This is a genomic window from Paenibacillus sp. Y660 (genome assembly GCF_057221575.1).
On sequence record NZ_JBXBBJ010000011.1, the window covers coordinates 11,792 to 69,462 of the forward strand.

A 57,671-nucleotide genomic window follows, 5' to 3' on the forward strand; every position below is an offset into this window, starting at 1 on the left:
CGCCGTTACCGCAACAGTCGTCGTTGCTGTAAAGCCGCCGTCTTTTGTTGTCACCGTAATGGTCGCCGTACCCGGCGCTACAGCAGTTACCTCGCCTGTGCTGCTTACTGTTGCAACAGCCGCGCTGCTTGTGCTCCACTCTACTTCCTTATTTGTTGCATCCACCGGTGCAATCGTCGCTGTCAGCGTCGATTTCGCTCCAGTCGTTAGACCGAGCGTTTTCTCGCTTACGACCACGCCTGTTACTGCAACTTGTTTCGCCGTTACCGCAACAGTCGTCGTTGCTGTAAAGCCGCCGTCTTTTGTTGTCACCGTAATGGTCGCCGTACCCGGCGCTACAGCAGTTACCTCGCCTGTGCTGCTTACTGTTGCAACAGCCGCGCTGCTTGTGCTCCACTCTACTCCCTTATTTGTTGCATCCAACGGTGCAATCGTCGCTGTCAACGTCGATTTCGCTCCAGTCGTTAAGCTAAGTGACGGTTCACTTACTGTCACGCCTGTTACACCTACAGCATCAACACGCGGGATGAGCAGCGCGACAGCCCAGTCAGCATGGTCGCTGTTCGTTGGATTAGACGCAGGCGAGCCTGCATCGCTTACATAAAGCGTAAGCTCGTATACTCCCGTTACGTCCACTTCAATCGGAATGCCTTGTGCTGGAACTCCGTTTGCGGATTGCAAAGTCGGGCTCTTATAAAGGGATACGCCATCCCCTAGAACCTCAAACCATACGCTGCTTGGTGAGGTCGGAGTGTTTTTCACATCGTCTATCCCAATGACAGCTTTAAATTTACCGTATCCTCCGCCAATGTTATAGATAATGGTTGAAATCGCATGCGTTCCGATACCTTTAGCATAAGTCTTGCCATTGATCTTAATCGGAGTGGAAGCATTGTTGATGGCACGATCCTTGAGCGGCGGATGCCCTGCCCAACCACTAGTTGCGCTTACCCAATCCAAGTCAGAAAGATAGGCTTCTTTGCTTGCTGGTACTGGCAGAGTTCCTTTGATGTGATAAACAAACGATGCAATATCACTATCGTAATGCTCATCCTTGATAGCAACCGCCTTCAGCCATGTCGATTTGCCAATGTCGATTGCACCTGTATAAAGCGTGCTATCCTTCGTTGGCTTATCGCCGTTTGTTGTGTAGTAGATGGCTGCGCCTGCTATTGCTGTTTCAAGTGTGATTTGAAACGGATCATCGTAACGCCCACTTGGCTTGCTGGCTGTTGGATTAGCGGCCTTAGGCAGCACGATCTCATAAGCATAGGCCGCTATGTCGCTATCCGTCCATTGATCCTTAAATGCAATGGCTTTTACTGTAGTTGTTTTCGTAATATTGATCGGATTGACGTACTTTGTGCTGTTCTTTGTTGGTGTTTTGCCGTCAATCGTGTAATAAATTTCAGCATTAGCTGTGTACGTGCTTAATGTAACCGATAAAAATTTATTGTGCGTGCCCGGCTCTAAATTCGGATACGGCGTCTCTACAATCGGCGCATTAATCGTATAATCGTAAGTTGCGATGTCGCTGTCCAAAATCGTTTCGCTGGCTGCAAGCACCTTTAACTTAGCTGATCTTTGGATAATGAATGGAGCCTTGTAAAGATTAGAATCTCTTGTTGGCGTAGTGCCATCCAATGTGTAATAGATTTGTGTGTTGACCGTTGGAGACGTTAATGCGACAGAAATAGTCGTATCGTATGCCCCTGATGCCTTGTCGCTGGACGGCAATTCAGCCTTATTCGCTGTCCCCATTGCGACTGCCTCAGCTTCAACACTAGCACCTACCGCAACAGATGTCGTAATATAGCTTACTTTCACGCCATTTACGGTTTTGTAAAGTGCCGGCGTATCTTTTCCGTTAAGTTTGATCGTAGGGAAATTACCGTAAAAACGCGCTTCCCACGCAATCGGCCCTGTGCCGGTTTTATTTTTGAATACGGTTTTGGTGTTGCCTGTATGGGCAACGCTTGTTTCATTTTCGCCGATTCTCAGGTAATCAACCTTAACGTCGGGAACTTCGCTTGAGAGCCTTGGCGCCGTAGCAACCGCATGCTTAGGTGCGTTCGGCTCAATGCCCATCAGCCCTTCAACAACGTTGCCGATGATGGTGTATGAAATTTCCGGATATTCGCCGTTCGTCAATGTACCGGAGTTAAATTGCTCGTGTTTGTTCGGTCTCGTTTCCATAATGAATTTAAGCCATTTCCAACCCTCATTCACTCGGTTATACGGATAGAACGTGTCTGGCAAATACGTATAAGCCTCAACGTTTGCAGGAGAATTCGGTTTGTCCAGCTTTGCTTTTGCGGTTGGGCTGTCATAGAGCAAACCATTGCCGATTTGGCCCGAAATATAGTCCAGGTAGTTGCTGTTTCTTTGTCCTGGTTCGGTGATCAGCTTCATTGGCATGAACCAACTGTTCTCTTTGCCGAAACCGCTATATTTCTTTTGCCCGTCAATTCCGAGCGCTCTGGCATAGATGCCTGCCTTATCGCCGTCATAGACGCTCCACTCGTTGTTGAAATAATCTTTAAGCTGTTTAGCTTTGGCAAAGTAATTTGCTGCTTCAGCGCTGTTGCCTTTCGCCTCCAGCATATTGGCATACGCAAGGAATGCTTGATACTGCGATCCAATCGCATCGCCGGCTTCGATGATCTTCTCGTCGCTTCTCTCATTGTAGCTTACTGCGCCTGAGAAAATACCGCCGCCCGTGCCCTCTGCGACACCATTGTTGTTCGTATCATGCAAAGCAATGAAATCGGTAACAACCTTGGTGTAAAAATTCCACATATCAGGATCATTAATATAAGCTTCGTTTCCTGTCCAAAGATATTGTTTATACGCCTTTTCGACTAGTTCAAACTGTGCTGGCACCTCACGAACAAAGTTGGTGTCGCTCTTCCAGTCGATCGTATAATTAGAAGCGTCAAAGTTATACGCCCATAGGGTGTACCATTTTCTAGCTTCCGTCATCCCTTTGGCAAAGGTTTGGAACATGCTGAAGTTCTCGTTGTTAAGTCTGAGTATGCTCGCTCCTGGTGCCTGATGGACGAAGTCTCTGCTATAAAACGCAGTGCGATGCTTATATCCCGCCCAATAAGATGGGATATATTCGAACGGACCTGGCTGGCCGCCGCCCTTGTTTACGTTAACCGGTCCAGATTTGCCCGTTTGAACAAACGAAAGCGCCTGACCGATTGCCCATTGGAAATTATCCTGAAGCAACGCGTTTGAGGATTGAAGCGTAATTTGCGGTACCTTTACCGTGACAGTCGTCGTGGCTTTAAAACCGCCATCTTTCGTTGTCGCCGTAACGGTCGCCGTACCAAGCGCTACTCCGGTCACCTCGCCTGTGCTGCTTACTGTCGCAATCGCAGAATCGCTCGTGCTCCATTCAACTGCCTTATTAGTCGCATTTTCTGGTGCAACTATTGCTGCCAGCTGTGATTTCTCTCCCGCAGCTAGGCTTAATGACGATTCGCTAACTGTCACTCCCGTTACAGGCTGCGTAACCGTAACAGCCGTAGTTGCTTTAGAACCTCCATCTTGTGTTGTCACCGTTATAGTCGCCGTACCCAGCGCTACTGCCGTAACTTTTCCTGCTGCATCTACTGACGCAATTGATGGATCGCTTGAAGTCCATGTTACCGCTTGATTAATCGCATCTGATGGCGAAACGGTTGATGTAAGCTGCTCTGTACCGTAGACAGACAATGTCACTGTCGGTTTGTTAAGAGCAACGCTTGCAACAGCGCCCCGCGGGAAAATTTTTGCGTCGGCCCAATCGCCGTGATCGCTGTTTGCAGGATTGTTTGCTGGCGTGCCAGCATCATTCAATACAAGCGTAAGCTCATTTACACCTACGATATCCAATTCGATTGGAATGCCTGCTGCTGGACCGTTCACCGTGTTCATTGTCGGGCTCTTATAAAGAGAGAAACCGTCTCCTAACACTTCGAACCAAATGGTAGTAGCCGTGCCCTTCTTGTTTTGAACGTCGTCTATGCCGATTACGGCTTTAAATGTACCGTATCCGCCGCCAATATTATATTTAATAATAGAAGTGGCGTTAGCTCCGATCCCTTTCGCATAAGTCTTGCCGTTAATTTTAATCGGCGTATTCGCATTATTAATGGCACGATCCTTTAGCGGCGGATGCCCCGCCCAACCTGTAGTTGCGCTAACCCAGTTCAAGTCGGATAAATATACGGTTGCACTTGCCGGAGCAGCAAGCGGACCGCTCAAGATCCGATAGGAATAGGAAGCAACATTACTGTTCGTGTAAAAGTCTTTTATAGCAATAGCCTTTACCGTAGTTGATTGGGTAATGTCAATTGCACCTGTATAGAGTTTACTGTTAATCGTTGGTGTATCTCCGTTTGTTGTGTAGTAAACGGAAGCGCCTGCCGTTTCTGTTCCAAGCGTTAATTGGAACGGCTCAGTGTAACGCCCTGCCGCCTTATTCGCTGTTGGCGTGCTTGCAGTAGGCAAGACGATTGCATAGTCAAACACGACTACGTCACTATCTACAAAATCATTTTTATAGGCAATTGCTTTTACTGTTGTTGTTTTATCAATTGCGATTGGATTGACGAACTTTGTGCTATTTCTTGTCGGCGTTTTACCATCTGTCGTGTAATAAATATCTGCTCCTGCTGTGCCTGTGCTTAGTGTAATTGAAAAAGGTGCGCTGTACGTTGCTGCCTCTTTCGACGAAGCTGGTTTTTCTACAATCGGAGCGTTAATCGTATAATTATAAGAAACAACATCGCTGTCAAAAAGTGTTTCGCTTGCTGTAAACAGCTTTAACGTAGCCGATTTTTGAATGATGAATGGGCTCGTATAAAGGTTCGAGTCTCTTGTTGGCGTTGAGCCGTCCAATGTGTAATAGATTTTTGCATTGGCTGTTGGAGTCGTTAATGCCAAAGCAATCGTCGTATCATAGGTGCCTGTTGCCCGATCGCTGGAAGGGACGTCTGCCTGATCCGCGACTCCAACTGTGCTTGCTTCTGCTTGCGCAGCAGCGCCTACAGCAACCGAAGTTGTAATGTAGCTTACTTTTACGCCATTAACTGTTTTATGAAGTGCTGGCATGTCCGTTCCGTTAAGCGTAATCGTAGGGAATTCGCCGTAAAAGCGTGCTTCCCATGTAAGCGGCTCTGTTCCTTTTTTATTTACAAGTTCTGTTTTGGTGTTGCCTGTATGAGCAACGCTAAGTTCATTTTCTCCGATTTTCAGGAAATCAACGTTTACATCGGGAACTTCGCCTGCAAGCCTTGGCGCCGTTGCAACCGTATGCTTAGGTGCATTAGGCTCAATGCCCATCAGCCCTTCAATAACGTTGCCGATAATCGTGTATGAAATTTCCGGATATTCGCCATTAGTCAGCGTACCTGCTGCAAATTGCTCATGTCTGTTAGGTCTTGTTTCCATAAGGAATTTAAGCCATTTCCAGCCTTCATTCACTCGGTTATACGGATAGAACGTATCGGGCAAGTAGGAATACGCCTCAATATTCGAAGGAGAATTCGGTTTGTCTAATGTAGCTTTTGTGGTCGGAGTGGCATAGAGCAAGCCATTGCCAATTTGGCCCGAAATGTAGTCCAGGTATTTGCTGTTTCTTTGACCTGGCTCGGTGATGAGCTTCATTGGCATAAACCAGCTGTTCTCTTTGCCGAAATCGGTATATTTCGTTTGCCCGTCAATATTGAGCGCTCTAGAAAAGTTGCCTAATTTGTCGCCGTCCTTGATGCTCCACTCGTTGTTGAAATAGTCTTTCAGCTGTTGTGCTTTGGCAAAGTAATTTGCTGCTTCAGCGCTATTGCCTTTCGCCTCCAGCATATTTGCATAAGCAAGGAATGCTTGATACTGCGATCCAATCGCATCGCCAGCTTCGATGATCTTCTCGTCGCTTCTTTCATTGTAGCTTACTGCGCCTGAGAAAATACCGCCGCCCGTTCCTTCAGCGACACCATTGCCGTTCGTATCATGCAATGTGATGAAATCGGTTACAGATTTTGTGTAGAAATTCCATAAAAACGGATCATTAATGTAGTCTTCGTTGCCTGTCCATAGATATTGCTTATATGCCTTCTCTACAAGCTCAAACTGTGCAGGCACCTCACGGACAAAGTTGGTGTCGCTTTTATAGTCGATCGTATAGTTGGAGGCGTCAAAGTTATACGCCCACAGGGTGTACCATTTTCTAGCTGCCGTCGCCCCTTTGGCAAACGTCTGGAACATGCTGAAGTTCTCGTTGTTAAGTCCAAGTATGCTTGCCCCTGGCGCTTGATGGACAAAGTCTCTGCTATAAAATGCGGTTCGATGTTTATATCCCGCCCAATATGATGGGATATATGTAAAAGGACCTGCTTGACCTCCGGTTTTATTAACGTTTACCGGTCCAGACTTGCCCGTTTGGACAAACTCAAGCGCCTGGCCGGTTGCCCATTTGAAATTATCCTCTAGCAATTTATTAGATGATTTCAACGTGACTAGCCCATCATAAACGGACTCATAAACTGACGTGGCAACGGTTTCAGAACCTGGTTCTTCAGATTGCGCATGAACGGTCGCTGCAGGCCAAATGGCTGCGGGAAATAACGATGTCGTCAACATGAAGAACAACAATAGCATGCTTACAATCTTTTTTCTCGATCTTGACAAATAGAACCCTCCTTTTGTTTTTCAGAGTACAGACGTGCCTCTATGAAAATCATACTTGCATTGTAAGCGTTTTGAAACGTTGCTAATCTACGATGGAAGCGCTCTTTTCTACAATCATAAATGGATTTCAGTGTGATTCTACTAATAACTAGGAGATTCATTACCCAACCTTTTCTGCTTCAAAAACCGGGGTTTGAGGGTGATATATTCGATCCATCAGGGCATAATAAAACCCCGACCGCGCACGGTCAGGGTTTTGCTTTCGATATATTAATATGCGCTATTCATTTGCTTTCTTGAGCTCCACAAGTACAACCTCCGGCCGATTAAACAACCGCTGCGGAATAATGCTGTTGCCGAGACCGCGGCTAACAATCAACGACGAGCTGTCCTCCGTATATTTGCCTCCGTCATACTTTGGCAGGAAGCCTTGCCCTGGGGCAACGAGTCCGCCTAAGAAAGGCAATCGAACCTGTCCGCCATGGGCATGGCCGGAGAACGTTAAATCGATTTGATTTTGAACATAGACAGAGAACCATTCCGGTCGATGCGACAGCAAAATCGTATAGGCGTCCTTTGATCGATCAACGTCTTTGAAGGCCGCCCCCAGATGGGCGTTCATCTTATCGACATCGCCATCGCCCTCATGATTAAAGGTAGGATCATCTACGCCAGCAATCCGAATCTCCCCGTCGCCGAGCTTAACGAGCTCGCTTGCGTTGCGCATAACATGAACGCCCAGCTCCCTTAGCCCCTTCGCTAATGAGGGGAATCTAGATCCCCATTCATGATTGCCGGTCACATAGTATACGGGAGCTATTTCGGACATTTTGCGCATCAGCATTAGACTGATTTCCTCATTGTAGCGTCTGCTGTCAACCAAATCGCCTGTCATTACAATAAGATCGGGCTTCAGCTTTTTCACCTTGCGGGTAATCGTGCTCTGATCCTTACCGAAGGATTTGCTATGCAGATCCGTCAAGTGAACGATTCGGTAGGACTCAAATCCGTCTGGCAGCTTAGCAGATCTCAGCTGATACTTCGTGATCCCGATGGCATTGTTCTCAAAGTAGAGGAAAACGATCACAGCGATAATGGCCAAAGGAATAATGGTGAACAAACGTTTTTTTGTCATTCGCATCCTGCAATCTCCTTACCTTTCATTTACTTTGCCCTTTGCTTCGATAAATTCCATGATTGCCATTTGCTGCTTTGATGAGCCTGGCGCTGAAGCCTGTCAACAGCCTCGCTCAGCCCCGCAAGCTTCGGATGCTTCGCTTGCAGCTTCAGCAGCTCGGGCGCTGCGTCCGTCGATAGCGTTCCGAGATAAGCGATATCGATATTCCCGCTCCGCTCGAAGCGATCGATATTTTTGGCAGCTATGCGCGCATCCAAATTCAGATAATTCATTATGACAAAAGCAATGATGGACACGCAAATATAGGCTTTGCCCATCGAGAAATGCTCCTTCCAAATACGAAGCAAGGCAATCGCAAACAGAACGCCCAAGTACAGCATAAAGCCATGTACCAATAATCTCGTTTGCGTGAAGCCGTATGCCTCCTCATATAACGACAAGCGGCTATAAGCCGACACAAGCATAACGATTGTACAACCGATTAAAACGGTCAGCGCAAGCTTGCGAATCCATTCCGCCGCAGCGCTTGTGCGCCGAATGAAATGAAGTCCGCACATAAGCAGCACCACGTTGATGAGCGCGACCATAATTAACTCAGCGAAGCCTCTGCGCGCATACTCGGCATAAGCTGCTCCGTCTGGCAGCAAACCATTAGCTGCTCCGAATAAATATGAGAATTGAATGGCGACAAACAGAACATAAACAAGATTGATACTGATGAGCAGCGTGCCTGCTGTAATCGGATCCAGCTCAATTCGTCCGTTTTGCTTAACAGCGGCTGCTTGCGGATCGGCCGCAGGCCCGCTCGCCTTGTCCGTTAATTTGCTGAATAGCAAACCCCAAATGTAACAAAAAGCATAAAAGGCAAAAAAAGCGGCTACAATGATTCGCCAAATGCCGTCTCCTATAGAGAAGAGGCTGAATACGTTAGGAATTTCAATCACCCACGATAAAAATATTTCATCAGCCGACGCCAGCAATGCAACCACAACGATAAGAATAGGCGCGGAGAGGAGAAGGCCAAGCGATATTTTGCCAAACTTGCTCTTCCTAAACGCTATGCTCTCCTTCCCTCTTATCCGATCATTTAACAAGGTGAACGGTACGCCGATGAATGCCAATGGCTTTATAAGCGCTAGAAATATAAGCTCTACATAAAACTCGCCTCGATACCAAGGCTTCGTGCTGCTACTCGTCATGAGCACCGTCTGCGACACCATTAGCGTAAATAAAGCAAACACATTCAGCTGTCGAAATAAGCTGTTTGCATAAAGAGAATAGGTTAGCGCAAGCAAAAAAATCGGAATGAACAGCAGCCAGCCTGATCTTGCTTGCCCCTGCCATTTCTCGAATCCGCCCAATCTTCCTTTGATGGAATAAAAGAACAGACTGTAAAATCCAAGGATAAACACCATAACGGATATGCCAGCAGGCGCTCCAACAAACAAATATTGACTAATCAGGCCGAATAAGAGAGCAAAAACAAGCATTTTTTCATACCGCTTTTGCCATGGCGCCGGATCTCTCATGTCATTCATTCCAACTTCACACTCCATTTGTTAATTTCCTCCTTTTATTGTAACCTAGAAAACAAGAACAAAAAGTGTAAGTTATAATTGGAAAATTTCATATTTTCAAGTTAGGAGTATTTTGCATGAAAATACGTCGACATTACTTAACGCTTAGGCGCGCATATCCGACTGTACAAGAGAACTTCTCCTTTGAAGCCACTACGCAGGAGCTTGCCAATTTGCTTGATTGCACACACCGAAATATGGTTCTTTTATTAAAGCGAATGCAGCAGGAGGAGTGGCTGACTTGGGAGCCAAAAAGGGGGCGGGGCAACCGTTCGACGCTAGCTTTCCTTATCAGCAAGGAGCAAATCGCGCTGCAGGAAGCGCAGGAAATGATGCAAAAGCAGGATCTGCATGCCGCGCTCGGGCTTCTGAAGCAGGTTGAAGATTCACCGCTGCTGCGCGATCAGTTTCAAGACTGGCTGTCCGACCAGTTCGGCTTTCATTCCGAGGTGCAGGGCAAGCGGCGCACCGATATTTTGCGCTTTCCGCTGCAGCAAACGATCTATTCGCTGGATCCGGCATACATCCATTACACGGGCGAATCCCATCTCGTCAATCAGATCTTTGATGGGCTTGTTCGCATCGATCCGAAGGGCGAGCATATTTTGCCGCAGCTTGCGCATGCTTGGGAGGTTGATGAGACGCGAACACGGTGGACGTTTTATTTGCGCAAAGGCGTACTGTTCCATCATGGACGCGAGCTGGATTCATCCGATGTCAAATTTTCGCTTGAGCGGCTTAAACGGCTGGCTCCGCTCGGTCTCTATAGCTGGGTCTACTCCGATATCGTAGCGATGGACACGCCGGATGACACAACGATTCGCATTCAATTATCCGAGCGGAACGAAGCCTTTCTCGCTTTCCTCACGACCAATCGCGCATCGATCGTCCCTCAGGATGCATGTTTGGCAGCAGGTGAGCAATTCGGCGAGAAGCCTATTGGCACAGGTCCTTTTCGATTCGTGGGAAATGAGCAGGGCGTTTGGATATTAGAGGCATTTGCTCCTTATTTTCAAGGAAGGGCCTTTCTCGATCGGGTTGAGGTTTGGACCATTGCTGAGGAGGAGGCGCGCGAGAAGCATGCAGAGCTGCAGTCGTTTCAGGTTATGCATAACGCGAGATTGTCGGAGCATGCAGCAGATCGGTGGCAGCAGGTTAGACAATCGGGAATGACCTGCAAGTTCATCACCGTAAATGAGCAGAAGGACGGCCTGCTGGCAAACCCGGCCATTCGAGCGGCTATTGATCTCGCTACCCAGCGGACCGAGCTGCTAAAGCTGCTATCGGGAGATGTAATAGAAGGCGTGAACAGCTTTTGGCCGGATAAATCGCATAAATTGCCGGAGGACGCGGGCTGTGACTGGAGCCTCATCAAGCGAGCACTTGCAAGCTCAGGCTATAACGGCGAAACGGTAGTACTCGCCACTATTCCGCAATATGCAGCGGATGCAGAGATTATTCGGCAGGTCTGTGCGAGGTCTGGCATACCGCTGCATATCAATCTTATCCCTGCCGAGCAATTCAAAGGGACAGCGCGCATGTCCGCCGATCTGCTGCTCTTTGCGATCATGCTGGACGAGCATCGCGAGCTCAGGCTTATTGATTTGTACAAAAGCATGCAGCAGCATGCGCTGCCGGACGTTCATAATAGGCTGGAGCGCGGCATCCGAAGTCTTCTGGGCGAGCCAGACCGCTCGATTCGAGAGGGGATATTTTTAGACATTGAAGCAGAGCTTAAAGAGAGACACAGCCTCCTGTTCCTCTACTGTAAACATCTTAAAACAGCATTCCACCCATCTGTACGGGGAATATCGCTCGAATCGCTTGGTTGGGTACGATTTCGCGATATTTGGTTTACATAACCGGATATTAGAATAAAGCGAGGTTATCGAAATGGGACAACAACATTCGAACGATCATAAGCAGCGCTTATTTATTGCCATACCTGTACCGGAGCCTATCTCAAAGAAGCTGGAACAATGGACACTCGTCCACAAAGAGAAGCTCCCCTTCCGAAAATGGACCCATCCGCGCGATTACCATATTACGCTTCAGTTTCTAGGCGACACAACAGCTGCCCAGCGTGATACGCTGCAAGCTGCTCTTCGTGAAGTAAAGGCAAAGTCCTTGTCGCTAGCGTTGAACGGAGCAGGCACCTTTGGACCGGCCAAATCTCCCCGCGTGCTTTGGGCAGCAGTTGCCGGAGACCTTGAAGGTTTAAACAGCCTTCACGCGGAGGTGATCAAGGCAACCCTAACGGCCGGCTTCGAGCCGGAGGATCGTCCCTATTCGCCGCATATCACCTTGGCCAGGGGCTTCACGGGAGGCATGGACATGTCAAATGAGTCGACAGCCTCCGCTCCCTCTGCATTCGACTGGGAAGCCGACCGTTTCGTCCTTATGCGCACCCATATGCATGCTTCACCGATGTATGAGGTCATCGGCGAATTTCCTATTTAGTCATTCAAATCCAGCATCTATCACGAAAAAACGGCTATTCTCTGGAATAGCCGGCCATTCTAACATACTGGGCACGCTACAACAAGAAAAAAAATATTCATAAGAAATGGCGAGCCTCGCGATTAAGGAATAAAAGCCGCATTGCAGCTAGCTTTTTCCAACCTTTTTGCATACTGGTAGCGGTTACGTTCCAATTTTTTCAGGTTTTTTTCCTCTGCAAAGTAAACTTATAATACGGATGAGACTAACACAGAGGAGAGATTACACATGAAAAAAGGAATTAAAAGAAAAATCGCAATCTTGATGTTAGCCATCAGCTTGCCGGCAACTTCGTTATTACAAGTACAGGACGTCGATGCCGCATCCGTATCCGCAAAAAGAAATAAGCTTGTTCAGACCGCAATTGGCTTAACCAACAAAGTAGATTATGTACATTGGACAAAGAGACAAGAAACAAGGGCACCTTACAAAACGGATTGCTCTGGCTTCACGTATCTTGCATATAGACTTGCAAACGTTGGTGTAAAACTTGTCAACAGAGATGATGACGCTCAAGCAAAAGTAGGTCAAAAGGTAACATGGGGCAAGTTTGAGAAAGGCGATTTGATATTCACTTGGAACGGCGGCTCCAAAAATAAGAAAGATGTCGGTCACGTCGGTATCTATATCGGCAATGGCAAAATGATTCATAACGCTAGTGTAAAATCAGATGTTGTTGTAACCAACATTTATAAGAGCAGCTATTACAAAGATAGATTTATCGTAGCAAGACGCGTAATTAAGTAGCGGCACATTGCCGAAAGTAAGCGCTATCACAAATAAGGACAAACCAATTCCTATCATCTGGAATTTCTCATTAAATGATCACCCTGCTAACCCGCATTACGGGACGGTAGGGTGATCTTTTTCATCACATGTATGGCTACAACACTTTTAATTCAGGAGCATCTGTGCTTCGTTTTATATGATGCTTGACATGCTCATACATTTTCCTCATTCGAACCAGCTCATTGCTAGTTCCGCCGGCTTGTTTTTTTATTTCGTCTTTCAAATTCAATACCCGAAATACACTTCTGCCTCCTGATTTGGTAATCCTCACCCAGGTGGGAATAAAATCAGCGCTCATGATTTGCGTCGTACCGTCATCATATTTCCTAATTTTGAGCCTTGTAATGAGACCCGTTAATGTGTGATCATTTCTATATAGCCTTGTCGAAATAAAGTTGCCTAAGGAATAAATCGCAAACCTTTGCTTATTCTCGCCCGTATGGTCCTTTACCTTATAAAATAAAGCGGGCTGGATCACATGTGAATGCGCCCCTAGAATAATATCCGCTCCGTTTTTGAATAATAACGGAACGAGGTTTTTTTGCTGATCATTCGGGAACATGCCGTATTCTCTTCCGAAATGCATACATACAATAACAAGATCCACACCTTTTGATTTCAGCTTCTTAATATCAGAAACAATTTTATTTGGTGAAATCAGATTGACAGCCCAGGATTGGCCGGACGGGACAGGAATTTGATTCGTCGTCTTCGTGTAGGCCAAGACACCGATCTTAATTCCTTTTACATCTTTAATTAAATATTGTTGCGAATCACTATGTGATCGATACGTTCCTGTATGAGCAAGGCCATGGGAATCCAGCACCCTTAATGTTCGTTTGAGTCCGTTGATCCCACAATCCATACAATGATTGTTTGCAGTGGAAAGCACGTCAAACCCAAGATTTTTTAGCGTGCCGGCGAACTGATCCGGGCAATTGAACATGGGCCAATTGGTTTTAGGATGCCTTTTCACAACGGAGTATACGTTATCACTCGTTTTCCCACCGAAGTTCGTTTCAAGATTGCCAATGGTAAAATCTGCATTTTGCAAATGAGGAGCAACTTGTTCAAATAGCTTATCAAAATCGTATCCTTTTTCACCGGAAACCTTGACGGAGTTAATAATTCTCGTCTTGATGAGGAAGTCTCCGACCGCGGCGATCGTAATGTCCGTACTCATGATTCATCTCCGTTCTCTAAATCTTTAATGAACTCTCGAAAAGCGCGGAGCCACACCATATCATATGATCCGGGCACTAGTCCCGCATTGGATATTCGCCTATATTCAAGATTCAATTATGGAAATAGAAAAAAGGCATGAGCGTCCGTTGCGAGGCAGACTGCCGGAAATGCACAGTCTGCTCTCAACATGACGCTCACACCTAGGAATCGAATCGGTCGACTATTCAGTAACGACTTTGGTGTACGTACTGTTCGACGTTATGTATACGTTCTTGCCATTTACTTTAACCTGATACCAATAACTATTAACTTCCTTAACGAGTTCAGCTTTCTCTCCAAGCTCCAGCCTTCCAACCGTTGTTGAGCTTTGTTTGGCTGACGCTTTGAGTGATACCCACCCTTTTTTCGTAACCACATATTTTTTCTGTGCTTGTTGGTCATCAGGCTTTGAAGTTACCGGCGGCTGCGGTGTTGGCTGCGGTGTTGATGTACTGCCGTTTGACCACGCAGGAACCTTCTTCTGCGGCGGAAGCACGTAGGATTGCGGTATGACTGGCGCTTTTTCCGTTTTTCCTGCCATTCCGCTTAAGGCTGAACCAGGCAATACCCGTCTCGCGGAATGAAATTTCTCGCCCCACCAATAGGACCAGCTATCTACCGTGCCAAGTGCCGTAGGGTTGCCGTCATCTCTTGTTCCGATGACAACGGGCTGGCCCTCCCGGTTGGTACCCATATAGATGGCGACGTGAGTGATGTGATCGCTCTGCTGCCAAGTCAGAATGTCTCCAATTCGCAGGTTTTGAGTGCCTGTAAGCTGCCACTTTCCATTTACCTTTTTCTTGCCTACGCCTGCAACCTTCGTTCCAACGGAATCATAGCTTCTTGATGCTTCAGTAATATTGTAGCCGAAGTCGCCATAAACAAGGCTAGTAAAACCCGAGCAATCCTCGTAACCATACTTCCCGTACGCTTTCGAGCCATGTCCATAAATAAAGTAACCGTTCTCCATATACCATATCGCGCGCTCCACAACTTGATAAGCCAGCGTGCCTTTGAGGCTGGCATACTTGCTGCGGAAATCTGCTGCATTATACAATTCGTCTTTTACATAACTATCAGCGTTAATATACTTATTATATTTGGCCACCGCTTCGGATGTAGAAAAATCAGTAGCAGCGAAAGCCATTCCAGTCGTGCTTAAAGATAATGCTAAGGTAAAGCCAATAATCTTTTTCTTCATAGATCTACCAACTCCTAATATGTGATGTATTCCTATAATAGCAAGTTTTACTAATCAATTTCGATGGTACATATATCCAGCCATGGGTAAGCTTCAAAATTTTTCCATATATGAAACCCCCGTTATCTCCACCAACGAAGATAACGGGGGTTCGCATTTATTTTTTTGCGAGCAAATTTCGAGCATAATGAAAAGGAATATGAAGGCATTGTTCCCAAGCTTTTTTCCCGTATAATCGCTTTATTATCATTTTCCCCGGCTTAATATTGATCTCGATGAGCCAAAGCTTCCCGCTCCGATCTACAGCGAGATCGATCCCGAGCTCTGACAAGCGAGAGTTGTATGATTTTTCCACAAAATCCGGAATATATTCCGCCACCTCAACAATCGATTTTGTGAGCGCTTCTCCCTTCTCGCTGCCTTGCTCGCTCTCCAGGTAATCCGCTACTTTATAGGCGTCGCCGCCGCTCTTAATATTTGAGGTAATTTTGTCCTTCATGCCTTCTCGGACGGCCATGCCCGTCATGACCCAGTCTCCATCGTTCTTCTTCTGCATGAGTGCGCGTATGTCGAATACTTTTCCTTTTTTGTTTCTAATATCAATCCACTTTTGCATCAAATGCCTGCCGTCTTTCAAAACGCCTCGAATGAAGGATTCCAGCTTAGCGCTCGGCAAGCTCTTCTTCACGGCGCCATCTCTTTGGACAACAAAACGCTCCTTCTCCAGCGTTACCCTTATAATCCCTCGTCCGCCCCATCCGTTGATCGGCTTCACCATAATGCTTTCATGCTTTTTCAAAAATTGAATGAACTGCTGCGCACTATTTATTTTTTCAGTTGGCAATAGGTGCGGCTCAAGAACTGAAGAGCCAACCAAATGGCTTTGAATTTTGCATTTGTTGCCTAAGCCGTAGCCGGTAAAACGAAGCTGCCTGCTCTTTTTCACAAGACTAGCTCTTGCCTCCAGCACAGGCGGATAAAAACCGATGTCCATATTGATTTTTGGATAAGGGACCGTTTTCCGGGTCCAGCCTCCGCTTTGATACACGCAGCCATGGATCTGCCTCTTCTGCAGATTCACATCCTTTGGGGTGTAAATAATGACTCCCTCAAACTTCTCGGCTAGCGCGGACCGTGCATGGCGGGTAAAGTTTTCCGGGCGCATAATTCGATGTGTCATAATGCCTAAAATATTATTCATATCCGTTTCTCCGATCTTTTTCGTCTGCATGGCTCTCGCAAGATTGGAACCGTTTAATATCCTATGCGCAAAAGCATTCGTCCCGCCTTGGATATTCGCCTAAATCATGAATAATATTGCGGGCAGGTACTCTTTGATTAATACCGGAATAACATGAATAACGTCGATCACAGCTTATTTCATGACGTGAACAGCTCTTAACAAGCGGAGGAGATTCCAAAGTGAAAGCTAGATTGATTAAATATCCTGGAAGGAAATGGCTGAAGCATGAATCGCTCTGGGGCGAGCCGGAACTCCGAAAATATTTGCCCGAAACAGAGCTTTTTACCCCGCAAGCTTTTATTCAGATGATCGAAAGACATGCTGTCCTTTTTGTCAAACCTGATGTAGGCATGCAGGGGCAAGGCATTATGAAGGTTACCCGTGAGGGAGAGCGTTATATCATCCGAACAGCTTCGAAAAAAATGGTTTACCACAGCGTGAAAAAAGCTTCTCTAAAGCTGAAGCAATTGATCGGAGAAGAGAGGTATCTCGTACAGCAAGGCATCGAATTAATTCGAATCGACGGCAATCCGATCGATTTCCGAGCTTTATTGCATCTTAGGCCGAGCGGAAAATGGAAGTTCTTCGGCATTATGGGGAAGATAGCAGCTCCGAACCGTTTCGTGACAAATCACAGCAGCGGCGGACGGGCGATACGGCTGTATCAAGCTCTTCAAGTGACGAAAGAAGAAGGGGAAGAATGGGAAGACCGGATCAAAAAAATGTCCAGTTTAATTGCCCACGCCATGAAGCGGCATTTTCCAAAAATAACAGAGCTGGGCTTAGATATCGCCATCGATACGAATCAACAAATTTGGCTGCTTGAAGCGAACACAAGGCCTCAATTTCAACTATTCAGATATCATTCAAACCCGCGACTGTTTGCACAAATCGCCACTTCTGTTCGCACGATCAGAAACCATTCTGTTTAAAATAAAGCCAGGATAGCAAAGGAGGCTTTTAGCGCAGTGAATGGCTGATTGCACGATCCTGCGCTTACAGGTCCAAACCGTATTTACGACAAGTCAGTGCTGGGAAGGAGTACGCATGAATCTAACAAAGGTAACGCTGCAAATACAAAACTCTAGCAACTCATCAGATGAATCGATCCTCATGCTTAGCGAAGAAATCGGCGATAAGTGGATGATCCCTTTCAATAAGCCTTTGAATCTGCGCTTTGGATCAGCCAGCCATCAGGTCACAGTCGAACCTTCGTCACAAGAAAGCGTATTGCTCGTCAGTGCAGCGCTTGCTGCTAAATGGGGACTTGCTCATGGCGACGAGCTGCGCCTTCAATACGAACCCGCTTCGGAGACCATTCAGATCGGTCCGCTTATCGGCGTAATGGTGAGTCGTATCAATAGACATGCGCCTTATAAACCGTTTGGCGTCAATACATCGTTTTGCCGTGAGCTAAGCGATGCATGCAAGCTTGAAAGTTCTGTCGTCTTTTTTTTCACGCAAGAGGATGTGCAGAAGCAGACTGATAGCATCAAAGGCTGGATCTATACGAATAAATGGGTATCGCGACGTTTTCCCATTCCCAAGGTGATCTACAACCGTATCACTTCCCGCAAGCTGGAGCGAAGACCGAGCTTTAAGCAGTTTATCAAATACGCTAAAGGACGCCATAACGTAGTATTTTTCAATGAAAAATACTTAAACAAAATAGAAGTCTTCCAAGCTCTTAAAAAAGAGCCTGAGCTGCATGTTTATCTTCCGGAATCCTATCTGCTCCGCAATTTTCAGATGCTGAAAACGATGTGCAGCAAGTATGACGTCGTCTTTCTAAAACCGACAAACGGAAGTTTGGGCAATGGCATCATCCGTATCCACCGAAATGCAAATCAAACGTACACCTGTTTTTTCAACCATTTGAGCGGCATTCGAACGCAAACGTATATGACCATAGAGAAATTGTTTAATGCCATCTCAAGTAAAATAAGAAAAAGCCGCTATCAGATTCAGCGAGGGATCAGGCTTCTTACTGCAGGCGGCAGGCCAGTTGACTTCCGGGCATTGGTGCAGCGCGGTGAAACCGGCCAATGGAGCATCACCTCTATCGTCGCTAGAATTGCCGGCAATGATCAATTCGTTTCCAATCTTGCCCGCGGCGGAATGATAACGACCGTCAAGGCTGCTCTTGCACGTTCAGGCGCCTCTGCCGCAGTTGGCGGTTATTCGAAGCTTCGGCGGGCGGCGCTCCATATAGCCAAAGGCATTGAGAACCGAATGGCGGGGCATTTCGCCGAGCTCGGCATTGATTTGGCACTTGATTCAAGAGGCCAAGTATGGCTGATCGAAGTCAATTCCAAACCGTCGAAGGACGATAATGCGCCGCTTCCCACCGAAAATAAAATCAGGCCGTCCGTAAAAAAGTTTGTGCAATATGCTCATTACTCTTCCAGCCTCAAAGACTAGCTGTCCACGCAAAAAAAGCCCAATTGCCCAAGCCAAGATGGTTGCCTATGCAGCATGGCGCTATCTTGGCCGGGCAGAGCTAGAGAGATTTGGGGCAGCCGCTGCCGTTTAAGGCAATCGGTATATGGCAAAAGGCTCGCCGTGGCGGAACGGACTACTGAGTGTATCCAGTTTCATTTGAGTCTCAGCGTCCAGTTGAAGAGCAACGCTCTTCATATTTTCTTCAAGCTGTTCTACTCGCGCAGCGCCTACAATAACTGTTGAATTAACAGGCTGATGCATCAGCCAAGCAAGCGACAGCACGCTTGGCGTACAGCTTAGCTCATTGCTGAGCTTGCTGACCTCTTCGCCGAGTGCCAGCGTTTTGTCGCTGAGAAATCTGGCGAAATTCGGATCGGTCTGCGCCCTTGAGCCTTCTGGCGCTCTATCTGCGGCGCTGTACTTGCCGGACAAAATACCGCCTGCCAGCGGAAAGTAAGGAATGGTCCCCACCCCTTGATCCAGACACATTGGGACAAGCTCCGTCTCAGGCGTTCGATCAGCGAGCGAGTAGCTCACTTGTGTGGATACGAACCGGTTTAGCCCAAGCCGTTCGCTGATCCCTATGGCTTTCATTAGCTCCCATGCAAAATAGTTGGACGCGCCGATATAGCGCACCTTCCCTGACCGAACCATATCATCAAGCGCTCGCAGCGTTTCTTCAAGCGGTGTTGCGGGATCAAAGGTATGAATTTGATAGAGATCGACATAGTCGGTTTTCAGACGCTTCAAGCTGCTTTCCAGCTCCGACATCAAATGATATCTGGACGAGCCTCGCTCATTCACACCCGCTCCGCGGATTAGTCCCGCTTTGGTCGCCAGCACGACATTGCGGCGGCTTCCCTCCAGCACCTTCCCAATTATTTTTTCAGACTCGGTGCCCGCATATATATTAGCAGTATCTATGAAGTTGATTCCGTTATCCAATGCATGATGAATGATCTGCTTGGAAGTTTCATAATCAGCCCGCTTGCCAAAAGCGTTGGTGCCCAATCCGAGAACGGAAACGTGAAGGCCGCTATGACCCAAACGCCGATATTGCATACCGATCAGCTCCTTATTTTTATACAAGCTTGCTTCTCTCACTATTATAACCTTAGTTCAATAGCATTTCAGTACAGCAAGGACATAGCCTTAACGCCAGTTAAGTGTAATTCTCACAATGGGATGCCGCATCCATCGGACTTTCAGCCACAACAACATCTAGCTCTGCTCATATTAAAGTTTACATTGGTAGTGATATTTTACCAGCCAATGCAATTGCTACTACTGATTATTGGACTTATAATTGACTCGGGCAGGTTACAGCAGTGGATGCTGGTGATGTGACAAATGGTACAGAGGATTCTCCAGCACATTCCGGAGAGCATTGGATGAAGTCTGGAAACTTTACGCTTACTGCGCCAACAACTACGGATAAAAATCATCTTACTCAAAAATGGGGGAGCTAAAAATGACTAACATCAAAAAAAATGTTTGGTTAGTTGTAGTTTTGGTAGCCATTCTTCTTGTTTTGGCCTATTATATTGCAGATAACAATATCAAAAATGTTGCTACCTCCGAAGCAGAACATGTTATTTTCACAAACGTGGATGAAGCAATTAAATCATCCGATGTAGTCATAGAAGCAACAGCTAGTTCTAATTTCAAAAATGTTGTTGAATATCCAGACGGTTTTCATAGCGGTTATACCCTAAGAGAAGTGAAGGTAAGCAAGTATTAAATGGAGATTTGGATTCGAAAACTACAGAAATATTAACAATTGCGGAACCAACATATGAAGTTGAAAATGGACTAGTTCCTGGAAAAACCAGGATTTCCTACGAAAAATATACATCGCTTCAACCCGGTGCAAAGTATGTGTTATTTCTAAAATGGAGTGACAGAATAAATGCATATTGGATTAATTCCCTAGAACAAGGTAAAGTTAATGTTGATAAAAAAGATAGCAAAGAATTAGTAACATTTGCTCAAAACGATCAACTAAAAAAGTTAGCAGATAGTGTTTATAAAAAATATGGATACCAGTAGACTATTTATAATGCTATTCGATTTTGAAAATTATTAAGAAAAACCCCTAGCTGGCGGAAGCAGCGTAACCCTCACTCTCTTTTCCTACGTTGCACTTTGTGCAACAGAATTGCATTCATAGCAGGCACTCTACAACTCACATGCAACAGAATGTCCCAACAGCAGGCACTCCGCAACTTACATTGCACTTTGTACAACAAAATCTCTCCAAAGCAGGCACTCTTCTGCCTACGCTGCACTTTGTGCAACAGAATCGTCCTCGCAGTCCCGAATTGATGATTGAGCGGTTATTCTAATGCATTTTTGCAGCGTAGTCTTCTACTTTGTGCTTCATGTGAGGTTTCTGTTGTAGAAACTGCAACGGACGCTTCTCCGATTATGACCTAGCTCCTAAATTCTGATATGATAAGAACTAGCTTATCAATCGGAACAAACGTTTCCGTTTACGGAAAGGAACTAGACCATGAGCGTTCTATTGACCCCGCGTATCATTAAATTGCTTTGCGGCGACACGTTCTATGAGCGCGGCGAAGCTTACTATAGAGATGGTAAAGTAACGATCACGAGCTCTAATCCACAGGCATCAAGCTATGAGGCGATCATATTCGGAGAAGGGCGCTACGAAGTTTCGGTCGATATCGACCGGGATGGAGACGTCGATGCAACCTGCACCTGTCTCGCATTCAGCACCTACGATAAATATTGCAAGCATGTGGCAGCAGCGCTTCTGCAAATCCTCGAGCTCCAGAAGCAAGAGGACAAGCCCGCACGCACTTACCCCTCCCTCCTTCATCCGGAAGATAGGCCATACGGCGAGGAGGAGGAAGAGGATGCCCATCTTCACCCCCGGCATGCTGGACACGCAGGATTGGAAGCTGCAAATACGAAGATTGCCAGCGATATGCTCGGCTTGTTCGGCGGACGGCACCTTCGCGCAAGTCGCAGCCGGGCACTCTTAGATACGAGGACTTCACTCGAAGCTGAGATCACCTGCAAGCTCTACCCCTACGGCTACCGAAAGCATATGTTCGGCATCGAGCTGAAGGTTGGTCCGAAGCGGCTTTATATCGTGCAGCGCATAAGAGAATTTCTGGAAAAGGTGGAGCGCCGGGAGCCGTTCGTTTTCTCAAAGCATTTTACGTATGACCCAGCCATCCACAGCATTCAGCCGGAGAATGATGCGGTGCTCAGGCAGCTCTATCAAATCTATCGGAATGAGGCAATTATTCGCGAAACCTCAACCCGTTCGTTTCTAAGAGAAACCCCAGCCAGCGGTGACCGCATGCTGCTTGTGCCTCCTTTCTCTTGGGGAGCACTGCTCCCTCTGCTCAAAGCTGCTCCGACCGTACAGCTCGTTTACGGCAATCGGACGTTTGACGGTATTACGCTAAGCGACGAGGCATTACCTCTGCATTTTGCATTCGATCAAGCGACGAACGACGGCTATCAGCTTGATATTCAAGGCTTAGACCAAATCGTCATCATGGAAGAGTACGAGCTTGTCATTGCCGAGGGCAAGCTGCTTAAGCTTCAGCCGGACTCCTGCAAGCGACTTGCAGAGCTAAAGCATCTGCTCGATACCTCGCGCAAGCCCAAGATCCATATCGCCCCTGAGCAAATGGAGCCTTTTATGGAGAGGGTCGTTCCCAGCCTGATGAAGCTCGGCAGCGTCGGAATCGCAGAGACCATCTCCGACCGCATCCTGCAAACGCAGCTTAAAGCGAAGCTGTATTTAGACCGGGTTAGAGATCGGCTAGTCGCTGGACTAGAGTTCCAATACGGCGATATCGTTATTAATCCGTTAGAGGGCAGCGATAAAAAACGCGGAACCGACCGCATCCTCATGCGTGACGGGGAGCAGGAGAGGCGCATACTGGAGCTTATGGAGCTGGTTCCGTTCGCCAAAACCGAAGGCGGATATTTCATGGAGGACGAGGATTCGGAATACGAATTTCTGCACAACGTCATCCCGCTTCTGGAGAAGCTGCTTACCGTGTACGCCACCTCCGCCGTGAAGGTGCGCATCGTAACCAAGCATGCGCCGCCTAAGGTGACAGTCAACGTGGATGAGCGCACCGACTGGCTCGAGTTTAAGTTTAGTATGGACGGCATTCCAGACTCGGAAATACGCAGCCTGCTCAAGTCGCTTGAGGTGCAGCGCAAATATCACCGTCTGCCGAACGGCTCGCTGCTGCCGCTTGAGGGCGCAGAATTTCAGGAAATTATTCGTTTCTTAAACGAAGTCGGCTTACGCAAAGGGGATATCGAGGGGGCTGAGTTCCGCATTCCTGCTGTACGAGGCTTGCATCTTATCGACTCGCTTGAGAAGGGAAGCGCCGTGAAGCTCGGCAAATCGTTCCGCCGGCTGCAAGAGAACATGCGGAATCCCGACAATTTGGATTTTTCCGTACCGGAGAGCCTAGCGTCTGTGCTTCGGGATTATCAGAAGTATGGCTATCAATGGATGAAGACGCTGGCACACTATCATTTTGGCGGCATTCTTGCGGATGATATGGGTCTTGGCAAAACGGTGCAGGCAATCGCTTTTATCGTCTCCGTCCTGCCTGACATTCGCGAGCGGGAGCAGCCCGTTTTAATCGTCTCCCCCGCTTCGCTCGTTTACAATTGGCTCAATGAGCTCAAAAAATTCGCCCCCGAGATTCGCGCGGTCATCGCCGACGGCAGCAAATCGGAACGCAGCGGCATATTGAAGGGCAATGCGGAGGCGGATGTGCTCATCACCTCGTACCCTTTGCTTCGCAAGGATATCTTGCAGTATACGAGGCATTGCTTCCATACGCTTATTATGGACGAGGCGCAATATTTCAAAAACCACACGACTCAAACCGCGCAGGCGGTTAAAGCCATTGAGGCGACCTACCGCTTCGCGTTGACCGGAACGCCGGTGGAAAACACGCTTGAGGAGCTATGGTCGATCTTCGGCGCTGTATTTCCTGAGCTATTCCCAAGCAGGCAAGCGTTTAATGAGCTCACTCGCGAAGCTGTTGCAAAGCGAATTCGCCCCTTCCTGCTGCGCAGGCTGAAGAGCGATGTGCTGCAGGAGCTGCCTGAGAAGATCGAATCGATTCAGGCATCCGAGCTGCTGCCGGAGCAGAAGCAGCTGTACGTGGGCTTCCTCGCCAAGCTGCAGCAGGAAACGGTAAAGCATTTGAACGAGGAGGGCTTTCAAAAAAATCGGATTCGGATTTTGGCTGGCATTACGAGGCTTCGGCAGCTTTGCTGCCACCCTGCTCTGTTCGTCGAAGGCTACCAGGGCAGCTCTGCCAAGTTCGAGCAGCTTCTTGAAATTATCGAGGAATGCCAGAGTGCCGGGAAACGGGTTCTCATTTTCTCGCAATTTACTGAGATGCTTGGCCTAATCGGGAGAGAGCTTGGTTATCAAGGCGTGCCTTACTTCTATTTGGACGGACAAACCAAAGCCTCCGAGCGCGTTGAGCTATGCAACCGATTCAATGACGGCGAGCGCGATGTCTTCCTGCTGTCGCTCAAAGCCGGCGGTACCGGGCTGAACCTCACAGGAGCAGACACCGTAATTTTGTACGACCTATGGTGGAACCCTGCCGTCGAGCAGCAGGCAGCAGACCGAGCGCACCGCATCGGGCAGAAAAACGTCGTGCAGGTAATCCGCCTCGTCACACAAGGAACGGTCGAGGACAAGATGTATGAGCTCCAGCAGAAGAAGAAAAATCTGATTGACGAGGTCATTCAGCCAGGGCAGGAGGCATTATCCTCCCTGTCGGAGCAGGAGATCCGAGAGATTCTGATGATCGAATAAGACGCGTCTAATGGCGCAAATAAAAACGGAGGAATCGAATTGATTCCTCCGTTTTTTTGTGCGTTATAGCCCGCCCTCGCTGTTAGCCCGGTCATATTTCTCTCTTGCCTTCTCAACATGCGGATAATGTTCAGCCGTCCACAGCTTCAAATGTGTCATCGTATTTATTAAAGTATCGCCGAGCGGGGTCAAGGAATAATCAACAATTGGCGGCACTGACGGCGTTACGTCGCGTCTGACCAGACCGTCCCTCTCCAGCTGCCGCAGCGTTTGGGTCAGCATTTTTTGCGAGATGCCCTCGATGCGTCTTCTTACTTCTCCGTAGCGCAAGGTGCCGTCTGCTAAAGCATATAGGACCAAAGCGGACCACTTATTTGAAATGATTTCCAGTACTCTGCTGTAGCTGCATGCCGTTATCGAAATATCAGCTTGTTTTACTTTTACCGAATTTGCCATAACTCTCCTCCTTGCGCACCTTAAGGTTCGTAGCGAACGACAAAGTGCCTACTTACTAAATATTAGTATATGTATTAATGTATGTCTACACCTACTAAAAAGGAGAGATTATTCATGAACGTATTTGAAATACAAGATGGCTTTGGACTTGATCACGTAAGGAGGACTGAGCGTCCCGTCCCAGTTCCCGGTGCAAGAGAGGTGCTTATCAAGATGCGCGCAGTATCTCTTAATTACCGTGATCTCGGCGTTATTGACGGATTTTACAATCCAAACCTGCAATTGCCTCTTATCCCCGTTTCTGACGGAGTCGGCGAGGTGGTCGGCCTCGGGGAGCAAGCTAACCGCTTCAAGCTAGGCGAGCGGGTTAGCGGAATTTTTACGCAAAGCTGGATTTCCGGTGAGCCGACGCAGGAAGGCTGGGTCAGCACGCTGGGCAATCCGCTGGATGGACTGCTCGCTGAATATGTTGTTTTGAACGAGCAAGGACTCGTTCGTGTTCCTGAGCATTTAAGCGATGTGGAAGCGGCTTCGCTTGCTTGCGCCGGAGTGACCGCATGGCATGCCATCGCGGAGGAAGGCAAGGTCAAATCCGGCGACACGGTGCTCATTCAAGGTACAGGCGGCGTCTCCCTGTTCGCGCTCCAATTTGCGAAGCTTCACGGCGCAACCGTCATCTTAACCTCGAGCAGCGATGATAAGCTGGAGCGCGCCAAAACGCTCGGAGCCGACTTCGGAATCAACTATAGAAGCACGCCGGAATGGGATAAAGCAGTACTTGAGCTGACACATGGCCGAGGCGTTGATCATGTTGTTGACGTTGGCGGCGCAACTACGCTTAATCAATCGTTAGGAGCACTTCGTGTAGGCGGGCAAATTAGTTTGATTGGCATTCTATCCGGGGCAAGCGTGGAAAGCTTTGATATTGTTGCGGCGATAATCAAGAAAGCACGCCTTCAAGCCATTAACGTCGGCAGCCGGGATATGTTCGAGTCTATGAACCGAGCGATTGAACAAAATACGCTTCATCCGGTTATTGACCGTGTATTTCCGTTTGAACAATCGGTCGATGCGCTCCGATACTTGGCGAAGGGAAAGCATTTTGGTAAAGTATGCATCACTTTCTGATATACACTCCTTCTCACCATCGTGCGCTATTTCGCTTATGAATCCCATCAGGAAAGATACTTGCCGTATGCTCATTTACTTTCTCATTCCGGTATTCCTTCCATACGGTCACCTTAATGTTAGCCATTAATTAGCAGTCTCCTGTTCAATCGCAATCCATTTCTCTTCCGAGAATGATTGAACGATGACGCCTGCCACTCAATATTTTAAGCAAGTAAGGAAAATAAACGAATAACCTCCGAGCGAAGCATGCTTGGAGATTATTCGTTAGGTTATTATGCATCGTGATAGATTGTCAAAAAAGAGTCTCACTAATTGATTCTACTTAATGATTGCTTTATGCCCGAAATAATCCGTAGCCGTTTAGTGAAACAACTGGCTCCGTATCCACTTTTAACCCCTCCGAACGAGCATTGAATGCGACATCTACAAGCCACTGCGTAAAGCCTGCAACGTCCATCGACTCAAGCTCCTTCATGGTGAAGAAGCCTGCAGCATCTACTTCCACAAAATCCGGTGTTGGCTCTCCGCTCACATATTCCATCTCGAACGCGACGTAGAGATTATGCATGCTCCTTGGCTGGTCGCGCAGCGCCACGACGTTTTTGACGATAGCTTCTACGCCGCACTCCTCCAGCACCTCTCGCCTAATCGTATCTTGAATCGCTTCCAGCTGCTCAATATATCCGCCTGGATTCGTCCATTTCCCTTTTCCAGGCTCCTGCGCTCTGCGAACGAGCAGAATTTTGTCATCCTTGACGACAAGCGCTCCAACGCCAATGCTATAGTTGCCCCAATGAACAAAGCTGCAGCTCGTGCATGCTCTTCGCATCGTCCCGTCGACATCGCGAGTCTCCAGCTCATCGCCGCATGCCATGCAAAATTTCGCTTCCACCTGTATCACCTCTGTAATAAGCTTTAATCTCATCAGATTATACGAATTATTTATGGCGCTGCATAGTCTGCCTCATCCAGCCACAAGCTTGCCGCCGCGTGCTTATCGCTCCCTCTCCAATGAGATATTCGACACATTCCGACACCCTGATCATGCTAAATATAAAAAATTACCAAATTTCTACTCAAAAATAAAGGACTTTAGTAGGAGAGTGTCGAATGACTCATGTCGGTAAGCTATGGGAAATTTAGGAGGAACGTCATGAATTGGCTCTCAAAAAAGTTCACCTTTGTCATCATACCGGATGCGAATCAATCCGTTCAGCGATTCCGGCTATCCGGTCTCGTTATCATTTTATTGCCGACTGCTATCTTGCTTCTTGCTATTTGTGCCATTTTATTTTTTCTATTGCTGTCACGGCACGCTTCAACAACCGATGTGCTGAAAAATCAGCTCGCGGCATCTTCTCTCCTATATGAGCAGCAGCTGTCCGAGAATGAAAGCCATATATCCGAGCTGCAAACGAATCTCGTACAGCTTTCGGAGCAAGCCCATGCGATGGAAAACAAAATGGTAGAGATCAACGAGCTCGAATCGCAGCTGAAGCAGCTTGTCGGCATCGATACCAAATCTTCCGTCTCCATTTCAAAACTCAGTACGGTGGAAGGCGGACAAGGCGGCGAGGAACTGCCGCTGCCGGAAGAGGCAGGGGAAGCTCTAGTAGTAGAAACAAGCAAGCACTACGCAAATATTTTGCACCAAATGGATACGATGATCCCTCAGCTTCAGGATACCAAAAAGGCGGTAGTGAGCTATCAGAAGATTTTACAAATCACGCCTACGATCTGGCCAACGGATTCACGCAAGGTAACATCCTTGTTCGGCATACGAACAGACCCCTTTACGGGACGAGCTACCTATCATTCGGGCTTTGATATCGGCGGAAATACCGGCGAGCCTATTTATGCCGCAGCGGACGGTATTGTGACTTTGTCAGAGAGAGACCGTATCCATGGCATCAATATAACAATTGATCATGGCAGAGGCATCAGTACCCGTTACCTTCATTTAAGCAAGAAAATCGCAGATGTTCACGATAAGGTGAAGAAAGGCCAAGTCATCGGGGAATTAGGCAGCACGGGCCGGAGCACCGGACCGCATTTGCATTATGAAGTGTTCATCAACGGCAAAAACGTAGATCCCGTTCCATACATTAAAGCAGACAGAAAGGAGCCCTAACATGTTTAAAAATAAAAGCACTAAGCTAAATCCAGATGCCACCGATACACTTGTTGGTGAAGGGTCAACCTTCGAGGGCAAGATCAAATCCGAGGCCAGCATTCGTGTAGATGGTCATGTCATTGGCGACATTGAGTCCGCAGGCCTAGTCACCATCGGTGAAAACGGAAGCGCCCGCTCAACGATTGTCGCCCGCGACCTCATCCTCGCTGGCAAAGTATTCGGCAACGTTGAAGTAAAAGGGACGCTTACGATTCGTGCGACAGGCTCACTTATCGGCAACCTATCGGCTGAGAGCCTGCAGATCGAAGCTGGCGGTGTATTCCAAGGAACGAGTAAAATGTCCTTCAAGGAGACAAGCACTGAAACAGCTGCGGCAACCGTTGCAAAGGCTACATCCGCTTAATTAGCAGAGCACAGAAGCATTCCGCGGGACTACGTCCTCTGGGATGCTTTTTTTTTTTTGATCGGTTTGATAACTAGCTCTTCATGCAGGTATAATTGCCCTTAGGAGCTACTACATAGGAGGAAATAACGATGCGCTTTGTAAGTAATAACGGCATTAACGATCCATCGCTGAATTTGGCGTTAGAGGAATATATATTGCGTTCATTGCCTGACAACGACGACTACCTGCTTTTCTATATCAATGAGCCTTCGATCATCATCGGCAAAAATCAGAACACGGTTGAAGAAATCAACGCAGAGTATGTGGAGAAAAACGGCATTCATGTCGTTCGCAGACTCTCCGGGGGCGGAGCCGTCTATCATGATCTCGGCAATTTAAATTTCAGCTTCATTATGAAGGATGACGGCCAATCCTTCCACAACTTCAAGAAGTTCACCGAGCCCGTTGTGCGTGCGCTGCATAAGCTCGGCGTCGATGCAGAAATGACGGGTCGGAATGATCTTCAGGTCGGCGAGCGTAAAATATCCGGCAACGCGCAGTTCTCGACAAGGGGCAAAATGTTCAGTCATGGAACGCTTCTATTCGATTCCGAAATCGAAAATGTCGTCTCCGCGCTGAAGGTCAATGCTGAAAAATACGTTTCTAAATCAACCAAATCGATCCGCAGCCGTGTCGCTAACATTTCGGAATTTTTGAAGGAGCCGCTGACGGTAGAGCAGTTCCGGCAAAGCTTGCTCCAATCGATCTTCGAGGACTCGGAAGAAATTCCGTTCTACGAGCTAACGGAGCAGGACTGGGCAAACGTACATAAGCTGGCGGATGAGCGATATCGCAGCTGGGAATGGAACTACGGCCGCTCTCCTGCCTTCAATGTGCAGCAGAAGAAACGAATTGAAGGAGCCGGAACGTTTGATGTTCGTCTTCAGGTGGAGGAAGGCGTGATCGTTGGCGCTGCTATATTCGGCGATTTCTTCGGCCGCGGCGATCGCAATGAAGTTGCAGAGCAGCTAATCGGCATACGTTATGATGCCTCCTCGCTGAAGCAGCTCATCGACGGCATCGACTTGCCGTTTTATTTCGGCCCCGTCACGAAAGAACAGTGGATGGAATTGCTCATATAGCTTCACACATAAACAGCCTCCAAGCTTGCGCTTGGGGGCCGTTTGCTGCTTATAACCTTAAAATCTTCTTGCAAGGAGCCTGTTACGGACCAATTAAAGACGATTGGCTCATGAACCAGTGTGGAAACGATCGCATACTTCATGCTGCTGTCCCCTCTCCTTCCCATTCGATTCGCTTAAACCCCGCACTTATCGATTAGCAGCTTATTAAATTCAACGAGCGGAAGCGGCTTATGGTAGTAATAGCCCTGCGCCTTGTCGCAGCCCAGCAGCTTCAGCTGCAACAATTGGTCCAACGTTTCTACGCCCTCGGCTACGACCTGCTTTTGCAGGTCATGCCCCATAGACACGATCGTTTTCACAATGGAGATCCCGCCTTGATAGGCGTCCATATCTGTAATAAAGGAGCGGTCTATCTTAATGATAGCGATAGGCAGCTGTCGCAGAACGCTTAAAGAGGAGTAGCCCGTGCCAAAATCGTCAATCGCGATATGAATGCCTAACGCTACAAGCTCATCGAGCATTTTCCGAGCGACATTCAAGTTATTGACAACCATACTCTCCGTTATTTCCAAGCATAGCCGGGCGGGCTCCAAGCTGCTGGTGCGCAAAATCTCCTGCACCTTATCCACGAAATCCGGCTGCATCAACTGTCTCGATGAGACATTGACTGACAGCATAAAATCATTCCAGCCCTGATCCTGCCAAAGCATTCCCTGCTGGCATGCTTCCGCGATAACCCACTGCCCGATTTCATTGATTAATCCGGTCTGCTCCGCAAGCGTAATAAACTCCCCCGGGTGAACCATTCCGAGCTCCTTCGACTGCCAGCGAATAAGCGCTTCTGCACCTATTAATCGTCCGCTTGGCAAATCAATCTGCGGCTGGTAATAAAGCACAAATTCCTTTCGCACAAGCGCCTTGCGCAGATGCTTCTCCAGCTTGACGTCACGCTGAACAAGCACAATCATATCGCTCGTATACAGACGGTACTGATTGCCGCCGCTGTGCTTCGCATTGTACATCGCAATATCAGCTCGCTTGATCAATCCATCCGAGCTGTTATCATCAAACGGATGGATACTGATGCCAATGCTGCCGCCTAAGTAAAAATCCTGTCCTTGCAGCGTTATCGGATGCTGAAACGCCTGATGGATATTTTCGGCAAACGATACGATTTCGTCATACTCCGTAGCATCTCTTATCAAAATAATAAACTCATCGCCGCCAAGCCGGGCGAGCAGATGCTGGTCACTCACATTGTTCAGCAGCCGCTTGGCTACTTCGTTTAAAGCCTCGTCCCCGTATTGATGCCCAAGCGTGTCGTTAATCAGCTTAAAGCGATCCAGATCGATAAGCATAACGCCAAGCAGCTCTTTTGATGATTTTACCGATTCCAGCGACGCTTCCAGCTCTCTATTGAAATGATAGCGGTTGGGGAGCTTAGTCAGCGCGTCGTGATGTGCCAAAAAGTGAACAAGACGCGCCTCCTCCTTCTGCTGCGTAATGTCGCGAATGACCGCAAGGACAAACCCATCTTCACTCTCGGACATCGTTTCCGTGTCCACCAGTATCGCCCTCTTCTGTCCCTGCCGATCCATAATTGTCAGCTCGCGATTTCTCCAAGCTTCCCTCGGAAAGGACGCCGCATAGGCTTCTTCCACGCCTGTTCGTTCGGACTCAATAATAAACTTGGATAGAGACAGACCTTTAAGCTCCTCCTCATTGGAGAAGCCCAGCAATCGGAGCGCGCCGGGATTCGCTTCCTTCATCATCATATTCTTATCTAGCATAACGATTGCAGCTGGAGACAAATGATAGAGAAGCTCATACTTTTTTTCTGCCGAAGGTAAAAAATCATACCTCATAAATATACGAAGCGATATGCTCCAAATAATCATCGCCAAAAAAATGATCGTATCCGGAATGTAGATGTAAGGAGAAAAGCCAAAAAAGAGCATGATCGCCAGAATGGATGCCAGCTGGTAAAACAGATTCGCCTTAAAAAGTACCTTGTAGCGTTTGCGCTCAACGATAGTTATCGCTTTAGCTCTCGCTATAAAGCTGACTATCAAATTAAATAAGGAGAGTAAAAAAATAATTCCCAATATGATATGCATGGCCGGTGCAAAGAGAGCCTGCTTCCAGAACGCCTCCGTTCTAACACCGGTAAATAAAAAGGACTTCCCATTGATAAATAGCAGTAGGCAGTAAAGAATTAGCGGAGCAAAAGCGGCGCCAATGCCGCTTAGGCGGGAAAATCGAAGATATTTGGTCGTCGCTGTAATATGCAGCAAAACACTCATGCTCGATGAAGCGATGCCGACCGGGTAGACCAAATATACCGCTATGGTCAGCGTCTGGTCAGCAGGCAGAAGCTGTTGAACATAATGAAAAAATATCATGAGTGCGAGCAGGCTTGTCGTGATGGCAGCAAGACGGTTCTCAATATGGAGGGGGGCACGTCTTATAATAACCAAGGAAGTATCGACCATGAAGATGACAGGCAGCATGAATAAAAACAGAAGCAGGACGGATTGGTACTCACTCACAGCTTGATGCCTCCTCGCTAAGTATGGATAGAATGGGATATGCGATGCTTCATCAAGTCTCTACTTTGCCTACTGCGCTTTGGCAGTTTCGAATATATAATCATATTTTCACAAATTTATCCAAGCCTGTAACCCTATTATAAAACTTTACGCTCGGCAGGACAATCCATATTCCGATGATCTCCATAGTTTAAACCAAACAAAAAAAGAAGCCGCAGATCTGCGGCTTCTAAACATCCTTATCGTATGCTGCTGCCTAGCGCCAAAAATTAATAAGCTGTCCAACCTGCGTCCGCAGTAATAACGGTACCGTTCACAAAGCTGGAATCATCCGAAGCCAAAAACAACGCTACTTTGGCAATGTCAAACGGCTCGCCCGTACGCGGATTCAAATGCATGCCCGCCATAGCCCGTCCCATTCCAAATTCATTAGGCGTGCTGATGGAGGTGCTGATATTTGTAGCTACCCCGCCTGGCGCAATCGCGTTGCAGCGAACGCCCAAATTAGCATATTGAAACCCTACATTTTTCGTAAATCCGACAACCGCATGCTTGGATGCTGTGTAAGCCGCCCCAGCTCTAGACCCGTTTAAGCCTCCGGCAGAAGCAATATTTACAATGACTCCGCTTTGCTTCTCGATGAAGATAGGCAGTGCTTTTCTTGTCGTTCTCATAGGACCTGTTGTATTAATCGCAAATACGCGATCCCAAAGCTCATCGGTCAAATCTCCCGCGGGAACGAAGTTATCCATAATGCCCGCATTGTTTACTAGTATATCTAAAGTTCCGTAAGTCGATACGGCAGTATCAATCAACTGCACCACATCTTCTTCTTTCGCAACATTAGCTACAACTGCTGTTGCAGCGCCGCCCTTCGACTCAATTTCGGCAACAACCGCATTTGCAGCATCTGCGTTTATATCAGACACAATGACTTTAGCGCCTTCGGCTGCGTAAAGCTCGGCAATCGCCTTACCCATTCCTGATGCTCCGCCTGTAACATTAGCTACTTTTCCAGAGAGTTTCATGTTCATTCCTCCTGTAGTGTTTATTCGTATCATGTCTACTGAAATGAAAATTATTGAACACTTGTTGAATATACAACGAGTGTTACTTAAAGTATAATAATTAATTACAAAACCAACAATCAGTAATAACGCTCCGTTTGTGCAGTAACGTACATACGCAAGCAATTTGTCGATTATTTAATAAGGAATGATTACAATGCCAGAAGACAATATCAAATCAGATCGGCGTATTATACGAAGCAAGGCAGCATTAAAGCAGGCTTTGCTGACGCTTATGTCCCAAAAATCCTTCTCGTCGATATCCATTACCGAAATCGTAGAGCTTGCCGATTATAATCGCGGTACTTTTTATTCCCATTACGAAAATAAGGAAGGGCTGCTCGACGATATATTAAATGAGTTGATTTCGGAGCTGGTAAAATCTTTTCGCGCACCTTACGAAACCTCGGAATTATTCCGTATTGATGAGCTGCCGGCTAACGCCGTCATGATATTTGACCATATTTATCAAAATGCTACTATATATACTGTGCTAATGAGCTCAGAAGTATTATCGGATATTAGAGAGAAGATGTTCCTTGCCTTAAAACAGATTCTACTGGAGGATCTGGACGACTCCGCCTCCGACAGCAGCCTGAACCGCGAGTTTCATGTCATTTATTCGATCCATGCCGTACTCGGCCTCGTATTCCATTGGATTGAAGGCGGCTTAAATTATTCACCGGCCTACATGCAGGATCAATTGGTGCGCATTATCAATTGGCATCCTTCCAGCATCATGATTAATAAAAAAGAACGAAAGTAAGCTCGATCACAATTGAATTTGCCATTTAAAAAAGGCAGTGCGGCTCTATTTGCGAGCTGCACTGCCTTTTTTTGCAAAGCTATTTTTTTCCTTTAACCACGCTGCCGCCTTTAAAAGCAGTGCTGCCCTTAGGCATATTAGCGCTTTTCGCATTAGCTGTGCTGCCTGCACCTGCTGCGCCTTTTTCGCCCTCGGCACCTTTAGCGCCTTGGTTTCTGCCGAACACCTTTTTGGCTAACTTCTTCTTTTCCCCTGCTTGCCAGCGATTCCAGCCCTTCTTGTCCGTGCCTCTGCCGGTTCCGCCCTTGCCCTTTGCGCTGCTCATAACATCACTCCATTATATCTTCTATGCCGAGTTAAATTTCTTAAAATGCAGCCAAAGCATCTATCCGAACCTTGATCCTCGTTATCGCTCCTAATCATTATACCATTAATTCCGCTTATAAAATCTTATCGCTTTTGTCCCATTGCTGCTCGTATTGAAAGAGGTCCATTCCCTCCTAGCATAAATGGTTGATTTGATCGATTTCCGCCTGCGGGCGGGGGCTTCGTGTACTGTTAAGCTGGATGGACAATACTTGCTGTATCTTGTCTAAGGAAACAAGGGCAAGCTTCGATAATAATTGAAGCGTCGATTCTTTGCGGTCGACTATGTCCTCGAAACGAATCAAGTGAGCATTCGGCAGCTCATCCTCAAGCTCCCGATATTGTTTGGCACGCTCGTTCCAGATCCGTCCAAATTGTTCAACGTCGCCTTCCCAATAAGCGGTCTCGCTTCTCCATATATCAATCGGATTGCGTACAAGCAGAATAATGACGGCATTCGGATAACATTTCTGCAGCAGCAAAAGCTCGCGCCTCTCGTATCGAACTTCCTTAAAACCGATTCGGTCATGCGTATCCCGGTATTGGATATACATTTGATTAAACAGCGCTATAACAGCCTGCCGAACGGCATCCTCAATATAGGGTACATCAGGCGTCATATTGGCTGTCCATTGGTTAGGATCGCTGCCATTTTGAAAGAAGGCAAGCTTCTCGTCCTCGCTGTGCATAGAGAAGTGGGAGGCGAGATCCTGAATCCGAATAAACTCAGATACAATCCCCCCATGCTCTCCCCATATCAACGTGTTTTTACGGCAATTGAACATTCGCTGCACCAGCGTTGATCCCGTCCGCTGCGTCAGAGCGGATATGATGACATCCAATCCAGCTCCCCCTCTTCATTAAAAAGCGCATGTGCAGGCAGCCCCAATTCCGCTTTAGCAGCCAAGTCAGCCATAATATAATCAGGATCGGAGTGAATCGTTTCATTCCAGTTCATCCACTGCAAGCGACCAAAGCTGGACAGGTGATCTTTTGAAACGTTTTTCAGCTTAATATAAATAAGATTCCCTTGTCTTAAAAGTCGAGTGATCGTTTTTCCTACGCCTTCGCCTTGCGGATACGTTGATAAATAAATGACAATCAACAGACTCTTTTCGCTTGCAATAGAAAGGTTCTGTTTGTCTTTCAGCATCGAATCGATTAATCTCGACCACTGCTGCGACCAGCTTTGTTTGGAAAAGCTTTGCGATACAGCTTCCGCTCTTTGTTTAAATAAGGCCAGCTTGCGGGGATTCTCGATTAAATCGGTAATGGCTTCTTTTAGCGCATAAGCTTGGGGCTCGAAGAGCAAGCCGTTATATTCGTGAATGACGAGATCCGACAATCCGCCGACTCTAGCAGCAATAACAGCATTTCCGCAGGACATAGCCTCCAGACATGAAAGGCTTGTTCCTTCGCTGTAAAGCGTAGGGATTAAAGAAATATCCGCTTGCTTGTAGGCCTTTGGCATTTCATCGAATGGGAGTGAATAATATTTGATCCTTCCAGGCCATCGGTTTATTTTCATCATAACCATACGAATATCTTCGAGGTCGCCCTGACCGACAAAATGAAAGTCCACATGCGGGTATTTGATAAGAATTTCGTCAATGACTTGCAAGACGAGATGCAGACCTCTCGCATGGTAAAGCCTGCGAGGGTATAATATGACAAGGCGCTCCTCTTGCTTTGCAATATCCTTGCTTGGAGAAAATTCAGCCGGGTCCACGTAATTAGCAATGTCGCAGCCTCTCGCGATGCATTTATAGAGATGGTTAAACATCGTCTTAGGCACCCCGGCGATGCTGCCGCCAGAACGAAATACGCGCTTGAGCACACGTGGGAACGCCGGGGAGATGCCGTGCAGAGCTTGCTGGAATCGTTACGGCTCAATTGAAAAATGATGATGGTCATCCAAATAGGCAATGATTTGCTTTGCAGATTCAATGATAGATTGTCTGTCTGAGGAAACGAGCAGCTCAGGATTTTGCGGCGGCTCATACGGAGCCGTAATGCCCGTAAATTCGGCGATTCTCCCTTCTCTTGCTTTTTTATATAAACCTTTTGGATCTCTTTCCTCGCATATATCGAGCGGGCAGCTGATGAACACCTCAACAAACTCTCCCTGTTCAAATATGGCTCTTGCCTTCTCTCGGTCGATCCTTAATGGAGAAACTAACGTTACAATCGCAACCGTTCCTGCATCAACAAGAAGCTTCGCGGCTTCGGAGGTACGCCTGACGTTCTCGCTTCTGTCCTCCATGCTGAAGCCCAGGTCGTTATTTAAACCGCAGCGCAAATTGTCCCCGTCCAAAATAATCGTGCGGATATTGCGGGCATACAGCTGCTTTTCCACTTCATTGGCGATAGAAGACTTTCCAGAAGCGGATAAGCCTGTAATCCATAACACAAAGCTTCGATGCTTATTCATTTGAAATCGATCATGCCTCGTAATTTCAAACGGGTGGAAGCTTATGTTTTTTGCATTTCCCTCCATTTAAATGCTCCTTTACCTTTACTTTCCCTTTTAATAGTCAGTCGTTTCTAGTTCTATATTCTATGCCGCTGCGGTTTAAGAGGGATGGACTCTTTTTGCTATATTTGCAAATATAGTTATGATCATATGGGCATTATATCGCACGGCATAACAAAAAAAACCGAAAACGCTCAGGCTGCTGCCTCCAGCTCTTTCGGTTTAAGCTCATATTTCGTTAATAAAGCATCGGATTATCACTTACACCGTTACCGTGCCGCGATCCCACACGGTGCTCGGAATTTCTCTTCGCAGCACCGGGGCTACCTCCGTGGCAAACCGCTCGACTTGCTCGCACTGCTCCGCCTCGGTTAAGCCGTCGACACTGATGCTCAGCACTTGATTACCGAACGCCTGATGGTAGTTCAATATTTTCTCAATGACCTGATCCACGCTGCCAACGAGCGAAGGGCCATTTTTAACCGTATCCTCGAGATTTTTAAACGGCGATTGGTTATGCTGTGCTGCGCTCGTCGCTTGGAACGCGTCATAATAAGGGCGGTAACGCTTAATAGCCTCCTCCGTCGTATTCGCTAAATACAAGCTGCCTGCCCCCGAGCCAACAATCGCTTGCTTCGGATCATGTCCATAATAGGCAAGACGCTCACGGTAGTGATCGATAAGCTCCTTGTACTTAGCCTGTGGATGAAAGGAGTTGGAGGAGAAGATCGGTTCGCCGTACCTCGCTGCCAGCTCTGTCGAAAGTGTGCTCGATGCGCTTCCATGCCATATTGGAATCGATGGCTGAAACGGTCTGGGCTGCGTCGTTACCTTATCCAGCGCCGGACGATAACGGCCTTCCCACGTTACATCCTCCTCGCTCCACAGCCGCTTAAGGAGTCCGTACCGCTCCGCCAGCGACTCCCATTGCTCTTCCTCCGTTATGCCAAACAGCGGATAATGGCGCGGGTCATTTCCTTTGCCGATAATAAGATCGAGCCGCCCTTCTGACAAATGGTCCAGCGTCGCATAATCTTCGGCCACGCGGACGGGATCAAGCACGCTCAGAACGGTTACGGTAGTCAGCAGTCGAATCCGCGTTGTTCTGGCAGCAATGGCTGTCAAAAGCACCGGCGGCGAGGAAGAAAGAAACGGAGCGCCATGCCTCTCTCCTATTCCATAAGCATCAAAGCCGAGCTCTTCCGCCAATATCGCCTGTTTTAATATATTTTGAAACTTTTGCTGAGGCGTTAACGCTTCCCCAGTCACTGCATTCGGTATATTCATCACCAGACTGAACAAAGCGAACTTCATCCGGGCGCCTCCTCCTTCGATCGCTTCAGCAGCCAAAAACGAAATAATCGGCTGCGTGTTCAACTTTTAATGAAGCTATAGTAGCATAGCGCGAATCCGCCCGACAACACTTTTCAAACTATTCCGATAATCATACTATTCTATATCCATATAAAAAATTTCAATGCGATCAGCAAGAAGCAACAAAAAGGACTCTAAATGTCATTAAAACTAAACGCTCGTTAGTTTTAATGACATTTAGAATCCGATGTGAACATTACACAACACGGCTCGCCTCTCAATACGCATGCATCGTTTCACTCATAACTTTCCAAACGATGCTTTTATGACGCTCAGCTCTCATGACGATGTCCTTCAAAGCGTTTAGCGCTTCATCAGCCTGCACCCGAAATTGCTCATCGCCAAAAAGCATGTGTAGTCTCATATAGTCATTATATTCATCCAGCCATTCATTGAAGTAAGAAGAGGTCATATCTATCACTCCCTTATTTCGATTATTGATCCAGAACATTAAGCTTTAATGAGAATAAAATGAAGCTAGTCATTCTAGTTGATTCCTTGTTTTCTATTATAGTCTATTATTTAAATTTTCAGAATATTCCTGCTATGATTAACAAATAATTAACAATGGATTTGCGCCCCTTCTTCCGAACATTCCTCTATCTTCTATTAAATAGGAAAAAGAAGAAAAATAAAATAGAAATTTCACTCATGATTATTTCCTATTTTAAATCAACTGCACCATTTTTACTACTAAAATGACCGAATTAAGCTTCATATCAATAAACTCCCATTCTTTCATATTGACCAGACAGTTATTTCCTATGTATTATGTTGCTGACGAAGTGATGACTCTCGCAGACATCCCCCTTCAGAATAGGTATGAAAGCTTATCTTAAGTTGACCATCATTAGAACTTATTGGAGGTTTAAAGATGACATTAATCGAACAAAACGCAGTTGTTTTATTTCAAGGGGACAGCATTACCGATGCGGGCCGTGAGCGGACTGACGGGGTTAATCTCGGTTCCGGGTATGCCAATCTCGTAACGTCTTTGTTTACGAACAAGTATCCTGAGAAGCAAGCTGCGTTTCTGAACAGAGGCATATCCGGCGACCGTGTCGTCGACCTGGAGCGGAGATGGGAAGAGGATTGCCTCAATTTGAAGCCGACTTGGCTGTCCATCTATGTAGGCATTAATGATACATGGCGCCGTTATGATCGCGATACTCCGCTAAGCACAGAGGAGTATTATGCGACTTATCGGAGATTGCTAAGTAGAGCAAAGGAGCAGCTTAACGCAGGCCTTATTCTAGTAGAGCCCTTTGTGCTGCCGGTGAATGAGAGCCAGAAGCAGTGGCGCGAGGATCTTGATCCGAAAATTCAAGCCGTTCGCGAGCTGGCAGGAGAATTCAAAACGCTGTACGTTCCGCTTGATGGCTTATTTGCCCAAGCTGCTGCACAGACTGGCGCTGCCTATTGGGCTCCAGATGGCGTTCACCCATCGCCTGCCGGCGCTGCCCTTATCGCAAACGCATGGCTGCAAGCTGTTAAAGCGTAAATGGAATGAGGAGCAGGACGCCATGGCATCCTGCTCCTCTTCTTAGGTTCTGCTTTCTATTCGTCAGCCGGATAACGCAGTCCCCACTGCTTCCTAATCGTATCCAAGGTCGTCATAATGGCCAGCGTCTCATCCAATGGAATGACAGCGCTCTCCAGTCTTCCTTCGCGCAGTGCATTCATCGCTTCCTCCGCTTCGAATTTGTAGCCCTCGGCAAGGCGGTCATCGATGAACGACTCAGGCTCTGCACCCTTCGCATGAAGAGTGGCCGATTTGCCAAATAAGAAGTTTGGCACGTGAATGTAGCCTTTTGTGCCATAAATATAGGCATCATTAACCATGCCAAGCTGAACCGCTCCGTTTAGCGCAGCGGTGCGTCCGCCCTCATATTCAAACAATAACGAGAACTGCTCATCTACGCCGGTCTCCCCAATTCGGGCGCTGCTCATCACTTTTGTCGGTTCTGACCCGTATATTAATGAGGCAAAGGAAATCGGATAAATACCAGCGTCCAGAAGAGCTCCGCCTCCTTGCGCAGGATCAAGCAGGCGGCTCTGCGGCGCCCAGCCGATATCAAAGCCAAAGTCTGCTTTCAAAAGACGCACCTCGCCAATTTTATCGTCAGCTATCCACTCCATAACTTTAAGAATAGGCGGCAAGAACCGCGTCCACATCGCTTCCATGAGAAACACCCGTTTTTCCCTCGCTAGCTCGATCATTTCCTTCGCTTCCGCCGCATTCATCGTGAAGGGCTTCTCGCAAATGACCGCTTTTCCCCCGTGCAGCAGAGCAAGCACATTCTCCTTATGTACCGGATGCAAAGTGCCTACATAAACGATATCAACCTCAGCATCTTGAGCTAGCTCTTCTACGCTGCCATACGCCCGAGGAATGTTATATTCCTTCGCGAAGTTCTCAGCCTTCTCTAGATTTCTTCCTCCTATCGCGACCAGCTCTGCGCCCTCAGCATAAGCCAAGTCCTTGACAAACTTAGAAGAAATCCATCCAGGACCAAAAATCCCCCATTTAATCGGTTGTATTGACATGTGTTCATTCACTCCTCTAATTTAGAATGATAGCATCTGTTCTTACTGCTTGCCTCCGGCACACCATTGCAGCGCTTGCTCGATCATCTTCTGATATTCAGGCTGCTGGAACACCTGCAGAAAATGTCCCGGCGTAAGGACGCACACGCGTCCTGCCCCCTGCTCTCTTAGCCAGCCAGCAGGCTGCACGCTATGCTCCGACTTTGAAGTCATAAAGATTTGGATGCGCTCCTCTATGACTTCCATATGATAATGCTCATCGTGTACGGCGAAAACATCCGTATCCGCGCTGCCCCAAAGCGTGCTGCTCGTATAGGCCATAGTGACTGAACCCGCTTGCGGATGATGCTGGAACACTCCGCCTACAAGCTCGAAGAAGACAGGCTCGTTACGGTATCCTACTGTGCCTGCATGAAGAACAAGAAGACCTTTTCCATGCTCGACATAGCTCTGGAACTGCTGCTGGATGTCCTCCGTCAGCCATGGCGTCTTATCGGACGCCGAGGTATGATTGGCTTTTGCCAGAATAATAACATCCTGCTGCTCCATCCACGTAGAAGACCACTCTGATGCATGCTGGATATATTCAAACTCGATGCCTTGCTTGCTTAGCGGCTCCAAGCCTGCCGCTATCGTTTTCCCTGGATGCCAACAGTCATCGCAAATGACGCCAACCTTCATCTTCACAACTCCTTTGTCTCTATTAAGTGCCTTACTAGAATTATAAACGTTTGAGCAGCGTATAGCCTATCAAATATTGGAAAGAAACCATGATATTAGTTGACGCTGCAAACTTAAGCGGTTGTTCTGGCGAATATGATAAAGAAGAGCATGATTTCACCCAAAATCATATGGGGGGACGCTGTCATAAATAAATTCAAGGTGAACATCGCGCCAAGCAAACCCGTTAACAGCAGCATAGCTTTAAAGGTTGGTTTAAGATGCTTGAAACGATAACGGTACAGGACAAACATAACTGACCAGAAATATAGCAGTACTGAGCCAAAAGTAAAACTTAACATAAATAAGTAGTTTAATTGGTCAAGGAATAAGAGCTGGATCGAGGCTGCAATCATGCTTAACGAAAAATAGATGAACAAATGTCCGTAAATAATGGTCTGCCCCGCTGTCCGCTTCGTTTTATCGACTCTCTTCTCCACATTCTCAAAGTACTGCCACCATATGCCTATAACTAATACAAAAGCTAATGCGGCAAAAAGGATAGAAGAGCCCGTTAATTCATCTGCTTGCAGCACAGAAAGCATGCTTACGACGGATTCTCCGAGCAAAATCAATGTGAAAAGAGCAAATCGTTCCAACAGATGTGCGGTATGTATAGGTGTTTTGACTAATTGTTTACGGCCAATTAACGGAACGAGAATATCAACAGCAATGCCTGCATATAAGATGGCATACCGAATCCATGAGTCAAAGAAGACAGAAAAGCAAGATACCGCAATGCCGAGCCAGAAATAGGTTCCAAAGAAACGAGCCGTTTCCTGCTTATCGGCAGCCTCGGTCCTTTGCGTAATTACATATTGAATGGCAGTCAATATTCTTGAGCCGATATACCCCACAAAAAAAGGCACATAATAAGCGTCAAAATCCACGTTTAGACTAGCCGTCATAATTAAAACAAAAAACAATTGAAGGATCATAAAAATCCGATGCGTTGTAATGTCGCGGCCAAACCGATTGTTGAATACCGTTTGCCCGACCCAAGCCCACCAGATCGGAACAAAGATAAGAACGAATTTAGAGAGATGCTCGAGCGATATCATCCCGTGCTCGACATGCAATAAAACATGGGTAGCTTTAGAAATTGCCGCTACAAACAATAAATCATAAAACAGCTCCAGCCATGTGACCTTTTTTTCATGCATCGGTATAAAGGCTCCTTCCCAAATATATCTCAAATTTAATTATCTTAAGTTAAAGATATATTTTTTCATTGTTATTGTCAATGTATTTTTCAAAGAAAATCAGATGCATGACTGCATCTGATTTTCTCGAAAGCAAGAACTGCGCTTCCATTCCAGTTAAATCAATTGCTTTAAATACTGAAGGCTGATCGCCAAGCTCTCAAACGGATCACGTCTGCATACGTCCTGCTCGACCACGAACCATTCCACACCCGTTTCTCGGCATGCTTCAATTATCGCTTTGAAATTCAAGTTGCCCTGTCCGATTTCCGCAAACACCTGCTGACGGTCGATAATTTCCAAATCCTTCAGATGAACGACTCCCATTCGGCCCTTCACCTGATGAATCGCCTCAACCGGATTCACGCCGCCTACGTGCACCCAATAGGTATCCAGCTCGAAGCCAAATGCAGACGGATCGCTCTCTTCCCGCAATATATCCATTCCCGTTCTGCCGTCAAACTTTTGATATTCAAACTGATGATTGTGATAAATAAATTGCAGGTCATGCTCCTTCAGCTTTTTCCCGATATCAGAGGCTTTCTGGGCAAAGACAGCATAACCTTCCGCGCTAGTGCGGTATTCTTCCGGGATCGAGCCTAATCCAACATAGGTGCAATTCCACAGCTTATGCTTTTGAACCGTATTGTCAAAGTCGTCCACTAAGGAATCAAAGCTGACATGCGTAGCGCAAATCCGCAGCCCCGCAGCATCTGCCAGTTCCTTTACCTTCACCGGGGCAATCGGGCCAATGCCGGATACCTGAACCGCTTCATAGCCTATTTCCTTCACCTTGCGCAGCGTCTGCTCCAAATCGGCTTCCGTCTTGCAGTAGTCACGCAGCGTATAAAGCTGAGCTGCAATTGTAGATAAATTCATATATTCGCCGCCTTCTTATCATAATGTGATTGGTTAACTAATGACTCAGCTTAATTGTAGCACCTTATATGAAAGCGCTACTTTACTGAGGTTAACGAACCATGGGCCGCCAATTGATTATGATTGACCAAATTGTTTATTTGCAGCGGTAAGGTTATCCTTCCAAGGTCGGCAGTACTATGCTGATTAACGGAACATTTACGACAACCTTTGAAATCACCGATACGGGTGCACCCGGCCTTAATACGAATTATTTTCTGACGGGAGCAGCAGGTACTTGCCTCAGACTTTAGTGTTATTCTGGATGGCGAGCCTAACCTCATTACTAATTTTAATAACCCGATAATCACCGAGATCCATTTCTGTGTAGAAGTTATTGGCCCTGACATCCTTTAATATTATTGTTCCTCTAAAATCGAGTAGGCCTATGCGCATGCGCATAGGCCCCTCACAGATCCGGACGTGCGGGTCATAGCATCCGGCTCCTCCAATGATTATCCCCTCTGGGGATGAAGTTCTTTGTAAATCGCAAGAAGACTACATAGACCGATTTCTCCAAACCACTTATTTGGATTTGCATATTGGGCATAGGTAGAATGCGAACTTCTCCACGCTGTCATGCGTAGCCCCGGCATTTCCTTGTTGTCCCATCCTCTTCTCCGCATTTCTCGATGGACTCGCATCGGCAACCTCATGCCGATTCATCTGTCTTTGCGGCCTTTCTGGCAGACTTACTCACTACTATCCCTACGTCTGACTTCTCACCATTCATAGCCTCGCCTTGATCCTCACGATCTCGGGTTCAGTTACCGCTTTTAGTGGAAACGATGAGATCTCCGCACCTATCCTCACGGACTACGCACTACGTGTCAGCTATGTACTTCCGCCACCTCGCGGTGTACTGGAGACTTTCACTCCTTAGTCGATTGCGCTGCCAAGCGCACAAAAAACCGCCTCCGGTATCTGTTTCGATACCGAAGACGGTTCTATTACCTTATATTAGTCCAGTTCAGATTATGCTTCGGCCAACCGAACGCTAATCGTCCCGTTTAACTTCTGCCCGTCACCTGTTGTTACACTAACTTTTCTCGTTCCAGATGCCTTGTTATTATTCTTAATTGTAATACTTGAGTTGGCTGCCACTTCAAATTCACCATGAATAGTGCCTGCCGTATCTTTAATGAGAATATTATACTTCACGTTGTTGTTATTTTTAATATAAATTCGATACCAACCAAAAGTGGAAGTTGTTTCATAATCCACAGCTTGTGAACCATTCGATGCCGTTAATCCTTCATTATCAATTGGAAGATACGTAGAAAATGGAACAATGTCACCCGGCGCGGGTGCATTAATAACAGCTACCGTTCCGTCAGTTGGCTGCACGGAAACGACAGGAGCCGGAATGGAAAAATCACTAGCATTTACTAGAGGTAAAGCTGCCAAAGAAAGCGCCATTGCAGTAGACAAGCAAGTTACCAAAAACTTTTTCTTCAAAATAGTTCCTCCTAAAATTATGTCGATAAGATATTTGTCGATCTTGTCCATAATACCTCGGAAAAACAAGGACAACATATATATTCCTAATAATACCATATTAGAAAAATTATGCTATTATCGAAAATGATATATTTATTTTCATAATTCGACATTCTACATCATCATTCTTTCTTATTCTCAAATATCTTGTGAAGAAAGATCGCTTTTTGTAACTCGTTCGGGTCTTCAATCGGTAGGTCGAAACCCGTCGTCGCGTCGAACGATCGGAAGGCTTTCAACAGGAACGGTACAGCTTCGCTTACTTCCGGATGTTCACGTTGCAGCTCGACCAATTCATACGCCCAAGCGTCAAACTGGCGATCGGAAATAATAGTTTTGTCCATTCGGTAATATAACGTTGCCTAATAGTTATTAGTTGCCAAATTTCTTCTTCTATTTTCACGCCCCGGTTCATAGAGTTATGATCTCGGAAGGCTTTCGTCTTTTCGGCTTCTAACGTTTCAATCAGCGCGTCGATTAATTCGATTGCATCGTTCATATGTGTGATTCCCCGGCGAACAGATTGAAGAATGTTTGACGCTTCAAATACTCGAACGTGCGCGTCAGCTTCGCCAATGGGTGACTAGCGACCTTATTCGGATATTCAACGCCCGCCGCGTTCTTGTGACCGCCGCCTTGATGGATCTTCGCCAATTCCGCAACGTCGTAATCCCCCCGGCTACCCCCGGCTTCGCATCGAAACCTTTCCGGTATTTGCGTCGATCAAAGCGATCGCCCGAAGGTTCATACGGTTCATTATCTCATGTGCGGCTTCGGACGTGTAGCAGTCAGCGAATCCGATTCCGATACGTTCGTTGTTACTTCCGCTATACACGGTAATTCCCTTTTCGACGTGCTTGATATAACGATCTTTGCTTTCGTCGTCCAGTTCCAGAAGCAAACGCTCGGCAGCGTTAAATTCAACTTTTGGGTCATGATAGAAACGTAGAATGACGTCAGCAGCGTTCCCGAAGCTTCAACGTCCACAAACGCCAAATCGTAGCGGTTACGCGCTTCGGCGGTCTTGTGATGGTCAAGTAATAGGACGATACCACCTTTCATCGTGTACATTTCCAGACGTTCCGCCGTGCGATCGTCAACGCTTATGTTGGTAATGATATCGTCGGAAGGTCGCAATCGTCCCAACGGGCGTCAATGTTATTCAAGACGCGGTTGACCTTCTCGTTCACGTCGTTATAATTGCAAGAATAGGTTTCTTCGTGGAATCCGAATTTAGCCTTATACAGTACCGCGCAGCCTATCCCGTCAAGGTCGTTATGTGTGAAAAGAATCGTATCCCGTCCGAAGTCGAACGTTTCTTGTTCAAGCACCGATTTGAAGTTTTCTTTATGCGTAAATGCGGTCAACCCCTTATGTTTGATACGCCTTATGTCGCTAAGAAAAATTCAATTGTGACATACAAAATAAAAAAGTCCTTCCTAAACAGGAAAGGGCTTCTTATACTTACGTATGGATTTTAATGATTATTTGAATTGTTCCGGGTAAAGCTCTTGATTCAATTTAGTGGTTTCTTCATAAAACTTTTCAAGCAGCGGTTCACCATTTACCGATATACTCAATTTAGTATTTTCGAATTGAGAAATCAACTTACCCTTTTGTTCCAACTCATATAATACTCTCTGAACCGCAGTGTCTTTTGAATCTTTTTGGTCTGCGTAATATGCACTTTCGATGGCGAACATGTCTTTGTAACCAGCGAAAACTTCATCAAATTCTTCCAGATCACTTTTTGGATTTAATTCTGCTTCTAAGTCGGCAACATTAGTTGCCAACTCCTTCAACCTCTGCTCATCCTCAGTAGTTGCGCCGGGTGCGTCAGCAATTTTTTTTCCTACTTCATAGCTTGAAGTTGCATATGAAAGTTTCTCTTTCAAACTTGGACTATTTGCGTCAACTTGGGTAGTATTGATATTAGCCAACGCCAGACCGCCGACCAACAAAGAACAACTTACAGTTAGTACAATCCATGTTTTCTTTTTCATCACATTTTCCCACTCCTTTAAGCTTTGATTTTTATTGTTACCATCCACGGTCCATACGCTATATACGACTTCAACGAAATATCTTTATCCCATGTACCATTTGTTACCGAATGTTGCGCCACTTTAAGATCGTTTCCAGGGCCGTAGCCATTGACTATTTGCGAGTGGGTTGTGTGTCCGGCAGAATCTGTGCTATTTACTACCGCGAAATGCTCTCGAAATTGATGCGCTCCCGTCCAAGACGAAGTTCTTGGGTTTGTCGCTGGAGGGACATGCGGTCCATAGTAGTACCAATCTATGGTATTTCTATTATATCCACTTGTGCCATTAAATGCCAGCTAACCGCCTTCATGAAGTGCTTGAGAAACAAAATTGGTGCAGTCTCCCCCATCGCTGTTAACTCCGTAATTGGCGTAATCAGAGTTCGCTGTCGTAGCCCATATTTCTGCGTAGTCCGCAGCCCCAGCGCGGTAAAACGAACTATTTGTGCTTGTTGGATTAGTGAACATTACTTCTGCTGCAAACGCTTGTGACGACATTAAGAAGGTGGCACCAATGACAGTTGCAACAATTGCTGATTTCAATTTTCTTTTCAATTACAGTTCATCCCTTTCCATAATAGGATATTTTTAGAGTGCCTTGATGGATTGATTTACCAACTTTCGCTTGATCGTCATCGTCCCTGTTTACTAGACCCACGCCGATATTCGCCAAGCGATACGATAGGAACGTAAAGCCCGAACAATCCGTACTATATGACGCATGGTCTTCTTGACGGTGCTTCCAATGTACGTAATTAACGTTACCCTTCAAAGATAACGCAGTTTGTACGATTGCGCTGCCAAGCGCACAAAAGGCTGATCTTGCCCTTGCGGGTGAGATCAGCCTTTTTTGGTGCTTTAATGATGCTGTTTGCTTGCTTTAACGGCTTAATGGAATACGCGCTTGCCCCAGCTCGCTCCTCCGCTTTATCCATACGCTCACCCCAGCGGCAGCCATCATCATGCCCGTAGCGACAAAAATCCAATGGATGCCGACAGCTAGTCCGAGCAAGCCGCCGATGAGCGGCCCTAGCATGGAGCCAAACTGATTCGCGCTCGTCGTAAGCCCAAAGGATCTGCCTCTAAACTGCTCATCCGTGCTTTGAACGACAAGCGTATTCACAATCGGGCCTATACCTGCCATGAACAAACCGAAGATGAATTGCACGACAGCGAACAACCATAAATCTTGAACGAAGTACTGCATACTAATAACCATTCCGGCTGTAATCAAGCATATGACCAGAATCCGGTAGTAACCTTTCCTCTCGCCGAGCCTCCCCCAGACCGGGGATGCGAGAATGCCGGCGATTCCAATAAGCGCGAGTACAAAGCCAGCTGACAGCACAGCTCCTTGCAGCCCGCCTTGCAGTTTAGCAATATGCAGCGTGAGCAGCGGCTGAATCATATTGACCGAAAGCTGGAAGAGCACAAGCAAGAGCAGCATGCCCATTAGCCCGCGGTTGCGAAACGCCATGCGGTAAGTGACCGGCTTCGCCTGCTTTTTCTCTGAAGCTGCTGTTGGCTCTTCCGCTTTCCCGTCTCTAACCCATAAAATTACCGCAACTGTCGCGGCCAGTATGATGATAGCTGATGCAACGAAAGACCTGCGAAGGCCAAATACCTCTGCCAGCAGTCCCCCGAACAGTGGGCCGAGAATACCACCCGTCATCGTCCCCGCCTGCATCACTCCTAGGCTCCAGCCCAGCTTCTCCTTAGGCGCGACCGACGCAACGATCGACATGGATGCCGGGACAAAGCCGCCGACAAAGCCGTGCAGCATTCGTACTCCCACAAGCTGCAACGGCGTTTGTACGAAAGCGATTAAAGCATAGATAATGGCTAAACTGAGCCCTGCTCTGATGACCATTTTTCGCTTCCCATATTTGTCTGCAAGCAAGCCCCATAAGGGAGCCATTACCGCCCCAACGAGAAACGCCGAGGAATGTACGATTCCCGCCCATAGATTCACAGAGCTTTCCGACACTCCCAAATCGAAGAGGAACAACGGCAGGAAGGGAACCGACATCGTATAGCTTGAGCTGCAAAACAATACGCCGAACCATAAGATCCACATTGTACGCTTCCATGATTCCATGCTTGGTAACCCCCAGTGCCTAGTTCGTTTTTGTCCGATGCATTTACACTAATACCCACTATACGCCTCCTTTACCATTTGTTCAAAAACCACAATAGGGAGTAAAAACAAGGAAAACCCTTGCAAATCACGTCTAATGAACGTTAACGAGGTTATTTGCGCTTAGATCGGCTGAACGGAAAAAAGGTGGAGCCAGGACTTTCCCTGCTCCACCATTTCCAAAAAGTATATTTAATAGCTTACTTCCCTTTGAAGCTGTTCAAACCATTCCAAGCTAACATCTCCCGCGGTTTTAACTAAATCGTTAGTGTGAACCAAATCATACTTGTAGTCTGCAGTTAGTTTATTTGTTTTAACATGATAGACGATTTTCATTTCTGTTGGCATCTCACGATCATATTCTTTACATAAATTGATCATTTCCTTAATGTCGTTATTTATTATTTTCACTACGCTTTTTTGTCTTTCTACTGATACATCATATAAAAAACTTGATTTGTGCTTTTCTGAATCCAACGCATCATTAAGTTTATGTCTCTCCACTACTTTACCATTAATATTGTAAAAAAAGTCATTTGAAATAAGTCCCATTTCATGTGAGCAATAAATATATATTGTATCTGCTTTCTCACTAACATATTCTAAGCATATGGAGACCATATCAGCCTGTAATTCACTAAAGTAGTCCTCAAATACTTTACTCATTAGTAACCACTCCTAATTGAATATACTTTGTTCTGTAAATTTACCATCTATTTCATATTGTACGATAAATTCTGATGGCCTCATACTATTATCATCGTATTTAACCTCTACATTTACCTTAACCTGTTTCCCGTCTTTCAAGGCATTCGCCCATTGATTTTCTATTTTTTTGTATTGACTTAGATTCACATTACTGGACTGAGAAACTAAATTATCCAACTCTGGTGAACCACCAAATCTATCACCAGCTACATGCCCAGCATGATCTCCATCTTGTTTTCCTGGTGTATTGGGATTATGTTCAAGCCTACTTGCTCTTTTGGTTAATTGTAAATCATCAGTCTCGAACTTACTTAACCTTCCCAACTCATCAGTTTCATATGTATAATCATACTCGCCCGCTTTATAATTAATATTTGGTTTCAATTTACCGCTTTTATCAAATGGTTCATCTTCAAATACTTTAGCAATTGGCTTACTAGAAAAATTTATTTCTCCGCTATTGCTTCCTTCATGGCCGTCTGGCTTTAAAAATTCTAAACGCTTGTTTGGAGTGAAATTCGTCAACAGCACGCCAAATGCTCTTGCTTGATCTTCTTTAGAAAGAAGAGAGAACTTCTCAACTTCTTTCTCCACATTTTCAATAGTCGCTTTTGGGTTGCTTATTGCGTTCCATATGGACTGAGCGCTATCACCTGCTTGGTTTATCACTGCTTTTCCAGCACTTGAAGGATCTTGGTAAGCGTAAATTGCAAAATCTACGGTGTCTACTAGCGAATTACCTAGTTCCGTAAAGAAACCAATCATCGCTTCTTCCACTAGGTTGCCTCTTTTATCAGGTTCCGTCAAACTAATTTTGAATAAATAATCATATTCCTTCATAAATTCATTGCTCTTCTCAATCATCACCGTACCTTTGGTAACTAGCTTATCAAGATTAGCACTCATCTCCATAATACTTTTTTGTACTTGATCAAGCTTGCCACCTATTTCATTGAGTCGGGATAAAATACTTTGATTTTCTGTTATCTTTTTCTGAATTTCTTCTCTCTTTTTCTTTGTCGCTTCTGTTATGTTCCCGAGTTCCTTCATATCTTTTGTTAAGCGCTCAATTTCTTTATTGATGTCCGCGATCTCTTTATCAATTTTTCTTCTTGATTCATCGAAGCCTATTTCTCCTTCGTTCTCCTTGGCAAACTTCATTAAAGATGCCTCGTCCTGCTTAGAAATATCATCCTCCCACGGTGACAACCCAGCAGTTGCTCTTTTTGCTGCTTCTAAGGTAGTACTAGAAGAAATAGTACCGCCATTTTTTCTTGCATCCTCAGCTAATTTATTCGCGTTAGCCATTGCATCTCGATCTCCTGCTTTTTCTGCTATTGCGTAATCTTGTTTGGCTTGTACAATTTTATCGTTTGCGACTATTTTTTTTGCATCTGCTAGCGTAGCTGTGGCTGATATTGTTCCTCCGTTTCTACGGGCTTCATCCGCCTGTTTACTTGCTTCATTCATTGCCGTTTTATCACCCGTTTTTGCGGCGACTGCGTAATCTTGTTTGGCTTGAAATATTTGATCATTAGCAACTACTTTTTTCGACGCTTCCAACGTTACGTTTGCGGATATTGTTCCACCATTTTTTCGAGCTTCCTCTGCAGCTTTGCTAGCAGCTGCCATAGCAGCTTTGTCACCAATTTTCACAGCGGCTTCATAATCCTGCTTAGCTTTTACAATTTGCTCATTCGAAGAAAGAGTGCTTCCTACAGATGGAGTCGCTGCGGGTTTTGGTGTTATTGTGCTGGCTACTACGCTCAACGTTGCCCCTACTATTGGCTTACTATCTACTTTCACTAATTGGGAAGTATAGGTTGTACCAATGCTCGATAAAACAGGTTTTGATGAAGAGACACTCTGGGTTGCGGATGTTGAAATAGGCGTAGAGTTGCTAACTGTTTTATTTACTTGTGCGCTCGCAACCGGGTCTTTTGCTATTTTTTGAGCCTGCGCCGTATAAGTTGTTCCGACACTTGACGAAGCAGGTTTTATTGGAGCTACTGCTTTTTGTGCATCAGCTAAAGTCGTAGTAGCAGCAATTGTCCCACCATTTTTCCGTGCTTCTTCTGCCGCTTTACTAGCAGCTGCCATTGCACTAGCATTACCTGATTTTTGTGCCAAATCGTAGTCTTGCTTTGCTTTTAATATTTGCGCGTTAGCATTTGCTGTAGCTTGTGAAGTTGTTGTTACTGGAACCGTTGGTGCCGGTGCGGCTGCCGACTTAACCACTGCTGCTGGCGCTGCTGTTACTTTGGGTGCCGGTGCGGCTGCCGGCTTGACCACTGCTGCTGGCGCTGCTGTCACTTTGGATGCCGGTGCGGCTGCCGGTTTTGCTGATACTGAAGCTCTGCTAATTGCCACTTATTCTCTACCCCCGTATGATATTGTGTTCCTATTAAATTTCCAAATTCATAAATTACAAATTTCGTAATCTAATTGGTTATTTAATACAAAATAACACATTTTTTTCATTTGGATACAGAATTATGCACAAATAACCGCGCAAATACTTTGCGTGGTTTCTTTGCGTTTGTTGAGTGACAGCGACCTAAAACTATCAATTATGCACGAGTTCAACTTCTTATTCATTGCTAAAATCCTCAAAACCCGAAGGCAATTCCCCGTGCATCCTTCAAGCCCGTACTTCGAACTATGATCTGCATAACTTGCTCTTCTTCCCGGAGAGAAAACATCGCAATAACGGGCCGATATGCGCCCAAGCACCAATCATCAAACAATTGAACCTCATTAAAGGTTAACCTATCTAATGAATATTCAAATATGCCTGTATCAAGACCGCATAATAGTAATAGCCCAGCACTACGCCCATTGATGCTCCGTACTTGCAGTTATTGTATCACCTATATAGGAAAGAGTATTTGATTAGTCATCCAAAGTTGACGATTCATCCGCTAATATTCTTATTATGGTTGAACAGAAGAGGGAAGGAATTTGAAGAGACTGAACGAGCTTACGCCACATGTCGGAAATTCAATGAACTACTTATATGACGGCTGTTCTAATGAAAAACTGCGTGTCTGCAGAGTCTATGCTTTTCATCTATTTACGGACGGTCCGGGGCAGATGGAGATTAAAGGAAGAATGTATCCAATCGAAAATCGGATGTTTTTATATTCCTTAGGCCTGATGAGCCACACGCCTTTCACATCTCCTCCGATCACCCGCTCACATCGCATAACGTCTATTGCGACCTGTGGGATCAGAACAATCCCATTTCCATTAATCGGACGTTTATCTACGCTCCGGAACCGTTCGAGCTGAGCACAGTCGCTTTGTCCATTCCTTGCGAAGAGCTGGAGAGCCTGCCAAGCGTCTTTTCCTTGCAGCCATATCCAGAGCTATATGAAGCGTTCTTGTTGGTCGCTAAGCATTTTAACGATACGCAGTATTATCGTTCGGAAATGGTAAACAGCCTTCTGTATGCTTGGATTCTAAACTGGTACAACACCATTCATACGGATCAGCCAACGGATTACCGGATCGTCCGCTTGCTCGCCCATTTAAACACACAGCGCGAGCCGGTTGAGGCTTAGTGGACGTTTTGCAGCTTAAAACGAACATACTTCCACGCCTTGTTTTTACGAGAGACCGGTCTCACTCCAAAAGCTTACCATCACAAATTGCTCATGAGACGAGACTCCCACCTTCTACTGGAGTGCGAACTCAGCGTAACGTCCATCGCCGAAAGGCTCGGATATCCCTCTATCCATCCCTTCACTCGGTTTCGGCGCCTTTTACGGCGTCAGCCCCAAGCATTACCGTCTACAGCCTCAGTCAAGAAAATAGTTACAAATGTGCTTATTGAGCAATTTCAGCGTGGGCGAGACGGCGAAAGGTCGCTGTAAGAACGCATATGTTCTTACAGCCCTAAGCTAACCCGTGTTTGTCGCCTTTAAGCACACATAGGTGCTTATTGAGCTAATTCGACGTAGGCAAGACGGCGAAAGGCGGCTTTAAGAACGCATATGCGCTTACAGCCTAGAACTAAGGCGAAGGTTGGCTATTGGCTTGGGTTTGTTAATGGTTTGTTCTATCTCATTTCGTATGCGGCAATTAAATATCCGCATGGCACACTCAAGGTAGATATGCCGCGCACAGATCGGCAGCAACTAAAGCATGCTTTTCCCATTAGAGGAACCCGCCACAGCAAAGCTGATCCCACCTCACCAAATTGCATATTGGCAGTATTTTTCACATGTTCAAATGCGAACTAGGAATAACTCAACAGAAGATCATTAGCTAAATTTCCGAACTGCCTAATATCTCTTAAATAATCATATCCATTAAAATTGCTTAACTGGTTATACATCCTGACGACGACAGCATCATACTTCGGCACAACAAGGCACGCACAGCCCGTAATGCCTAATATTTGATAAGAGCCGTTTGGCAGTCTCTCCCCTATCTGATTGAGAAGCGTGTAGCTTTGCAACCACCATATAAAACCGTTGCGAGGCAGATGAGTTGGCAAGCTGCTTGGCGTTTGAATTGTCGTTACACGTTCAAAAACAGGCTGAGGCAGCAATTGCTCTCCGCTTAGATAGCCCTTGGTGAGATGAATATAGCCCCACATCGCCAAATCTCTTGTACTAACGAACAAATTACTTTGGTCGCCTGCAGCACTGTTATTTGGGCCTACCCCATTTTCTTGATCCTCGTAATAGTTGTTCCTGAATACCACTCATTGACGACAGCATTATTTTTAATGATGTAAGCGGCTGCTGCTGTGGCTCCAATCTCTACTTGAGTGCTAAACACATAATCATTAAGTGGTTCAAAATGCTCGGTCGGTACTTTCTGCATAGCGATACTCTCCTTATCCGCCTCTTCGCTCACGCCTGCTCCGATCTAAATGACGGATACCAACCATTTGATCCAGTAAGCAGCTGGCACTAGCAGCACCTGAGCAAGCAGCGTTCCGAGTAACCGCGACACCATTAATAATCCAAAAATTTTATTAAGCGCGGTGATGTCTTTTTCTCCCCGAAGCACTTTGTCGGTAATTAATCCTATTTGCGGGTCGATAAGTATGGTCAGCAATATAGTGGCTACTCCGTTAATAAGTCCTGATGCCTGCGAGGCGGCGAATGAGTTTGCAGTTGTGAGTGTCGATGCCAGCAGAGCGGATAGGACGCCAATCGTATAAATAGCGGTCACTAAGCTGTTCAGAATGACCAGCCTTTTGGGAATGCCTCCGATCCGCAATCGGGACAGCATCGATAATTTGGGAATACGCAAATGATAGCGCACATTATGCAGCTTTTGAATGGAAACCGAGGTGCGGACCATTTGTGGGATGGAGCCCGCCACTTCGAAATGGGATATGACTCTCTTGGAAATGATTACTGCGGACGGAAAAAGCAATAAAGCGATAAAAGTTCCTGCACTAGAAGCGCTGATAATAATCCTCATCTGGTCGACTAGATTAAAATCACTATTTTCTTTGGCAAAATCTATCAATTTTCCGGTTAGCGGGGCTTGAACCATGTTGGCTGTTCTGGAAATAAGGAGGATAATGCCGGATAAGGATAAGGCAACCGCCAGCTTCCCTAAACGAACGCCTGCTGAACGAAGCGCATACGTGAGCGTCTCCGAGAGATGAATAATAAAAGTAAAGATGACAACGAGCAAAACTTGATCCAGCATATCGCACACCTCATCTCATGGTAACGGCATGTCTATTCTATTACAAATAATGCCATATGATCAATTATTTCTACTAATCTTTTAAACACGCTAAGCTGTAAGCAAAATAAAAAATAGTCTGCTGAGCATTCTCAACAAACTACTTTTCGTTACGCACCAGCGTTATATGAAATACCGTTTAGCTGCCGCAACTCTTCTTCTACTTTTTCAACTCATAGCTGACAAAAGCCAGCTGCCTGCTATCCGGCGACCATGAATTAACGTTAATGGTGCCCTGTCCCCCGAACAGCTCGGCCAAGGTACGGTATTCCCCTCCGCTGCTTGCCATTAGACGAATTTCAACGTTCTTGTTAGCAGGATGGTCGCTTGGGGCAACATCCCCCTTGCGATAAGTAATATAAGCGACGGATTCGCCATTTGGGGATACATGCGGGAACCAGCTGTTGCTCTCGTCATAAGTCATTTGAGTCTGCTCGCTCCCGTCTGCGTTCATCCGCCATACCTGCATCAAGCCTGATCTCACCGAATTGAACCAAATATGCCGCTTATCCGGCGAATATTCCGGCCCGTCATCTAGCCCTGGCGTATCAGTCAGCTGCGTCTCCACTCCGCCAGCAGCTGGAATAGTATAAATATCGTACTGTCCGTTCCGTTCAGCGCAATAGGACAAGGTACTGCCATCCGGCGACCAGCCGTGAAGATAGCTTGGCGCGAGCTCCGTAATGAGAGTGGGCTGATCACCGCCTGCAAGCGGGAGAATATAGATGCGCGACTGACCGTCCTCCTCTGAATGATGGCTGACAGCGATTTGAGTATCGTCCGGGGACAGCACATGGTCATTGTTGCAGCGGTTAGCGAAGCCCGAGTTGATCACCGTGCTCTCTCTTGAAGTGAGATCAAAGGAACAAAGCAAGCCTCCGCTGTTATAGATGAGTCGCTTGCCGTCTTTCGTCCAGTTCGGAGCCTCGATCAAATAATCGAACTCGGCCAGCACCTTTCGCTCGCCTGTCGTTACATCCACCGATTCAAGAAAGCTTTTTACGCTGCGGTCTGCATGTTTGAGAAGCTCTTGTAAGGTCTTCATCGTTATCTACCATCCTTTGGATGCCCGTATTGAATTACAAGTTCTTTAACTTTAACATCGCCATTGCAAACATGCGTTCATATCAGTCTTCCTTATTACTAACCATTCATCCTAAATGCGCAGCAGCGCCCTAGCTCCCTCATGCTGCGGATCAAGCGCTAAAGCACGCTGCGCATATTGTACTGCTTCTTCCCTCTCCAGCTCATAGCAGCAAATCGCCATGCCGTACAGCGTCTCGGCTGTACCGTCATTTCCGCTTAGCGACCGCTCAAAAAAGACCAGCGCATCCTCGTACAATTCCAGCTGATAAAGCAGAACGGCGCAGTCCAAAGCGAGGTCACGATTCTCCTTCATCGGATAATAGCCTGCCCACATAAGATGTATGCCATGGCGAAGATCCTCCATTTCCTCCTCTCCGGAATCCGGAACGAGAAGCAGCATACGCTTCGCGCTTTGAAGAAATAGCTGCGCATCGTAGCGGCCCAATCGCCAAAAAGCAATAATTTGAGACAGCCCCATTTGGTCCAAATGCTCATCGAACCACAGCTTTATGCTAAAGAAATCATCCGGCCCAAACCGATCGACAAATCGGCGGTAGGCTAAGCGCGTATTCGCATAGCTCGCCGGACTTTGAAGCATGAGAATGCAGCCCACAT

General features: G+C 46.5%; 52 protein-coding genes and 1 pseudogene (2 of these 53 running past the window's edge). 16 read left to right on the forward strand and 37 right to left on the reverse strand.

The genetic code is table 11. The features are described 5' to 3' along the window. The 3 genes from AC2TDN_RS14405 to AC2TDN_RS14415 form a co-directional block, all read right to left on the reverse strand. Window positions 1–6,645 carry the 5' portion of a chitobiase/beta-hexosaminidase C-terminal domain-containing protein gene (locus AC2TDN_RS14405; RefSeq protein WP_484688580.1) on the reverse strand. Its footprint begins 114 nt before the window's first position, so 6,645 of the gene's 6,759 nt are visible here — the first part of the coding sequence; the start codon lies at window positions 6,643–6,645; its stop codon lies beyond the left edge, outside the window. Between the two features lie 310 nt (window positions 6,646–6,955). Beyond that, the gene (locus tag AC2TDN_RS14410) at window positions 6,956–7,816 is read right to left on the reverse strand and encodes a metallophosphoesterase (RefSeq protein ID WP_482068806.1); all 861 of its coding nucleotides are present in this window, start codon (window positions 7,814–7,816) and stop codon (window positions 6,956–6,958) included. A gap of 23 nt (window positions 7,817–7,839) precedes the next feature. Beyond that, entirely contained in the window at window positions 7,840–9,369 is a 1,530-nt protein-coding gene (locus AC2TDN_RS14415; protein WP_484688468.1) for a DUF4153 domain-containing protein, read from the reverse strand. Between the two features lie 98 nt (window positions 9,370–9,467). On the opposite strand from AC2TDN_RS14415, the gene AC2TDN_RS14420 reads away from it, so the two are divergent. The 3 genes from AC2TDN_RS14420 (at window position 9,468) to AC2TDN_RS14430 (ending at window position 12,636) form a co-directional block, all read left to right on the forward strand. Then, the gene (locus AC2TDN_RS14420) at window positions 9,468–11,252 is read left to right on the forward strand and encodes an ABC transporter substrate-binding protein (protein ID WP_484688469.1); all 1,785 of its coding nucleotides are present in this window, start codon (window positions 9,468–9,470) and stop codon (window positions 11,250–11,252) included. A 31-nt stretch (window positions 11,253–11,283) separates the two neighbouring features. Next, window positions 11,284–11,850, forward strand: a complete 567-nt coding sequence (gene thpR / locus AC2TDN_RS14425; RefSeq protein WP_484688470.1) for an RNA 2',3'-cyclic phosphodiesterase — start codon at window positions 11,284–11,286, stop codon at window positions 11,848–11,850. A gap of 267 nt (window positions 11,851–12,117) precedes the next feature. Next, window positions 12,118–12,636: a C40 family peptidase gene (locus tag AC2TDN_RS14430; RefSeq protein WP_484688471.1), complete on the forward strand. Its 519-nt coding sequence runs from the start codon at window positions 12,118–12,120 to the stop codon at window positions 12,634–12,636. A gap of 136 nt (window positions 12,637–12,772) precedes the next feature. Here the strand turns inward: AC2TDN_RS14430 and AC2TDN_RS14435 are convergent, their stop codons facing one another. The 3 genes from AC2TDN_RS14435 to AC2TDN_RS14445 form a co-directional block, all read right to left on the reverse strand. Beyond that, entirely contained in the window at window positions 12,773–13,861 is a 1,089-nt protein-coding gene (locus AC2TDN_RS14435; protein WP_484688472.1) for a CapA family protein, read from the reverse strand. Window positions 13,862–14,083: 222 nt separating this feature from the next. After that, window positions 14,084–15,103, reverse strand: a complete 1,020-nt coding sequence (locus tag AC2TDN_RS14440; RefSeq protein WP_484688473.1) for an NlpC/P60 family protein — start codon at window positions 15,101–15,103, stop codon at window positions 14,084–14,086. Between the two features lie 157 nt (window positions 15,104–15,260). Continuing rightward, window positions 15,261–16,304: a YheC/YheD family endospore coat-associated protein gene (locus tag AC2TDN_RS14445; protein ID WP_484688474.1), complete on the reverse strand. Its 1,044-nt coding sequence runs from the start codon at window positions 16,302–16,304 to the stop codon at window positions 15,261–15,263. Between the two features lie 221 nt (window positions 16,305–16,525). Between AC2TDN_RS14445 and AC2TDN_RS14450 the strand changes: the two genes are divergently transcribed. Both AC2TDN_RS14450 and AC2TDN_RS14455 read left to right on the forward strand, forming a co-directional pair. Beyond that, complete coding sequence (locus AC2TDN_RS14450; RefSeq protein WP_484688475.1) at window positions 16,526–17,278, forward strand: YheC/YheD family protein; 753 nt, start codon at window positions 16,526–16,528, stop codon at window positions 17,276–17,278. Between the two features lie 115 nt (window positions 17,279–17,393). Next, complete coding sequence (locus AC2TDN_RS14455) at window positions 17,394–18,767, forward strand: YheC/YheD family endospore coat-associated protein (protein WP_484688476.1); 1,374 nt, start codon at window positions 17,394–17,396, stop codon at window positions 18,765–18,767. A gap of 108 nt (window positions 18,768–18,875) precedes the next feature. Here the strand turns inward: AC2TDN_RS14455 and AC2TDN_RS14460 are convergent, their stop codons facing one another. Next, on the reverse strand, window positions 18,876–19,850 hold the full coding sequence (locus AC2TDN_RS14460; protein WP_484688477.1) for an aldo/keto reductase: 975 nt from the start codon (window positions 19,848–19,850) through the stop codon (window positions 18,876–18,878). A 409-nt stretch (window positions 19,851–20,259) separates the two neighbouring features. On the opposite strand from AC2TDN_RS14460, the gene AC2TDN_RS14465 reads away from it, so the two are divergent. The 3 genes from AC2TDN_RS14465 to AC2TDN_RS14475 all read left to right on the forward strand — a co-directional run bounded on the left by AC2TDN_RS14465 (window position 20,260) and on the right by AC2TDN_RS14475 (window position 24,633). Continuing rightward, window positions 20,260–20,529 carry a hypothetical protein gene (locus tag AC2TDN_RS14465; protein WP_484688478.1) on the forward strand — a complete coding sequence of 90 codons (270 nt, stop codon included), beginning with the start codon at window positions 20,260–20,262 and terminating at the stop codon, window positions 20,527–20,529. Window positions 20,530–20,537: 8 nt separating this feature from the next. Then, window positions 20,538–20,837 carry a hypothetical protein gene (locus AC2TDN_RS14470; protein ID WP_484688479.1) on the forward strand — a complete coding sequence of 100 codons (300 nt, stop codon included), beginning with the start codon at window positions 20,538–20,540 and terminating at the stop codon, window positions 20,835–20,837. Between the two features lie 463 nt (window positions 20,838–21,300). Beyond that, window positions 21,301–24,633 (forward strand): DEAD/DEAH box helicase, encoded by a 3,333-nt coding sequence (locus AC2TDN_RS14475; RefSeq protein ID WP_484688480.1) that lies wholly within the window; start codon window positions 21,301–21,303, stop codon window positions 24,631–24,633. A gap of 63 nt (window positions 24,634–24,696) precedes the next feature. Here AC2TDN_RS14475 and AC2TDN_RS14480 read toward each other — a convergent pair whose 3' ends face one another. Beyond that, entirely contained in the window at window positions 24,697–25,089 is a 393-nt protein-coding gene (locus tag AC2TDN_RS14480) for a winged helix-turn-helix transcriptional regulator (protein ID WP_484688481.1), read from the reverse strand. Window positions 25,090–25,203: 114 nt separating this feature from the next. Here AC2TDN_RS14480 and AC2TDN_RS14485 point away from each other — a divergent pair, with 114 nt between their 5' ends. After that, window positions 25,204–26,217, forward strand: coding sequence for a zinc-dependent alcohol dehydrogenase family protein (locus AC2TDN_RS14485; protein ID WP_482068792.1), 1,014 nt, complete (start codon window positions 25,204–25,206; stop codon window positions 26,215–26,217). A 337-nt stretch (window positions 26,218–26,554) separates the two neighbouring features. Here the strand turns inward: AC2TDN_RS14485 and AC2TDN_RS14490 are convergent, their stop codons facing one another. Further along, entirely contained in the window at window positions 26,555–27,112 is a 558-nt protein-coding gene (locus tag AC2TDN_RS14490) for an NUDIX domain-containing protein (protein WP_484688482.1), read from the reverse strand. 261 nt (window positions 27,113–27,373) lie between these two features. Here AC2TDN_RS14490 and AC2TDN_RS14495 point away from each other — a divergent pair, with 261 nt between their 5' ends. The 3 genes from AC2TDN_RS14495 to lplA all read left to right on the forward strand — a co-directional run bounded on the left by AC2TDN_RS14495 (window position 27,374) and on the right by lplA (window position 29,881). Beyond that, entirely contained in the window at window positions 27,374–28,351 is a 978-nt protein-coding gene (locus AC2TDN_RS14495; protein WP_482068790.1) for a peptidoglycan DD-metalloendopeptidase family protein, read from the forward strand. Between the two features lies 1 nt (window position 28,352). After that, a complete protein-coding gene (locus AC2TDN_RS14500) occupies window positions 28,353–28,757 on the forward strand; it encodes a bactofilin family protein (protein WP_484688483.1) in 405 nt (134 codons plus the stop codon). Between the two features lie 131 nt (window positions 28,758–28,888). Continuing rightward, window positions 28,889–29,881 (forward strand): lipoate--protein ligase, encoded by a 993-nt coding sequence (gene lplA, locus AC2TDN_RS14505; RefSeq protein WP_482068788.1) that lies wholly within the window; start codon window positions 28,889–28,891, stop codon window positions 29,879–29,881. 2 nt (window positions 29,882–29,883) lie between these two features. Here lplA and AC2TDN_RS14510 read toward each other — a convergent pair whose 3' ends face one another. From AC2TDN_RS14510 to AC2TDN_RS14520, 3 genes are all read right to left on the reverse strand, one after another. Further along, window positions 29,884–30,024 (reverse strand): hypothetical protein, encoded by a 141-nt coding sequence (locus AC2TDN_RS14510; protein WP_484688484.1) that lies wholly within the window; start codon window positions 30,022–30,024, stop codon window positions 29,884–29,886. Between the two features lie 33 nt (window positions 30,025–30,057). Then, on the reverse strand, window positions 30,058–32,433 hold the full coding sequence (locus tag AC2TDN_RS14515; protein ID WP_484688485.1) for an EAL domain-containing protein: 2,376 nt from the start codon (window positions 32,431–32,433) through the stop codon (window positions 30,058–30,060). Between the two features lie 269 nt (window positions 32,434–32,702). Then, complete coding sequence (locus AC2TDN_RS14520) at window positions 32,703–33,461, reverse strand: SDR family oxidoreductase (RefSeq protein ID WP_484688486.1); 759 nt, start codon at window positions 33,459–33,461, stop codon at window positions 32,703–32,705. Window positions 33,462–33,657: 196 nt separating this feature from the next. Between AC2TDN_RS14520 and AC2TDN_RS14525 the strand changes: the two genes are divergently transcribed. Further along, entirely contained in the window at window positions 33,658–34,266 is a 609-nt protein-coding gene (locus AC2TDN_RS14525; RefSeq protein WP_484688487.1) for a TetR/AcrR family transcriptional regulator, read from the forward strand. Window positions 34,267–34,345: 79 nt separating this feature from the next. Here AC2TDN_RS14525 and AC2TDN_RS14530 read toward each other — a convergent pair whose 3' ends face one another. The 6 genes from AC2TDN_RS14530 to AC2TDN_RS14555 form a co-directional block, all read right to left on the reverse strand. Further along, window positions 34,346–34,591 carry a DUF3934 family protein gene (locus AC2TDN_RS14530; RefSeq protein ID WP_482068784.1) on the reverse strand — a complete coding sequence of 82 codons (246 nt, stop codon included), beginning with the start codon at window positions 34,589–34,591 and terminating at the stop codon, window positions 34,346–34,348. Window positions 34,592–34,766: 175 nt separating this feature from the next. Continuing rightward, on the reverse strand, window positions 34,767–35,474 hold the full coding sequence (locus AC2TDN_RS14535; protein WP_484688488.1) for a sulfotransferase: 708 nt from the start codon (window positions 35,472–35,474) through the stop codon (window positions 34,767–34,769). Further along, window positions 35,450–36,469, reverse strand: a complete 1,020-nt coding sequence (locus AC2TDN_RS14540) for a glycosyltransferase family 4 protein (protein WP_484688489.1) — start codon at window positions 36,467–36,469, stop codon at window positions 35,450–35,452. Before AC2TDN_RS14540 ends, AC2TDN_RS14535 begins: the two co-directional genes overlap by 25 nt. A 45-nt stretch (window positions 36,470–36,514) precedes the next feature. Then, window positions 36,515–37,129: an adenylyl-sulfate kinase gene (cysC, locus tag AC2TDN_RS14545; RefSeq protein ID WP_484688490.1), complete on the reverse strand. Its 615-nt coding sequence runs from the start codon at window positions 37,127–37,129 to the stop codon at window positions 36,515–36,517. Window positions 37,130–37,366: 237 nt separating this feature from the next. Next, window positions 37,367–38,419: an LLM class flavin-dependent oxidoreductase gene (locus AC2TDN_RS14550; protein WP_484688491.1), complete on the reverse strand. Its 1,053-nt coding sequence runs from the start codon at window positions 38,417–38,419 to the stop codon at window positions 37,367–37,369. Between the two features lie 277 nt (window positions 38,420–38,696). Next, a complete protein-coding gene (locus AC2TDN_RS14555) occupies window positions 38,697–38,891 on the reverse strand; it encodes a hypothetical protein (RefSeq protein ID WP_482068779.1) in 195 nt (64 codons plus the stop codon). Window positions 38,892–39,353: 462 nt separating this feature from the next. Here AC2TDN_RS14555 and AC2TDN_RS14560 point away from each other — a divergent pair, with 462 nt between their 5' ends. Beyond that, the gene (locus tag AC2TDN_RS14560) at window positions 39,354–39,980 is read left to right on the forward strand and encodes an SGNH/GDSL hydrolase family protein (protein WP_484688492.1); all 627 of its coding nucleotides are present in this window, start codon (window positions 39,354–39,356) and stop codon (window positions 39,978–39,980) included. Window positions 39,981–40,036: 56 nt separating this feature from the next. Here AC2TDN_RS14560 and AC2TDN_RS14565 read toward each other — a convergent pair whose 3' ends face one another. The 14 genes and pseudogenes from AC2TDN_RS14565 to AC2TDN_RS14630 all read right to left on the reverse strand — a co-directional run bounded on the left by AC2TDN_RS14565 (window position 40,037) and on the right by AC2TDN_RS14630 (window position 52,625). Then, a complete protein-coding gene (locus tag AC2TDN_RS14565) occupies window positions 40,037–41,026 on the reverse strand; it encodes a Gfo/Idh/MocA family protein (RefSeq protein ID WP_484688493.1) in 990 nt (329 codons plus the stop codon). 42 nt (window positions 41,027–41,068) lie between these two features. Then, window positions 41,069–41,707 (reverse strand): ThuA domain-containing protein, encoded by a 639-nt coding sequence (locus tag AC2TDN_RS14570; RefSeq protein WP_484688494.1) that lies wholly within the window; start codon window positions 41,705–41,707, stop codon window positions 41,069–41,071. A 113-nt stretch (window positions 41,708–41,820) separates the two neighbouring features. Next, entirely contained in the window at window positions 41,821–42,909 is a 1,089-nt protein-coding gene (locus AC2TDN_RS14575) for a low temperature requirement protein A (protein WP_484688495.1), read from the reverse strand. 156 nt (window positions 42,910–43,065) lie between these two features. Further along, on the reverse strand, window positions 43,066–43,827 hold the full coding sequence (locus tag AC2TDN_RS14580; protein WP_484688496.1) for a sugar phosphate isomerase/epimerase family protein: 762 nt from the start codon (window positions 43,825–43,827) through the stop codon (window positions 43,066–43,068). 1,014 nt (window positions 43,828–44,841) lie between these two features. Next, entirely contained in the window at window positions 44,842–45,324 is a 483-nt protein-coding gene (locus tag AC2TDN_RS14585) for a hypothetical protein (protein WP_484688497.1), read from the reverse strand. A gap of 164 nt (window positions 45,325–45,488) precedes the next feature. Then, window positions 45,489–45,713: pseudogene (locus AC2TDN_RS14590) on the reverse strand (DNA ligase LigA-related protein); the annotation flags it as partial. Between the two features lie 148 nt (window positions 45,714–45,861). Continuing rightward, entirely contained in the window at window positions 45,862–46,020 is a 159-nt protein-coding gene (locus AC2TDN_RS14595; protein WP_482068771.1) for a hypothetical protein, read from the reverse strand. 102 nt (window positions 46,021–46,122) lie between these two features. After that, window positions 46,123–46,437 (reverse strand): hypothetical protein, encoded by a 315-nt coding sequence (locus AC2TDN_RS14600; protein WP_482068770.1) that lies wholly within the window; start codon window positions 46,435–46,437, stop codon window positions 46,123–46,125. Window positions 46,438–46,469: 32 nt separating this feature from the next. After that, on the reverse strand, window positions 46,470–46,733 hold the full coding sequence (locus tag AC2TDN_RS14605; protein ID WP_482068769.1) for a hypothetical protein: 264 nt from the start codon (window positions 46,731–46,733) through the stop codon (window positions 46,470–46,472). Window positions 46,734–46,850: 117 nt separating this feature from the next. Continuing rightward, a complete protein-coding gene (locus AC2TDN_RS14610; protein WP_484688498.1) occupies window positions 46,851–47,369 on the reverse strand; it encodes a hypothetical protein in 519 nt (172 codons plus the stop codon). Window positions 47,370–47,707: 338 nt separating this feature from the next. Next, window positions 47,708–47,965, reverse strand: a complete 258-nt coding sequence (locus tag AC2TDN_RS14615) for an amidase domain-containing protein (protein ID WP_484688499.1) — start codon at window positions 47,963–47,965, stop codon at window positions 47,708–47,710. Between the two features lie 325 nt (window positions 47,966–48,290). Further along, window positions 48,291–49,508, reverse strand: coding sequence for an MFS transporter (locus AC2TDN_RS14620; protein ID WP_484688500.1), 1,218 nt, complete (start codon window positions 49,506–49,508; stop codon window positions 48,291–48,293). Window positions 49,509–49,739: 231 nt separating this feature from the next. Beyond that, window positions 49,740–50,213, reverse strand: a complete 474-nt coding sequence (locus AC2TDN_RS14625) for a DUF600 domain-containing protein (protein ID WP_484688501.1) — start codon at window positions 50,211–50,213, stop codon at window positions 49,740–49,742. A 12-nt stretch (window positions 50,214–50,225) separates the two neighbouring features. Further along, window positions 50,226–52,625 carry a DNA/RNA non-specific endonuclease gene (locus AC2TDN_RS14630; RefSeq protein WP_484688502.1) on the reverse strand — a complete coding sequence of 800 codons (2,400 nt, stop codon included), beginning with the start codon at window positions 52,623–52,625 and terminating at the stop codon, window positions 50,226–50,228. Window positions 52,626–53,557: 932 nt separating this feature from the next. Here AC2TDN_RS14630 and AC2TDN_RS14635 point away from each other — a divergent pair. Further along, the gene (locus tag AC2TDN_RS14635) at window positions 53,558–53,818 is read left to right on the forward strand and encodes a hypothetical protein (RefSeq protein WP_484688503.1); all 261 of its coding nucleotides are present in this window, start codon (window positions 53,558–53,560) and stop codon (window positions 53,816–53,818) included. Window positions 53,819–53,857: 39 nt separating this feature from the next. After that, window positions 53,858–54,130 carry a helix-turn-helix domain-containing protein gene (locus AC2TDN_RS14640; protein WP_484688504.1) on the forward strand — a complete coding sequence of 91 codons (273 nt, stop codon included), beginning with the start codon at window positions 53,858–53,860 and terminating at the stop codon, window positions 54,128–54,130. A gap of 365 nt (window positions 54,131–54,495) precedes the next feature. Here the strand turns inward: AC2TDN_RS14640 and AC2TDN_RS14645 are convergent, their stop codons facing one another. The 5 genes from AC2TDN_RS14645 to AC2TDN_RS14665 all read right to left on the reverse strand — a co-directional run. Next, on the reverse strand, window positions 54,496–54,885 hold the full coding sequence (locus tag AC2TDN_RS14645) for a hypothetical protein (RefSeq protein WP_484688505.1): 390 nt from the start codon (window positions 54,883–54,885) through the stop codon (window positions 54,496–54,498). A 35-nt stretch (window positions 54,886–54,920) separates the two neighbouring features. Further along, complete coding sequence (locus AC2TDN_RS14650; protein WP_484688506.1) at window positions 54,921–55,088, reverse strand: hypothetical protein; 168 nt, start codon at window positions 55,086–55,088, stop codon at window positions 54,921–54,923. A 45-nt stretch (window positions 55,089–55,133) separates the two neighbouring features. Then, entirely contained in the window at window positions 55,134–55,931 is a 798-nt protein-coding gene (locus AC2TDN_RS14655) for a lipid II flippase Amj family protein (protein ID WP_484688507.1), read from the reverse strand. Between the two features lie 199 nt (window positions 55,932–56,130). Further along, window positions 56,131–57,015, reverse strand: coding sequence for a TolB family protein (locus AC2TDN_RS14660; protein WP_484688508.1), 885 nt, complete (start codon window positions 57,013–57,015; stop codon window positions 56,131–56,133). A gap of 111 nt (window positions 57,016–57,126) precedes the next feature. Continuing rightward, window positions 57,127–57,671: the 3' end of a tetratricopeptide repeat protein gene (locus AC2TDN_RS14665; protein ID WP_484688509.1), read on the reverse strand. 991 nt of this gene lie beyond the right edge of the window; the window shows 545 of its 1,536 coding nt (coding positions 992–1,536); its start codon lies beyond the right edge, outside the window; its stop codon occupies window positions 57,127–57,129.

Excerpts from the sequence above, each read along its gene's own strand:
- AC2TDN_RS14500 (WP_484688483.1), top strand. The coding sequence starts at position 28,353 with ATGTTTAAAAATAAAAGCACTAAGCTAAATCCAGATGCCACCGATACA.
- AC2TDN_RS14660 (WP_484688508.1), bottom strand. The coding sequence starts at position 57,015 with ATGAAGACCTTACAAGAGCTTCTCAAACATGCAGACCGCAGCGTAAAA.
- thpR (WP_484688470.1), top strand. The coding sequence starts at position 11,284 with ATGGGACAACAACATTCGAACGATCATAAGCAGCGCTTATTTATTGCC.
- AC2TDN_RS14455 (WP_484688476.1), top strand. The coding sequence starts at position 17,394 with ATGAATCTAACAAAGGTAACGCTGCAAATACAAAACTCTAGCAACTCA.
- AC2TDN_RS14415 (WP_484688468.1), bottom strand. The coding sequence starts at position 9,369 with ATGGAGTGTGAAGTTGGAATGAATGACATGAGAGATCCGGCGCCATGG.
- AC2TDN_RS14600 (WP_482068770.1), bottom strand. The coding sequence starts at position 46,437 with ATGTACACGATGAAAGGTGGTATCGTCCTATTACTTGACCATCACAAG.
- lplA (WP_482068788.1), top strand. The coding sequence starts at position 28,889 with ATGCGCTTTGTAAGTAATAACGGCATTAACGATCCATCGCTGAATTTG.
- AC2TDN_RS14435 (WP_484688472.1), bottom strand. The coding sequence starts at position 13,861 with ATGAGTACGGACATTACGATCGCCGCGGTCGGAGACTTCCTCATCAAG.
- AC2TDN_RS14620 (WP_484688500.1), bottom strand. The coding sequence starts at position 49,508 with ATGGAATCATGGAAGCGTACAATGTGGATCTTATGGTTCGGCGTATTG.
- AC2TDN_RS14655 (WP_484688507.1), bottom strand. The coding sequence starts at position 55,931 with ATGCTGGATCAAGTTTTGCTCGTTGTCATCTTTACTTTTATTATTCAT.
- AC2TDN_RS14570 (WP_484688494.1), bottom strand. The coding sequence starts at position 41,707 with ATGAAGGTTGGCGTCATTTGCGATGACTGTTGGCATCCAGGGAAAACG.
- AC2TDN_RS14550 (WP_484688491.1), bottom strand. The coding sequence starts at position 38,419 with ATGAAGTTCGCTTTGTTCAGTCTGGTGATGAATATACCGAATGCAGTG.
- AC2TDN_RS14575 (WP_484688495.1), bottom strand. The coding sequence starts at position 42,909 with ATGCATGAAAAAAAGGTCACATGGCTGGAGCTGTTTTATGATTTATTG.
- AC2TDN_RS14565 (WP_484688493.1), bottom strand. The coding sequence starts at position 41,026 with ATGTCAATACAACCGATTAAATGGGGGATTTTTGGTCCTGGATGGATT.
- AC2TDN_RS14480 (WP_484688481.1), bottom strand. The coding sequence starts at position 25,089 with ATGGCAAATTCGGTAAAAGTAAAACAAGCTGATATTTCGATAACGGCA.
- AC2TDN_RS14610 (WP_484688498.1), bottom strand. The coding sequence starts at position 47,369 with ATGAAAAAGAAAACATGGATTGTACTAACTGTAAGTTGTTCTTTGTTG.
- AC2TDN_RS14530 (WP_482068784.1), bottom strand. The coding sequence starts at position 34,591 with ATGAGCAGCGCAAAGGGCAAGGGCGGAACCGGCAGAGGCACGGACAAG.
- AC2TDN_RS14420 (WP_484688469.1), top strand. The coding sequence starts at position 9,468 with ATGAAAATACGTCGACATTACTTAACGCTTAGGCGCGCATATCCGACT.
- AC2TDN_RS14510 (WP_484688484.1), bottom strand. The coding sequence starts at position 30,024 with ATGAAGTATGCGATCGTTTCCACACTGGTTCATGAGCCAATCGTCTTT.
- AC2TDN_RS14650 (WP_484688506.1), bottom strand. The coding sequence starts at position 55,088 with ATGCAGAAAGTACCGACCGAGCATTTTGAACCACTTAATGATTATGTG.
- AC2TDN_RS14520 (WP_484688486.1), bottom strand. The coding sequence starts at position 33,461 with ATGAAACTCTCTGGAAAAGTAGCTAATGTTACAGGCGGAGCATCAGGA.
- AC2TDN_RS14465 (WP_484688478.1), top strand. The coding sequence starts at position 20,260 with ATGACTAACATCAAAAAAAATGTTTGGTTAGTTGTAGTTTTGGTAGCC.
- AC2TDN_RS14430 (WP_484688471.1), top strand. The coding sequence starts at position 12,118 with ATGAAAAAAGGAATTAAAAGAAAAATCGCAATCTTGATGTTAGCCATC.
- AC2TDN_RS14410 (WP_482068806.1), bottom strand. The coding sequence starts at position 7,816 with ATGCGAATGACAAAAAAACGTTTGTTCACCATTATTCCTTTGGCCATT.
- cysC (WP_484688490.1), bottom strand. The coding sequence starts at position 37,129 with ATGGAGGGAAATGCAAAAAACATAAGCTTCCACCCGTTTGAAATTACG.
- AC2TDN_RS14525 (WP_484688487.1), top strand. The coding sequence starts at position 33,658 with ATGCCAGAAGACAATATCAAATCAGATCGGCGTATTATACGAAGCAAG.
- AC2TDN_RS14460 (WP_484688477.1), bottom strand. The coding sequence starts at position 19,850 with ATGCAATATCGGCGTTTGGGTCATAGCGGCCTTCACGTTTCCGTTCTC.
- AC2TDN_RS14440 (WP_484688473.1), bottom strand. The coding sequence starts at position 15,103 with ATGAAGAAAAAGATTATTGGCTTTACCTTAGCATTATCTTTAAGCACG.
- AC2TDN_RS14485 (WP_482068792.1), top strand. The coding sequence starts at position 25,204 with ATGAACGTATTTGAAATACAAGATGGCTTTGGACTTGATCACGTAAGG.
- AC2TDN_RS14625 (WP_484688501.1), bottom strand. The coding sequence starts at position 50,213 with ATGAGTAAAGTATTTGAGGACTACTTTAGTGAATTACAGGCTGATATG.
- AC2TDN_RS14560 (WP_484688492.1), top strand. The coding sequence starts at position 39,354 with ATGACATTAATCGAACAAAACGCAGTTGTTTTATTTCAAGGGGACAGC.
- AC2TDN_RS14445 (WP_484688474.1), bottom strand. The coding sequence starts at position 16,304 with ATGAATAATATTTTAGGCATTATGACACATCGAATTATGCGCCCGGAA.
- AC2TDN_RS14475 (WP_484688480.1), top strand. The coding sequence starts at position 21,301 with ATGAGCGTTCTATTGACCCCGCGTATCATTAAATTGCTTTGCGGCGAC.
- AC2TDN_RS14555 (WP_482068779.1), bottom strand. The coding sequence starts at position 38,891 with ATGACCTCTTCTTACTTCAATGAATGGCTGGATGAATATAATGACTAT.
- AC2TDN_RS14495 (WP_482068790.1), top strand. The coding sequence starts at position 27,374 with ATGAATTGGCTCTCAAAAAAGTTCACCTTTGTCATCATACCGGATGCG.
- AC2TDN_RS14580 (WP_484688496.1), bottom strand. The coding sequence starts at position 43,827 with ATGAATTTATCTACAATTGCAGCTCAGCTTTATACGCTGCGTGACTAC.